The organism is Pseudomonas sp. A125, assembly GCF_055409485.1.
Window position 1 is genome coordinate 1 of the sequence record NZ_JBUZVP010000005.1, and the last position, 55,759, is coordinate 55,759.

Annotated in this window: 54 protein-coding genes and 2 pseudogenes (1 of these 56 cut by a window edge); 29 read left to right on the top strand and 27 right to left on the bottom strand. The window is 60.0% G+C overall.

Annotated features, from left to right (window positions below; genetic code table 11):
• The 8 genes from ACZRN6_RS08300 to tssB form a co-directional block, all read right to left on the bottom strand.
• On the bottom strand, positions 1-438 hold a 438-nt coding region (locus ACZRN6_RS08300; protein ID WP_464007679.1), incomplete at its 3' end, for a contractile injection system protein, VgrG/Pvc8 family.
• On the bottom strand, positions 432-3,089 hold the full coding sequence (gene tssH / locus ACZRN6_RS08305; RefSeq protein ID WP_464007680.1) for a type VI secretion system ATPase TssH: 2,658 nt from the start codon (positions 3,087-3,089) through the stop codon (positions 432-434). The genes ACZRN6_RS08300 and tssH, both read right to left, overlap by 7 nt.
• Before the next feature lie 143 nt (positions 3,090-3,232).
• On the bottom strand, positions 3,233-3,724 hold the full coding sequence (locus ACZRN6_RS08310) for an Hcp family type VI secretion system effector (protein ID WP_177048981.1): 492 nt from the start codon (positions 3,722-3,724) through the stop codon (positions 3,233-3,235).
• Positions 3,725-3,737: 13 nt separating this feature from the next.
• Entirely contained in the window at positions 3,738-5,465 is a 1,728-nt protein-coding gene (locus tag ACZRN6_RS08315; protein WP_464007681.1) for an OmpA family protein, read from the bottom strand.
• A gap of 7 nt (positions 5,466-5,472) precedes the next feature.
• Positions 5,473-6,153: a type VI secretion system protein TssL, short form gene (gene tssL, locus ACZRN6_RS08320; RefSeq protein ID WP_464007682.1), complete on the bottom strand. Its 681-nt coding sequence runs from the start codon at positions 6,151-6,153 to the stop codon at positions 5,473-5,475.
• Positions 6,150-7,505, bottom strand: a complete 1,356-nt coding sequence (gene tssK / locus ACZRN6_RS08325; protein WP_464007683.1) for a type VI secretion system baseplate subunit TssK — start codon at positions 7,503-7,505, stop codon at positions 6,150-6,152. Before tssK ends, tssL begins: the two co-directional genes overlap by 4 nt.
• Before the next feature lie 24 nt (positions 7,506-7,529).
• Positions 7,530-9,071 (bottom strand): type VI secretion system contractile sheath large subunit, encoded by a 1,542-nt coding sequence (gene tssC / locus ACZRN6_RS08330; RefSeq protein WP_464007684.1) that lies wholly within the window; start codon positions 9,069-9,071, stop codon positions 7,530-7,532.
• 35 nt (positions 9,072-9,106) lie between these two features.
• The gene (gene tssB, locus ACZRN6_RS08335; protein ID WP_464007685.1) at positions 9,107-9,610 is read right to left on the bottom strand and encodes a type VI secretion system contractile sheath small subunit; all 504 of its coding nucleotides are present in this window, start codon (positions 9,608-9,610) and stop codon (positions 9,107-9,109) included.
• Between the two features lie 463 nt (positions 9,611-10,073).
• On the opposite strand from tssB, the gene ACZRN6_RS08340 reads away from it, so the two are divergent.
• The 3 genes from ACZRN6_RS08340 (at position 10,074) to ACZRN6_RS08350 (ending at position 13,668) form a co-directional block, all read left to right on the top strand.
• Complete coding sequence (locus ACZRN6_RS08340) at positions 10,074-11,102, top strand: DNA topoisomerase IB (RefSeq protein ID WP_322145346.1); 1,029 nt, start codon at positions 10,074-10,076, stop codon at positions 11,100-11,102.
• A gap of 144 nt (positions 11,103-11,246) precedes the next feature.
• Positions 11,247-12,881 carry an ABC-F family ATP-binding cassette domain-containing protein gene (locus ACZRN6_RS08345; RefSeq protein WP_464007686.1) on the top strand — a complete coding sequence of 545 codons (1,635 nt, stop codon included), beginning with the start codon at positions 11,247-11,249 and terminating at the stop codon, positions 12,879-12,881.
• A gap of 82 nt (positions 12,882-12,963) precedes the next feature.
• Positions 12,964-13,668, top strand: coding sequence for a YoaK family protein (locus tag ACZRN6_RS08350; RefSeq protein ID WP_322145348.1), 705 nt, complete (start codon positions 12,964-12,966; stop codon positions 13,666-13,668).
• Positions 13,669-13,806: 138 nt separating this feature from the next.
• Here ACZRN6_RS08350 and ACZRN6_RS08355 read toward each other — a convergent pair whose 3' ends face one another.
• A complete protein-coding gene (locus ACZRN6_RS08355) occupies positions 13,807-14,160 on the bottom strand; it encodes a hypothetical protein (RefSeq protein WP_464007687.1) in 354 nt (117 codons plus the stop codon).
• A gap of 108 nt (positions 14,161-14,268) precedes the next feature.
• Between ACZRN6_RS08355 and ACZRN6_RS08360 the strand changes: the two genes are divergently transcribed.
• Positions 14,269-14,529: a hypothetical protein gene (locus tag ACZRN6_RS08360; RefSeq protein WP_088426677.1), complete on the top strand. Its 261-nt coding sequence runs from the start codon at positions 14,269-14,271 to the stop codon at positions 14,527-14,529.
• A gap of 123 nt (positions 14,530-14,652) precedes the next feature.
• Here ACZRN6_RS08360 and ACZRN6_RS08365 read toward each other — a convergent pair whose 3' ends face one another.
• From ACZRN6_RS08365 to ACZRN6_RS08380, 4 genes are all read right to left on the bottom strand, one after another.
• Positions 14,653-14,964: an AzlD domain-containing protein gene (locus ACZRN6_RS08365; protein WP_010171433.1), complete on the bottom strand. Its 312-nt coding sequence runs from the start codon at positions 14,962-14,964 to the stop codon at positions 14,653-14,655.
• Entirely contained in the window at positions 14,964-15,656 is a 693-nt protein-coding gene (locus ACZRN6_RS08370; RefSeq protein WP_464007688.1) for an AzlC family ABC transporter permease, read from the bottom strand. Before ACZRN6_RS08370 ends, ACZRN6_RS08365 begins: the two co-directional genes overlap by 1 nt.
• Before the next feature lie 105 nt (positions 15,657-15,761).
• A complete protein-coding gene (locus ACZRN6_RS08375) occupies positions 15,762-18,176 on the bottom strand; it encodes a dermonecrotic toxin domain-containing protein (protein ID WP_464007689.1) in 2,415 nt (804 codons plus the stop codon).
• Positions 18,177-18,284: 108 nt separating this feature from the next.
• Positions 18,285-18,500 (bottom strand): hypothetical protein, encoded by a 216-nt coding sequence (locus tag ACZRN6_RS08380; protein WP_322145353.1) that lies wholly within the window; start codon positions 18,498-18,500, stop codon positions 18,285-18,287.
• 177 nt (positions 18,501-18,677) lie between these two features.
• Here ACZRN6_RS08380 and ACZRN6_RS08385 point away from each other — a divergent pair, with 177 nt between their 5' ends.
• From ACZRN6_RS08385 to ACZRN6_RS08410, 6 genes are all read left to right on the top strand, one after another.
• Positions 18,678-19,034 carry a metalloregulator ArsR/SmtB family transcription factor gene (locus ACZRN6_RS08385; RefSeq protein WP_322145354.1) on the top strand — a complete coding sequence of 119 codons (357 nt, stop codon included), beginning with the start codon at positions 18,678-18,680 and terminating at the stop codon, positions 19,032-19,034.
• Between the two features lie 18 nt (positions 19,035-19,052).
• Positions 19,053-20,336, top strand: coding sequence for an arsenic transporter (locus ACZRN6_RS08390; protein WP_464007690.1), 1,284 nt, complete (start codon positions 19,053-19,055; stop codon positions 20,334-20,336).
• A gap of 13 nt (positions 20,337-20,349) precedes the next feature.
• Positions 20,350-20,820, top strand: a complete 471-nt coding sequence (locus ACZRN6_RS08395; protein ID WP_464007691.1) for an arsenate reductase ArsC — start codon at positions 20,350-20,352, stop codon at positions 20,818-20,820.
• A gap of 9 nt (positions 20,821-20,829) precedes the next feature.
• Entirely contained in the window at positions 20,830-21,513 is a 684-nt protein-coding gene (arsH, locus tag ACZRN6_RS08400) for an arsenical resistance protein ArsH (RefSeq protein WP_416152129.1), read from the top strand.
• Positions 21,514-21,563: 50 nt separating this feature from the next.
• Positions 21,564-22,355 carry a helix-turn-helix domain-containing protein gene (locus ACZRN6_RS08405; protein ID WP_464007692.1) on the top strand — a complete coding sequence of 264 codons (792 nt, stop codon included), beginning with the start codon at positions 21,564-21,566 and terminating at the stop codon, positions 22,353-22,355.
• A gap of 160 nt (positions 22,356-22,515) precedes the next feature.
• Positions 22,516-23,127 carry a LysE family transporter gene (locus ACZRN6_RS08410; protein ID WP_322145359.1) on the top strand — a complete coding sequence of 204 codons (612 nt, stop codon included), beginning with the start codon at positions 22,516-22,518 and terminating at the stop codon, positions 23,125-23,127.
• A gap of 154 nt (positions 23,128-23,281) precedes the next feature.
• Here ACZRN6_RS08410 and ACZRN6_RS08415 read toward each other — a convergent pair whose 3' ends face one another.
• The 3 genes from ACZRN6_RS08415 to ACZRN6_RS08425 all read right to left on the bottom strand — a co-directional run bounded on the left by ACZRN6_RS08415 (position 23,282) and on the right by ACZRN6_RS08425 (position 27,693).
• Positions 23,282-24,982: an aspartate:alanine exchanger family transporter gene (locus tag ACZRN6_RS08415; RefSeq protein ID WP_322145360.1), complete on the bottom strand. Its 1,701-nt coding sequence runs from the start codon at positions 24,980-24,982 to the stop codon at positions 23,282-23,284.
• Between the two features lie 69 nt (positions 24,983-25,051).
• Entirely contained in the window at positions 25,052-26,482 is a 1,431-nt protein-coding gene (locus ACZRN6_RS08420; protein WP_322145361.1) for a glutamate decarboxylase, read from the bottom strand.
• A 188-nt stretch (positions 26,483-26,670) separates the two neighbouring features.
• Positions 26,671-27,693 (bottom strand): AraC family transcriptional regulator, encoded by a 1,023-nt coding sequence (locus tag ACZRN6_RS08425; protein ID WP_322145362.1) that lies wholly within the window; start codon positions 27,691-27,693, stop codon positions 26,671-26,673.
• 168 nt (positions 27,694-27,861) lie between these two features.
• On the opposite strand from ACZRN6_RS08425, the gene efeU reads away from it, so the two are divergent.
• The 5 genes from efeU to ACZRN6_RS08450 all read left to right on the top strand — a co-directional run bounded on the left by efeU (position 27,862) and on the right by ACZRN6_RS08450 (position 32,657).
• Positions 27,862-28,710 carry an iron uptake transporter permease EfeU gene (gene efeU, locus ACZRN6_RS08430; protein WP_322145363.1) on the top strand — a complete coding sequence of 283 codons (849 nt, stop codon included), beginning with the start codon at positions 27,862-27,864 and terminating at the stop codon, positions 28,708-28,710.
• 10 nt (positions 28,711-28,720) lie between these two features.
• A complete protein-coding gene (gene efeO, locus ACZRN6_RS08435) occupies positions 28,721-29,923 on the top strand; it encodes an iron uptake system protein EfeO (protein ID WP_464007693.1) in 1,203 nt (400 codons plus the stop codon).
• A 14-nt stretch (positions 29,924-29,937) separates the two neighbouring features.
• Positions 29,938-31,245: an iron uptake transporter deferrochelatase/peroxidase subunit gene (gene efeB, locus ACZRN6_RS08440; RefSeq protein WP_464007694.1), complete on the top strand. Its 1,308-nt coding sequence runs from the start codon at positions 29,938-29,940 to the stop codon at positions 31,243-31,245.
• 27 nt (positions 31,246-31,272) lie between these two features.
• Positions 31,273-32,091, top strand: a complete 819-nt coding sequence (gene efeO / locus ACZRN6_RS08445; RefSeq protein WP_177044104.1) for an iron uptake system protein EfeO — start codon at positions 31,273-31,275, stop codon at positions 32,089-32,091.
• 137 nt (positions 32,092-32,228) lie between these two features.
• Positions 32,229-32,657, top strand: coding sequence for a hypothetical protein (locus ACZRN6_RS08450; protein ID WP_464007695.1), 429 nt, complete (start codon positions 32,229-32,231; stop codon positions 32,655-32,657).
• 30 nt (positions 32,658-32,687) lie between these two features.
• Here the strand turns inward: ACZRN6_RS08450 and pssA are convergent, their stop codons facing one another.
• Positions 32,688-34,031: a CDP-diacylglycerol--serine O-phosphatidyltransferase gene (gene pssA / locus ACZRN6_RS08455; RefSeq protein WP_464007696.1), complete on the bottom strand. Its 1,344-nt coding sequence runs from the start codon at positions 34,029-34,031 to the stop codon at positions 32,688-32,690.
• Between the two features lie 126 nt (positions 34,032-34,157).
• Here pssA and ACZRN6_RS08460 point away from each other — a divergent pair, with 126 nt between their 5' ends.
• Positions 34,158-34,709: a TetR/AcrR family transcriptional regulator gene (locus ACZRN6_RS08460; RefSeq protein ID WP_322145367.1), complete on the top strand. Its 552-nt coding sequence runs from the start codon at positions 34,158-34,160 to the stop codon at positions 34,707-34,709.
• A 33-nt stretch (positions 34,710-34,742) separates the two neighbouring features.
• The gene (locus tag ACZRN6_RS08465) at positions 34,743-35,222 is read left to right on the top strand and encodes a nuclear transport factor 2 family protein (protein WP_322145368.1); all 480 of its coding nucleotides are present in this window, start codon (positions 34,743-34,745) and stop codon (positions 35,220-35,222) included.
• Positions 35,223-35,380: 158 nt separating this feature from the next.
• On the opposite strand, the gene ACZRN6_RS08470 is transcribed toward ACZRN6_RS08465, so the two are convergent.
• Positions 35,381-36,541, bottom strand: a complete 1,161-nt coding sequence (locus ACZRN6_RS08470) for a PQQ-dependent sugar dehydrogenase (RefSeq protein WP_322145369.1) — start codon at positions 36,539-36,541, stop codon at positions 35,381-35,383.
• Between the two features lie 30 nt (positions 36,542-36,571).
• Positions 36,572-36,889 carry a hypothetical protein gene (locus ACZRN6_RS08475; protein ID WP_322145370.1) on the bottom strand — a complete coding sequence of 106 codons (318 nt, stop codon included), beginning with the start codon at positions 36,887-36,889 and terminating at the stop codon, positions 36,572-36,574.
• 197 nt (positions 36,890-37,086) lie between these two features.
• Between ACZRN6_RS08475 and ku the strand changes: the two genes are divergently transcribed.
• Both ku and ligD read left to right on the top strand, forming a co-directional pair.
• Positions 37,087-37,935 carry a non-homologous end joining protein Ku gene (gene ku / locus ACZRN6_RS08480; protein WP_323571021.1) on the top strand — a complete coding sequence of 283 codons (849 nt, stop codon included), beginning with the start codon at positions 37,087-37,089 and terminating at the stop codon, positions 37,933-37,935.
• A gap of 11 nt (positions 37,936-37,946) precedes the next feature.
• On the top strand, positions 37,947-40,445 hold the full coding sequence (gene ligD, locus ACZRN6_RS08485; protein ID WP_464007697.1) for a DNA ligase D: 2,499 nt from the start codon (positions 37,947-37,949) through the stop codon (positions 40,443-40,445).
• 18 nt (positions 40,446-40,463) lie between these two features.
• Here the strand turns inward: ligD and lpxO are convergent, their stop codons facing one another.
• Positions 40,464-41,363: a lipid A hydroxylase LpxO gene (lpxO, locus tag ACZRN6_RS08490; RefSeq protein WP_322145373.1), complete on the bottom strand. Its 900-nt coding sequence runs from the start codon at positions 41,361-41,363 to the stop codon at positions 40,464-40,466.
• 261 nt (positions 41,364-41,624) lie between these two features.
• Positions 41,625-42,968, bottom strand: a complete 1,344-nt coding sequence (locus tag ACZRN6_RS08495) for a Wzz/FepE/Etk N-terminal domain-containing protein (protein ID WP_464007698.1) — start codon at positions 42,966-42,968, stop codon at positions 41,625-41,627.
• Positions 42,969-43,365: 397 nt separating this feature from the next.
• Here ACZRN6_RS08495 and ACZRN6_RS08500 point away from each other — a divergent pair, with 397 nt between their 5' ends.
• Positions 43,366-43,752 (top strand): TIGR03067 domain-containing protein, encoded by a 387-nt coding sequence (locus ACZRN6_RS08500; RefSeq protein ID WP_322145375.1) that lies wholly within the window; start codon positions 43,366-43,368, stop codon positions 43,750-43,752.
• A 138-nt stretch (positions 43,753-43,890) separates the two neighbouring features.
• Here ACZRN6_RS08500 and ACZRN6_RS08505 read toward each other — a convergent pair.
• Positions 43,891-44,168, bottom strand: a pseudogene (locus ACZRN6_RS08505) (SAM-dependent methyltransferase); the annotation flags it as partial.
• A 508-nt stretch (positions 44,169-44,676) separates the two neighbouring features.
• Between ACZRN6_RS08505 and ACZRN6_RS08510 the strand changes: the two are divergent.
• Both ACZRN6_RS08510 and ACZRN6_RS08515 read left to right on the top strand, forming a co-directional pair.
• Entirely contained in the window at positions 44,677-46,266 is a 1,590-nt protein-coding gene (locus tag ACZRN6_RS08510; RefSeq protein ID WP_322145376.1) for an ABC-F family ATPase, read from the top strand.
• Positions 46,267-46,612: 346 nt separating this feature from the next.
• A complete protein-coding gene (locus ACZRN6_RS08515; protein ID WP_464007699.1) occupies positions 46,613-47,797 on the top strand; it encodes an MFS transporter in 1,185 nt (394 codons plus the stop codon).
• On the opposite strand, the gene ACZRN6_RS08520 is transcribed toward ACZRN6_RS08515, so the two are convergent.
• From ACZRN6_RS08520 to ACZRN6_RS08530, 3 genes are all read right to left on the bottom strand, one after another.
• Positions 47,791-48,828 carry an alpha/beta hydrolase family protein gene (locus ACZRN6_RS08520; protein ID WP_322145378.1) on the bottom strand — a complete coding sequence of 346 codons (1,038 nt, stop codon included), beginning with the start codon at positions 48,826-48,828 and terminating at the stop codon, positions 47,791-47,793. The genes ACZRN6_RS08515 and ACZRN6_RS08520 overlap by 7 nt on opposite strands.
• A 227-nt stretch (positions 48,829-49,055) precedes the next feature.
• A complete protein-coding gene (locus tag ACZRN6_RS08525; protein WP_322145379.1) occupies positions 49,056-49,667 on the bottom strand; it encodes an FMN-dependent NADH-azoreductase in 612 nt (203 codons plus the stop codon).
• 120 nt (positions 49,668-49,787) lie between these two features.
• The gene (locus tag ACZRN6_RS08530) at positions 49,788-50,726 is read right to left on the bottom strand and encodes an AraC family transcriptional regulator (protein ID WP_464007700.1); all 939 of its coding nucleotides are present in this window, start codon (positions 50,724-50,726) and stop codon (positions 49,788-49,790) included.
• 157 nt (positions 50,727-50,883) lie between these two features.
• Between ACZRN6_RS08530 and ACZRN6_RS08535 the strand changes: the two genes are divergently transcribed.
• Together ACZRN6_RS08535 and ACZRN6_RS08540 are read left to right on the top strand one after the other, a co-directional pair.
• The gene (locus tag ACZRN6_RS08535; RefSeq protein ID WP_322145381.1) at positions 50,884-51,792 is read left to right on the top strand and encodes a LysR substrate-binding domain-containing protein; all 909 of its coding nucleotides are present in this window, start codon (positions 50,884-50,886) and stop codon (positions 51,790-51,792) included.
• Positions 51,789-52,151 (top strand): MmcQ/YjbR family DNA-binding protein, encoded by a 363-nt coding sequence (locus tag ACZRN6_RS08540; RefSeq protein WP_322145382.1) that lies wholly within the window; start codon positions 51,789-51,791, stop codon positions 52,149-52,151. Before ACZRN6_RS08535 ends, ACZRN6_RS08540 begins: the two co-directional genes overlap by 4 nt.
• On the opposite strand, the gene ACZRN6_RS08545 is transcribed toward ACZRN6_RS08540, so the two are convergent.
• Both ACZRN6_RS08545 and ACZRN6_RS08550 read right to left on the bottom strand, forming a co-directional pair.
• On the bottom strand, positions 52,134-52,517 hold the full coding sequence (locus tag ACZRN6_RS08545) for a DUF1294 domain-containing protein (RefSeq protein WP_322145383.1): 384 nt from the start codon (positions 52,515-52,517) through the stop codon (positions 52,134-52,136). The two genes, ACZRN6_RS08540 and ACZRN6_RS08545, sit on opposite strands and share 18 nt — an antisense overlap.
• A complete protein-coding gene (locus ACZRN6_RS08550; protein ID WP_322145384.1) occupies positions 52,514-53,344 on the bottom strand; it encodes an undecaprenyl-diphosphate phosphatase in 831 nt (276 codons plus the stop codon). The genes ACZRN6_RS08545 and ACZRN6_RS08550 overlap by 4 nt, the downstream gene beginning before the upstream one ends.
• Positions 53,345-53,572: 228 nt before the next feature.
• Here ACZRN6_RS08550 and ACZRN6_RS08555 point away from each other — a divergent pair.
• From ACZRN6_RS08555 to ACZRN6_RS08575, 5 genes and pseudogenes are all read left to right on the top strand, one after another.
• Positions 53,573-53,809, top strand: a pseudogene (locus tag ACZRN6_RS08555) (methyl-accepting chemotaxis protein); the annotation flags it as partial.
• A 39-nt stretch (positions 53,810-53,848) separates the two neighbouring features.
• Positions 53,849-54,019 carry a hypothetical protein gene (locus tag ACZRN6_RS08560; RefSeq protein WP_464007701.1) on the top strand — a complete coding sequence of 57 codons (171 nt, stop codon included), beginning with the start codon at positions 53,849-53,851 and terminating at the stop codon, positions 54,017-54,019.
• A 125-nt stretch (positions 54,020-54,144) separates the two neighbouring features.
• On the top strand, positions 54,145-54,708 hold the full coding sequence (pnuC, locus tag ACZRN6_RS08565; RefSeq protein ID WP_464007702.1) for a nicotinamide riboside transporter PnuC: 564 nt from the start codon (positions 54,145-54,147) through the stop codon (positions 54,706-54,708).
• Positions 54,705-55,226, top strand: a complete 522-nt coding sequence (locus ACZRN6_RS08570) for an AAA family ATPase (protein WP_464007839.1) — start codon at positions 54,705-54,707, stop codon at positions 55,224-55,226. Before pnuC ends, ACZRN6_RS08570 begins: the two co-directional genes overlap by 4 nt.
• Before the next feature lie 224 nt (positions 55,227-55,450).
• On the top strand, positions 55,451-55,759 hold the start of the coding sequence (locus ACZRN6_RS08575) for an FAD-dependent oxidoreductase (RefSeq protein ID WP_464007703.1). 1,209 nt of this gene lie beyond the right edge of the window; the window shows 309 of its 1,518 coding nt (coding positions 1-309); it begins with the start codon at positions 55,451-55,453; its stop codon lies off the right edge, out of view.

Sequence of the window (55,759 nt, forward strand, 5' to 3'; positions counted from 1 at the left end):
GTGGCGGCTGCGCAGGATGCTTTCGACAATTTGCGGGACTGTCTGGTGTTGGTAGATGCGAAACTGTCGGCCGTGACGCAGCAGGGCAAAGTGCGGTTCCAGGGTGATTTCGTAGCGGGCTTCATCAGCAGAACCCGACAGGCGTTTGAAGCCGGTGACCACGCCATGCAGCGTGCGCAATGGGCCGGTAACCGGCGGGATGTAGCGGCGCATCGGCGGTTTGTGCGGTGCGCCGTACAAGCTGAACGTGGCGTTTTGACCGAGCATTGTTTCAGCGGCGATGTCACCGTCGAGGCAGGTGAACTCCACGCGGTAGCTGAACAGTTCGCTCAGGCCTTCGGTGCCCTCGAAGGCAAGAACGTCGAGCACAGCATCCACATCGCGAACGGTGAGTTTGTGGCGGCTGTGGTCGAAGAAAGTTCGCAGTTCATTCAGCATGTTTGAGCCTCCATCGCAACGGCGGAGGCCGAGCCTTGGGCATCGATAAACTGCAGGACAACGCCCTCCTCATCGCTATAGCCGAGCGTCACGCTGCGAGTTTTTTGCCGGGCGGCCTGACGTTGCAGCAGCTGTTGGCTGAGTACCGGCAGGACCTGCTGGTTGAGCAGGCTGTCGATGTTGCGCGCGCCGGTGTCGGGCAGCAGACACGCCGCAACCAGTGCCTCGCTGAGGGCGGCGTCGATCTCGCAATCCAGCCCGTAGTGGCGCTTTAAGCGCATGGCCACTTGGGCAAGCTTGATCGTGACAATGCGCTGCAGCGCATCGGCTTGCAGCGGGCGATAGATCAACGTCTGGAAACGGGCCAGCAGGGCCGGCTGAAAGTGTTCCCGCAGGATCGGGCGCAGCAACTCGTGCAAGTTGCTGTCCGGCGCACCGGGGAACTCTTGCAGGCACGCTTGCAGTTCATCGCTGCCAAGGTTGGAGGTCATGAGAATCACGGTGTTGCGAAAGTCGATCTCTCGCCCTTCGCCGTCGCGCATGCAGCCTCGGTCGAATACTTGGTAAAACAGGTTGAGCACGTCGCGGTGCGCCTTCTCCACTTCGTCAAGCAACACCACACTGTAGGGGCGCTGGCGCACCGCTTCGGTGAGCACGCCGCCCTGACCGTACCCGACATAGCCGGGAGGCGAGCCTTTAAGCTGGCTGACGGTGTGGGCTTCCTGGTACTCCGAAAGGTTGATGGTGATCAGCGATTTTTCACCACCAAACAGCTTATCGGCCAGGGCCAGGGCGGTTTCGGTTTTACCGACGCCGCTGCTACCCACCAGCAGGAACACGCCGAGCGGCGCTTTTTCATCCGTAAGGCCGGTCTTGGCGGCGCGCAGGCGTTGGGCCAAGGCACCGAGCGCAGGGTCTTGGCCGATCACTTGCGCACCCAGTTGGTATTCCAGCTCCAACAGGTTGGCTTGCTCGTCCTTGAGCAGACTGCCCAAGGGCACACCCGTCCAGTCAGCGATGACTTCGGCTACGCTGCGGGCGTCGACGTCAAGGGACAGCAAGGGCTGGTTGCCCTGGGCAGTGCTCAGTTGCTGCTGCAGTTGCAGGCAAATGGATGCTTGCGCAGGTTGGGCCTGGCGGGCATCGCGCAACTTTTGGGTGAGGTCGAGTTCGTGGCGGTATTGCGCCTCAAGCTCGACTTGCTGGCGGTTCAGGTCGGCGCGTTGCGTCGCGATGATCGCCAGGCGCTCGTTTGCCGGGCCGCCGCTCAGTTGCTGGTCTTCTTCCAGAGCCTGGCGCTCCAGCTCCATGGCGGTTTTGCGCGCCTTGAGACGCACCAACGCCTGCGGCTCGCAGTCGAGGCTCATGCGGACCCGGGCACTGGCGGTGTCGAGCAGGTCGATGGCTTTGTCCGGCAGTTGTCGCCCGGTAAGATAGCGCCGCGAGAGCGTGACCGCTGCCAGTACCGCCGCGTCCTGAATGTGCACGCCGTGGTGGCTGGCGTAGCGGCCTTTGAGGCCGCGCAGCATCAGGCTGGCGTTGGCGTCGTCGGGCTCGTCGACCTTGACCATCTGGAAGCGTCGTTCCAAAGCGGCATCGCGCTCGAAGTACTGTTTGTATTCGCTCCACGTGGTGGCGGCAATCGTGCGTAGTTCGCCACGCGCCAAGGCCGGTTTGAGTAGATTGGCGGCGTCTGCGCCACCGGCCTGGTTACCGGCGCCAATCAGGGTATGTGCTTCATCGATAAACAGCAGCACCGGGTCGGGTGATTGCTGCACGGCATTGATGACGTTTTTAAGGCGTTGCTCAAATTCGCCTTTTACCCCTGCACCCGCTTGCAACAAGCCCAGGTCCAGAATGCGCACACTGACGCGCTTGAGGCTGTCGGGGACGTTGCCCTCGACGATACGCAAAGCGAGACCTTCAACCAGAGCAGTTTTACCTACTCCGGGTTCACCCACCAGAATCGGGTTGTTCTTGCGTCGTCGACTGAGAATGTCGATGACTTGGCGAATCTCATCGTCACGGCCAAACACCGGGTCGATCTGGCCTGCCCGGGCCTTGGCGGTAACGTCGTGAGTAAATTTATCCAGGATGAGTTTCAAGACGTCCGACGTGTCGGGGCCGGATACGACGGGTACTTCGATACCGCCTCGCTCGGCTACGCGCTGCACTTGCGGGCGCTCTTCCGAGTGCTGGTCAAGCAGCACAAACAACTGCTGTAACTGGGTATCGCTGATGCTGATCAGCGGCCATGCGGCGTCACAGGCGAGCAGGCTGGGCGTCTCCAGTAACGCGCCGAGCAGGTGGGCCGAACGCAGGGTTTCGTTGTTGCCATCCAGGGAGGCTTGCAACCAGGCATTCTTGATCAGTTGCTGCAGCTTGCCGCACAGCTGGGGCTTGCCTTGCACGCTGCGCGCCAGCGTGTCGAGGTGGTCGAGCAAGCCGCGCCAGAGTGCGTCCATGTCCCAGTCGTAGCGACGAGCAATAAGGGTAAGGTCGCCCTCGCCCTGCTCCAGCAACTTGAGCAGCCAATGCTCGATGCTGACCAGCCCATGGGCGCGGCTCTGGCACAAGGTTGCCGCTGCGCTCAGTGCCTGGGCGCAATAGGGGTTGAGGCGGCGAAGCAAACGAGTAGAGTTCTGGGCCATCGGGTACATCCCTGTTCTGGGTTATCGGCGTGCTGTCAAAGGAACTTGCGGCGCGATGTATTTGGCTGAGCGCCCGCGAACGGACGCTCAACCCTGCACACCGCCAACCGGCAGGCACACAGGTGCCTGCCGGTGCTTTTGCATCAGGCGCTTTGGCGTTCGTTCCAGGAATCGGAGTGGATGATGTTGCCGTCTTTGTAGGTCCAGGTGACCTTCTCGTAGCGCAGCTCGATCTGTTCTAGGTGGTTGTGCTTTTCCTTGCTCGGGTCTTTGACGTCGTGCATTTTCGGCGCGACTTTCACGACCTTGACGTTCTCCAGTTTGGTGATGAAGTACTCGACTTCCTGGCCCGCATCATCGATGCGAAACCATTTGAACTCGGCACTCTTGAGCGTTTGCCCGGTGGTCACCGCCTTGTACAGGTAAGGGCTGGAGGCATCGATTTCCTTGGAAAACAGGAATGGGGTGTGAACCCGGGTACCCGTCAGCTTGCCGGTGTTGTTGTCGGTTGGGATGTACAGGCTGTGGTCCTGCGCAATCACCTCGATGCTGCCTTCACGCTTTTGTACGTCCACAGACCCTTTGATTTCTGCACCGCCGTCATCTTGCAGCCAGAGGTAAACGGGAATTGCCATGTGAAGCTCCTTTTCAGGGTTGTATGTCGCTGGATGCGACAGAGGGTGTCCTGCCTGGCCCCGCAGCGGGCGCCTCACAGGCCCCCACTTGAGGCACCAGGCGGATATCGACGCGACGATTGGCAGTACGCCCATCTTCGGAGTCATTGCTGGCTATTGGCTGGTTGGCGCCAAAGCCTTGAACGGCGAAGCAGCTGTGCGGGATGTCGCCCATGCGTTGCATCCAGTCTCGTACCGAAGCCGCACGAGCGCGGGACAGCTCGAGGTTCTGCACAGGGCTGCCCGTAACGTCGGTGTGCCCGGCGATGACGATCAGCCAGCCCGGCTGGGCCTTGATGGTGACGAGCGCGTTGATCAGTACCTTGGTCGAGCCCGGTTTGAGTTCGGCACTCCCGGTGCCGAAAAGCGACAGGCTGTTCAGCCGCACTTGAGTGGCAAGGCCGGTGGGCATTGCGGCGTCAGGCAGTTGCCGGTGATCTGCGATGGTCGCCAGCAACGGCAGGCGTAGCCGCTCGCCGCGATACAAACCCAAGCCCAACGCCAGCGGTGCGCCCTCCCGGTAGTAGCTGTCGAGGCGCATGCCAACCTGGCGCAGCACTGCCACCGCGTCCTCTCGCAGCACGTATTGAGGTTGGTCGCGACGTTCGGCCAAAGGAACAGAGGTGTAACGCCGCAGGTCATCACTGACTTGACGCAGCAGCAGGTTGTTCTGCCAAGCCGAACTGGCCAATGCCACGACGCCGGTTATCGCGAACATCCACACCGCCGCTACGCTGGCCCAAAGGCGCGGGGAGCGGCGGCTTTGCAGCGGCAGCACATCCAGCAACGGGTCAGGAAACGGCAAGGATGGACTGGAACCCACCTGCGGTTGGCCGGCATCACTCAACCCGGTCCTGGCATGCAACCGTTGTTGCCACAGGTTGCCCACCACGGCTTGGGGCAATGCCGGTACCAGGGTGATTGCGCAAGCCACTGGATGCCGGGTGTTACGGGTCTCCAGGTGCGGTAGCAGTGTTTCTTCAAGCCACGCCGCCGCGCTGCTTATCTGTACGCCGCTGCACAGGCGCAGGGCGCAGGTTGCGTTGTCGCGGGCGTTTCGCTGCCAGTCGGACAGGCTGATGCAAGCGCCGTCCTCACGTACGCAAGGGCTAGCTTGAGCCGACTCCCAACTGAACCAGGCACCCTCGCCTGCGGCGGCTTGCACATAGCTCACCAGCATCAGCGGCAGCGCCACACCGCGCTTGCGCACCAGTGCGATTTGATGACGCAAAGCACGCACCCGCCCGGCCAACGCTGCCGGGTCTGTGTGCTCCGAGGGGTTAGCGACGAACATTACGCTCAGTTGCCCGGCCAAGTCCGGGCGCCGGGCCTGGATGCTGGTGGCCACCGCCTCGAGTTGATCAAGGGCTGGCACACATACATAACAGCCCTGTGGGGCGGTGCGCAGGGTCAATTGCTGCGAAGGCACTACGCCAAACAGCCCTGCCAACCCATCGCCGCAAACCAACACCACAGGCTTGCGGTAGCCCGCAGGTGGCAAGGCCGCATCGCCAGCCAACGTCCGTTGCCGACCGTGCTGTGCGAAATGTTTCCCCGTACGGACCCAAGCCCAGATGACCAGCGCCACAACGGCAAAAACGCCCACCGCACATACCCAGCCAGCCAACGGTATGACCAGCAACAGGGCCAGGGCCAGCGCTCCGGCCCATAACAACAGGCCGTGTGTTTGCTTGAGTGTCATCACGCCCTCACACCTGCACGGGTACAAGCATGGCGACCAAACCGCCCAGCCAATAGTCCAGCCCCCACCAGGCACCAGCCAGCAACGAGCTGGCCGCCATCACGTGGACCAGCGCCGAACGCACCCAACACAATTGATGTGCGCGGTGTGCGACGCCGTGCGAGGTCAATGCATGATCAAGTTGCATAGGGCTGGCCTGTGCATTCAGGGCAGCGAGCAGTCGTTGGCGCTCAGGATCATTTACCTCGCGGTACCGTCCCTGAAAGCCGAGCATCAGTACCCGCTGGAAGGCCGTCAGCACCAGCACATCAGGCGCAGGCTGACGAAGGGCTTCGCCTATGTCTTCATATAGAAACTCGCCCGCCTGGTGACGATTGAAGAACTTTGCCTGCAAGGGTTCACTGGCCCATTTGTCATGGGCCTGGTCCTTGGCATAGCCAAGAGCGGTCTCATCCAGCAAGGCACACTGGGCGTAGCTAATCAGCTCGATGCTGCGCGCACCAACACCGGCGTCCTTGAGGCGCTGTCGAAGCTGCTCGACCTGCTTTGCGCTACGTTCAGGCAAGTTGGGGCTGTGTTGCAGCGAAGCACCTTGGCGCAACGCTACGACCAACAGGTAAGTGTCTTGCAACAGCGCGTCGAGGTCATGCGCAGTGCAGGTGGGTTTTTTCAAGACGTTCAGGTTCATGCGCGCAGTACCGCAAACAGTTCAAGGTGGATGTCCAGGAAGGTGCTGGGTACGTACAAGGCACACGTCCCACCAGCCAGCATCGATTGGCCCTCGGCGCTGCCAAGATCGAGGGCGAAGTACTGGTTTTCCAGGCGTAGGGGAATGGCTGCCGGTACGTGACTCAGGGGCTGCAACGGAACACCGTCAAGAGCGGCATTGACCAGGCGATCAACCTCGTCTGGCGTCCCCACTTTGCACAGCCGTGGGAACTGGCTTTGCAGTTGTGCCGCGGGCATACGGCAACGCACCGAGAGGTAAAAGTCTGCACCGCCGGGCTCACGCAGGCGCGCATCGTTGAGCGTGACTTGCCAGCGGTTCGCGCCGCCCCCCTCCAGTACGAGGGTAATGACTCGTGAGGGTAGGCTGGCTTCGAGCAAGGTGGAGATGGTGCGCATCAACGGAGGAAATATGCTTTCCAGTGCTTCATGCCGGTAGGCGGGGATCTTGTCGATATCGTGTTCAAGGGAGAACGTCAGCAGACTGCCGGCCAACTTGACCAGCTCCAGGTACACCTGCTCAGGGTGCCTTGCAGGGTTTGCCTTGAGGTCGGCCAGTACCGGCTGATAGGTATTCAAAGCATTGAGCAACCAAAACAGCGACACATCGGCCACGGCAAAATCTGCCATACGCTGGTTGCTCTCGCGTCGCATGCCCATCAGCCGCTGGCGTTTGGCTGCCAACTGGGTCAACAGGTTATCCAGTTGGTTCAGCAGCCCTGGGTGGGCGGCGAAACTCAGCAGTGGAGGTACGTAATCGGGATCGATATTCCAGGCGCCCCGCCCGTCACGCACCAGGCGTGCGACCGGACACGTCAGGTAATCGGCATTTACATCGTCAGCCAGGCGCAGGGTCAGCACGTTCTCCAGCACACCGATGGATTGAACCTCGTCTGCGTAGACGTCCTGCACTTGTCGCCAATCCTGGCGATAACGAGTCGGTCGATCAGCTTTGCTGCCTTCGAACAAACAGTTGTTGCCATTCCCTTGCTCCAACGGCAAAGCCAACAACAGCGTAGCGCTGCGAGCATCGTCGGAAAGTAGCTGGGTTAACTCCAGGGCCGGAGGCAGCCGATCCACCTGGCTGCTGTCTATCAACGTGCCATCCGGCATACGCACAGGCAGCAGGGTTGCCTTCAGCTTACCCAGGCGCAACGCTTCCACGTCGAACGCAACCCCCAGGACGCCCCAGGGGTTCACCAGCGACAGATGGGCCAATTGCTCATTGGTCCACGCTTCCCAGCGTGCTTGCTGCTGGAATTGTTGCGGAGACAGCAACGCCCCCGCAGCCCACAGGGGGCGGTCGATCTTCATCACATCATTTCCCTGTGAGGTGGCTCAGGCTTTTGCCTTGGGCATCTGCGAAACCAGCGACAAATTGACGTCCATGCCTTCAACCTGGAAGTGCGGTATCGCGTACAGCTTGACGCGGAAGAAGCCGGGGTTATCGTCGATGTCTTCTACCGTCACCTTGGCGTCGCGCAGCGGGTGGGAGGCTTGCAGGTCATCACCCGGATCGGTCATTTCGGTGACGAGCCCGCCCACCCACTTGTTCAGCTCCAGCTCCAGTAAACGCCGGTCCTTGGTCGTCCCGATGTTTTCGCGCTGGATCAGCTTCAGGTAGTGGGCGATACGCGACAGCAGGAAGATGTAAGGCAGGCGCGCATTGATTCGGCTGTTGGCGGTTGCATCAGCGGTGTCATACAACGCCGGTTTTTGCGCCGAGTTCGCCGAGAAGAAACACGCGTAGTCGCGATTTTTGTAGTACGACAGCGGGATGAAACCGAGATTGGCGAATTCGAACTCGCGGGTTTCCGGGATCATCACTTCAGAAGGGATTTTTACCTGATTACCAGTGCCCAGGTCGTACAGGTGAATCGGCAGTTCAGTCACCGCGCCACCCGATTGCGGGCCGCGGATCTGCACGCACCAACCATTGGTGATAAAACTTTTCACCATGTTTGCGGCGAAGGCGAACGAAGCGTTGGTCCACAGGTATTTTTCGTGGTCGGGGCCCTTCACGCTTTCAATGTAATTGAAGCTGCGGACCGGCACGGTATCCGGACCATAAGGCAGGCGCCCCAATACCCGGGGCATCAGCAAGCCGATATAACGGGAGTCGTCGCTCTCGCGGAACGCCTTCCACTTAATGTACTCGGCACGATCAAAGTAATTGCCGATATCCATGATGGCGGCGACCTCTTCCATCGAACTCTTGCCAAAAAAAGCCGGCCCAACCGAGCCAATAAACGGCATGTGGGCTGCTGCGGCCACTTTGGAAATATTGCGTAAAAGGGCAATATCCTGTGGGCTGCGGCTGAATTCATAGTTCGAAATGGCTGCCGCAATCGGCTCCCCACCAGGGGTGTCGTACTCCTGGGTGTAGGTGTGCAAATACAGGCCGCTTTGAGCGATTTCGGGCGAATCCTCGAAGTCTTGTACCAGGTGATCCTTGCTGATATCCAGCAATTCGATGCGCACATTCTGGCGAAAATCGGTCTGATCTATCAGCGACTTCACGCCACGCCAAGTTGACTCTACGCGTTGAAAATCAGGGTGGTGCATCACCGCGTCCAGTTGGCGGCTGATTTGAGCATCCAGGGAGGCAATGTGTTCGTCCAGCAGCACTTTATCCAGGCGCTCCACTTTATGCGAAGACTGCTTGAGCAAACCAAGGAACACACTAACGGCCGCCGTGACCCGCTCATCTGTAGAGGCTTCGGACAAAGCTTCCGGATTTTGAAAGGCCTCAATTCCACCCAACTCCGTCACCGGGTTAAGGTTGATTTTCGCGAACAAGTTTCCATAAACGCTTTGATTGCTGCCCGCATGATAGGTATTAGCCAGCAACGGATCTTGGGATGATTGCTCTAGAGACATGATGTGTAACTTCCTTATTTAAGAGACGAGGACAATTAACGATCTTCTTGGGGGGCCAGGGCAGCCAATTCAGCTCGCAGCTCGTCGCTCAGTGCGTCATCCTTTAAAATGCGTTCCAGCTCATGACGAAAGGTGGCGTTATCCAGGAGATTGGACTTGAGGTCGCGCAGCAGATTGCGCATCGCTAGCAGGGCTCGCAGCTGCGGGATCTGGCGGGCAACCTGCTCAGGTTCAAAATCTTTGATGCTCTGGAAGTTCAGCTCGACGTACGTGTCGGACGCATCGTCGGACAAGGTGTCATCGACTGCGAACTTCAGACTAGGCGAGAACTCACCCAATACGCTGTCAAAGTTGTTTTTATTAATGTCGACCTTGCCGCGCTCAGAAAGCGAGCGTTGCTCTTTGCAATTGCTATAGTCACCCATCACCATGAGTTTCAGCGGTAACTCGACCTTCTTTTGAGCGCCGCCAGTATGCAGGTCAAGCTTGATATTGACGCGGGCCTTGGGCACCTCGTTCTGAAAACTATTTGTAGCCATAACCTCTCCCTTCCAGACAACTTAGCGACAGTCAGTGCTGGCGCAAAATCAAGACTGGAATTTACACATCCTGTTGATTCGATAAACGGCCGACCAACGGAGTACATAAATTCCTTTTTAGAAATCATGAAGCGTTTTCATGAATCGCATTCAGTTCCATCACTACTAGAATGAATTATTTCAAATGTTGTTTACCAGCCCCAACATGACGTCAGGGAACTTTCACCGATGTACTTGGGAACTTTCCTACATTCAACTTTTATGCAAATAGATAAGGCGTCCTGCTGATCAGCGAGGTGGTTTCCGGCGAGGCCCGAGGTCAGCTGTGATGTTCAGCACCCTGATCGAGGCCAATCGCAGGCTTTGTGCGTCGAACCATCGATTGAAATATTGACGCTAAATCCATTGGCACGACCGCCCCCCCCTGCGGTCAATCACAAATACCTGCCAAGGAATTTTTGCCATGCCCGATCCTGCGTTGCTTGCCGACCTGCCCCGCGACCTGCATTACGTCGACGACACCCAGCCTGGCCTCTCGCGAAAAAAGTTGCGGGGTAAATTCCAGTACTTCAAGGCCGATGGCACGCGCATCACTGATGCCGACGAAATCAAACGCATCAACGCCCTTGCGGTGCCGCCCGCCTACACCGATGTGTGGATCTGCGCCGACCCGCGCGGCCATCTGCAGGCCACCGGGCGCGATGCTCGAGGGCGCAAGCAGTACCGCTACCACCCACGCTGGCGCGAGGTGCGTGACACCGACAAATACTCCCGGTTGCAACAGTTCGGCAGCGCGTTGCCCAAGTTACGCAAGCAACTGGAAGCGCAGCTCGCCGCACCAGGGTTCAATCGGGAAAAGGTCCTGGCCACCGTGGTGCTGCTGCTCGATGCCACGCTGATCCGCGTCGGCAACACTCAATACGCGCGGGACAATCGGTCCTACGGCCTGACGACCCTGCGTACTCGCCATGTGGACATCAAGGGCAGCGAGATCCTGTTCCAGTTTCGCGGCAAGAGTGGCATCGAACATCAGATCACCGTCAAGGACCGCCGCCTGGCCTCGGTGATCAAGCGCTGCCTGGAGCTGCCGGGGCAGAACCTGTTCCAGTACCTGGACGAGAATGGCGAGCGGCATACGGTCAGCTCGACCGATGTGAATGCCTACCTGCATACCCTGACCGGCGCGGATTTTACCGCCAAGGATTACCGCACCTGGGCCGGCAGTGCCTTGGCGCTGGCGGTATTGCGCGAGCTTGAGTGGCAGCCGGAGTCCGACGCCAAGAAGCATGTGGTGGAGATGGTCAAGAACGTCGCCAAGCAGTTGGGCAACACCCCGGCGGTATGCCGCAAGTGCTATATCCACCCGGCGGTGCTGGAGCATTTCAGCCTGGGCGAGCTGGCGAAACTGCCCAAGCCACGGGTGCGCAAGGGCTTGAAAACCGAGGAAGTCGGCCTGGCGATGTTTCTGGAGCAACTGGCCGAGCGCTTGTAGGAAAAATTCAAAATGCGTTACCCTGCCCGTCCTTTCTGATCCCGGGATGACCGCTGACGTGAACCACTAAGCCTTCCAACATGTAAACGCAACGAGCCGCCTGGCGCGCTTGTTGGCTTGTGCCACATTGTTTTGGAGGTGCTGATGACTGACGTCAAACGGCTGCCCGTATTCGCTTCCCTGCAACATGTATGTTTCCAGTTCGCCAATGGCGAAACCTTGCTGGACGACCTGAACCTGTCTTTCGACCGCACGCCCACCGGGATTGTGGGGCGTAATGGCGCGGGCAAAAGCGTGCTCGCGCAATTGATCGCCGGCAGGCAAGTGCCGTCTTCCGGCACGCTTGAGACCTGCGCCAGATTGGCGTACGTCCCGCAGGCCTTGAGCCTTTTTCCCGGCCAAACGGTCGCGCAAACCACTGGGGCCGCTGAGGTACTGGCCGCCCTGGAACGCCTGTCCCGTGGTGACGCCCACGCCGCCGACCTGGAATTGATAGATGACCGCTGGGATCTGGCCGGGCGCCTGCGCAAGGCATTGGACGCGGCTGGCTTGCCTGAGGTCGGCTTCGACGACCACGCGGATCAGTTGAGTGGCGGCCAATTGGCGCGCCTGGCGGTGATCGGTGCGCTGCTGGCCAACCCACATTTGCTGATTCTCGATGAGCCCACCAATCACCTCGACCACCAAGGCCGCGCCTGGCTGCTGGGTATCCTGGGTGATTGGCGCGGCGGGTTGATAGTGGTCAGCCATGACCGCCAGCTACTCAACCGCATGCAGCGGATCATCGAGTTGTCGCCCTTGGGCGCCAAGGTCTACGGCGGTAACTATGAAGCGTTCAAAGCCCAGCGTGAAACCGAACAACACGCCGCCCAGGCCACCCTCGAATACGCACGCCTGGAGCGCAGCCGTGAACGCAAGCGCCTGAAACACAGCAATGATGACACTCAGCGCCATGCCGCCCGTTCGCGCAAACATGCCGAAACAGCGAATGTCGACCGCTTCACCAAGGCACGCTGGAAAGGCGCCGCCACCGAAATCACCGGCACCGTGCACGGCACGCACCAGCACTATAAGGCCGAGCTGGATGAGCGCGTGCGCAATGCCTACGCGCAGGTGGTGGATGAAACCCCGACGTTGCTGGCATTACCCGGCACTGCGCTGCCCTGCGGTCGACAGGTATTGACCCTGGCGCATGCACAATTGCCCTGGTTGGATCCGCACCTGCCCAGCACCTTCTTAAGTGCCACGCTTGTGGGCCCGATGCGGGTGGCGGTGCAAGGGCCGAACGGTTGCGGCAAATCCACCTTGCTCAAGCTGCTGGCAGGTCAGTTGCAGCCAGTCAGCGGCGACTGCACCGTGCATGTGACAACGGCCTATATCGACCAGCACCTGGCGCTGATGAACGACCAGCACTCGATTTTTGACCAGCTCAACCTGCTCGATACCCCACTGGCCGAGGGTGAGCTGCGTATGCGCCTGGCCTTGTTGCAACTGGACGCCTGGCGAGTCACACAACCCGTGGCGCGGTTAAGCGGCGGCGAACGCCTGAAGGCCGCCATGGCGATTGCCCTGTGGCGCAAAACGCCGGCGCAGTTGTTGCTGTTGGACGAACCGACCAATCATCTAGACATGCAATCGGTGATCGCCTTTGAGCAAGCATTGCAGGGATTTACTGGGGCGATGATCGCGGTGTCCCACGATGCGGCGTCTCTCGCCGCACTCAGGCCCACCCACACCCTCACATGGCATACAGAGGGCTGGCGTCTGGAGCCTGAGTGATCGGCATGCGCCAGGTCATTGCAGCCGGATGCAAAGCGCCCTACGGTAGTGGCCGGACAATCTCACCGAGGAACCCGGCCCCATGCTGCCATCATCCTTGAAGCCCTACACCAACGCCGCCTTGCTACATCGCCACAAATGGCGCGGGCGTGTCGGGTTGATGCTGGTGGCCAGCCTTTCGGTGCTGGCGGGAATGACCGATGCTATCGGCTTCATGGCCAGCGGGGATTTTGTCTCGTTCATGAGCGGCAACACGACGCGCCTCGCCGTGGCGATCAGCGAAGGCGACCTGGGCCTGACCGGTCGATTAACCCTGTTGGTGGCCACGTTTGTCGCCGGTAACGCGTTGGGGGTGATGGTCAGCCGCATCAGCCGGCGCCACGCCTTGCCGTTGTTGCTGTGCATCGCCACCCTGCTGTGCGGGGCAGCCGCCTGGCCGTTTGCCGACCAGTTGCCCGCGCTGCTGGCAGCGATCATTGCCATGGGCATGCTCAATGCCGCCGTCGAAGAGGTGAACGGATTACCGGTGGGGCTGACCTACGTCACCGGGGCGTTGTCACGTTTTGGTCGCGGGCTGGGCCGCTGGATGCTGGGCGAACAGCGCAATGGCTGGCGCGTGCAACTGATCCCCTGGGGCGGGATGTTTGCCGGGGCAGTGATCGGTGCCCTGCTGGAACATCATATGGGGATTCGTGCGCTGCTGGTCAGCGGTGTGCTGTCGGCACTGTTGGGGCTGGTATCGCTGAAAATTCCGCGGCGCTGGCACCTGGGGTACATGCCACGCTGAAAAAGCTGCCCGCCCGACGTTCTGGCCTCGACGTCCGTGTACTGGTAAAGAGCCATCACGCCGGGCGAGCGGGTGCATGATAAAACAATGCTCCCGGGCTGTCCGCAGGGCATTTCTGAAAAAAACTAACGTATTGCCTTACAAGCAGGTAGCCAGCACGGCGAGACGGCGCTTGGCCGGGTAGTCATCCTGGGCGGCGTAATAGTTGGCGGTGGCGCCGGCGCCCGCACTGCGCACATCGACAAAGTAATCGCCGGCCGTGGTGTAGATGGTAAAACCACCGGCCTGTGCAGGCTCGATGAAGCCACCGGCATCCACGCCAAACACCGCTTCGTCCTGCCAGCCGAACTGCACGCATTGGGCAACGACCAGCGGAGCCTTGTCCGAGGCCAGGGTTTTGTAGGGCGTACCGGTACGCGCCTCTTTCATCTTCGAACCCGCGCAACCGGCCAGCGATGCCAGTACCAGAGCGCCAATTACCACCATCCGCATACCGTAGCTTCCTTGGAAAAAACGCGACTGTACCATTAGCAGGCGACACCGAATGATTATTGCGTCACCCTGCGCCTACTTACAAACCCGCTTTTAACCGGAAACCCCATGACACCCAACGCCGAGCGCTACAACCCCTCCACCGACTACGCCGACAAGCTGATCAGCCGCATCGGCCAGACGCCTTCGTGGATCGCCAAACGCATCGGCGTGACCGACAAGCGCATCCGCTACATCCTCGATGGCGAGCGCACCGTCAAGGGCGAAAGCACCCCCATCCAGATGACCTACACCGAGCAGTTTGCCCTGGAATGCCTGGCAGCCGAGGCGAAGGCCAACAAGAAACCTGCCGCTCCAGTTGCCGAATAGCTGACAAATTCATGAACTTTGTTTCACTGTGAAGGGAAACCCCACCGCCTATAGTCGCCAGGCTCATTTTTAAGAAGTCTCCCTTCTAGCCCGCCCTCCCGCGGGCTTTTTTTTGTCGGCTTTTCAGAGCAGCCAGCGAAACAAATAGAACAGCGCCATGCTCAACAGCACGGTGATCAGCACGCTGCGGGTCCAGAACATCAGCGCCACCGCGCTTATCCCGGCCAGCAGGTAGGGGTTGCTCACGCTCAGGTTGAGTGTGTGGTCGGCGAGGAAAATGATCGGGCCGCAGATAGCGGTGAGCATTCCCGGCACGGCAAACCCCAGGAACTCCCGCGCCCCGCGATTGAGGCGTACCGGCAAGCGTGGCTCGATAAACAGGTAGCGGTTGAGAAACACGATAAGGCCCATGCCAAAAATCATCACGAAGATCATCACTGCCCTACTCCCAGACGCTTGCAGGCAAACCCGGCGCTCATCCCCAGTACCCCGGACACCACCACCGCCGACTCCCAGTGCAGGTAGCTCAGGCACACCGAGCACAGCAACGACACGGCAACACAAACGATGGTGGGCACGTCGCGTACCACGGGGGTGATCAGGGCGATGAAGGTCGCGGCAATCGAGAACTCCAGGCCCAACTGGTCCAGCCCGGGAATGCTTTTACCGAGCACGATGCCCGCGAAGGTGAACACGTTCCAGATGATATAGAAGGTCAGGCCGACGCCCAGGGCGTACCAGCGGTTGAAGGTCTGGCGGTCATACTGGCTGACCAGGGCAAAGAACTCGTCGGTCAACAGGAAGCCCAGGCTCATGCGCCAGCGGGCCTTGAGCGGCGACAGCGTGGGGCGCATGTGCATCCCATAGAGCAAATGCTGGGAGGTCAGCAGCAAGGTGGTCAGCAAGATGGAGATCAGGCTCGCGCCGCTCTTGACCATGCCGATGGCCACCAGTTGCGCAGCACCGGCAAACACGATGGTCGACAACCCCTGGGCTTGCAGCGGGCTCAATTGTGCATCGATTGCAGTGGAACCGGCCAGCAGCCCCCAGGGCGCACAGGCCAGGGACAACGGAATGATGGCAATCGCGCCACGGGAAAAGGCGTTCAGGGGCAGAGCGTTAGGCATACATAACAGGCTCATCGACGGTCAGTCGACAAGCATGCCAGCGCGTTCAGGCGTTGTCTTGAATGATCGTGCTGGCATGGCCTTCACCGCAGAATAAGCGGGTGCCTAAAGTGCAGGCATCGAGGGCATTACCGAACGGAGCTTGGGGTTTTCCGACCGAGGAGGAAAGTGGACGGGTTGGTAGTTGTACGCCAAGTAGTGCTTATAGTCCTCGCCGGCGGGGTCCGCCGAGTAAGGGTTTTGTTTAGCTACGCGGTGCCGCCGTGCGTGTGGAAGCACCCCTTCAAGCTGTACAACACCGAGCTTGCGAACTTCGGGATCAAAAAGCGATACCAGCTCATTGATATTGAGGTCTACATTAACTTTGCCTACATACGCTTTAACCGGAACATTCACTTCTTTCTGGAACTGCGCCGCAAATGACGCTTCACCGCCCGTCCCCGAATTACACATCAATAACCGTATATTGGCGTACTGATCTGTCTGGACGTTGTTATCCCAGAGCATGTCCAGCAACTCATCGGAGTTATACCGCATGTTGTTATAAGACATGTCGGCCACGGCCTCGCCTGCCCCGGTCTCCTGCAATTGGCCATGGGCAACAATATTGAGCCGTTCCTGGCCGTTATACGTGTCGACAAAGGTGAACAACAGATCATTGATTTTTGTCAGGTCCCTGGCATCTGTATCCAGCCTGGGAACCTTGGACGTGGCGCCGCTTTCTGCGCCCTCCATTGTGCTGCGTTTGGTACCGCTGCGCGCCTGGTGGTTCGGCCCCAGCTCAATCACCTGCGCTTCGCGAACGCCTTCCTCGCTGTCGAGGACTTTGTAAAACTCAATCGAAGCAGGCGCTGAAGAAAGGCCAGGCTTTGTCGCTTGCGACTTGGCGGCCTCAAGTGCTGTGGGGCTTTTTCCCAACCCTGGCACGCCGTGCACCAGCACCGGCGCAGCATTCAGCAGGCCAAATACGATCCGGTCAGATGCCGCCGATTTTCCGTGTATTGCATCGTCAACACCTACGGCTGTTTCCGCGACACCCGCCGCCAGATAGACCGCGTCCACCCCGAGCGCCACCTCCGGGATGACCATCGCCAACGGCGTCAGCATCAGGGCTGCCGTCGCAGCTGCCTCCGCCACATTGATCACCCGGGACTTGGTCACATCACCGTCAGTGACGATTTCATGATTGGCATCCGCATAAGAGCGCGTTTTTTGCCGCTGGGTCATGGTGTGAAAGGGGTCACCCGTTACAGCTTCGGTGGTGATGTAGCGTTGCGGGTCCCAGGCATTCGGCGAGGTAAATCCCCATGAGTTGGGCCTTCGCGACTCCGTCCAACCACCCAGCCCCGTGAGCGCCTGGTTCACGCCATCGGAAAAGACCCTGTTGTCTTGGTCATTTTTGGAAAAATGGGTGGCAAGCACCGCACGTTTATTCGCATCCGCCGCTTGGTCGGCCAACCAGGTCTTCATCTGGCCGACACTATCAAAGCGATGGATGGGCGAAGCGTTACCCGGGATGTACAGCAGTGTGTGATGAATTTTCTTGCCCCTGGCGTTCAACCGGGGGCTTTTTTCAGTCACATAAATCAAGTCAGTGGAGGGTGCGCCGTCGATAGACAGCAAGCCCGTCTCAAGATTGGGATCCTTGGAATAAGGTGCCTTGAGATCCTCGAGGGTAACGTCCTCCAGGCGCTTTTCATTGCCCAGGCCAGCGGCTTGCAGGGCCATGGTCAGTTCATGGTTGCTCAAGCTGCCCTCTTTGAACTGGTTCTGTGCAGCCACCGAAAAACCCAGTTTACTCAGCTGGGTGTAGCTCTCCTCGTGGGCTGGCCAGAATTTGTCCAGGTAGCTTTTGTAAGGCGCGCTCAACGCCGTTTCCCATACCAGGCTCCGGAAATCGGCAGGCTTGAGCGCGAGTCTGTTTGAAGGTTCATAAGCGCCCGGGGCATCGGGGTCAGGCACGTTAAATATGTACTCGTGGGCGTCTCTCAAACGATAGTCTGCATCAATGTGATGAAGCGTCCAGGCCAGCGGCGAAACCTTATCCAGCACGGCAAGAAGCGTCGTAGCGACGGTTGGCTTGGCGGCTGAAAGTTTATCTTCAGTATTCATACTGCGCACATTCTGCAGCGCCGCATTGGTTAATGACTGGTTATTAAGCATCCGGCCACCGGGCGGTTTGGCGTGGTCAATGTCGTAGGTAAACGTCGCAAGGCGCGCTGTGTCCGGATTTATACTCAGCCCAAACTTATTCTTGATCGCCGCTGCAATGATGGTTGCGGAGTTTCGCCCCGGGGTCAAAAACTTATCCGTCATGCTCTCTATATAGGCCTTGACGGCGGGCTTGACCTGGATCGGACGTGAAACCAGGGCGCCTGGAATGCTTGCTGTGGCTGTTTGCGCGCCATTGGCTGGCACCCCAGCAGAAACAGGCGGGGACATGGTGCGCGAAGCATCTATTTTCGAGCTCATATCAAGCGTTACGTAACGCAGTTCAGGGATAGGACCTGTTAGCGGCATACAAAATCCTCTCTAACGTATGGATATAAACCACACGTCAGTTGGTATTTTGTGCTGCTTCAGTTCCTGTAGCCCCGTATCTGGATGTTTTCGCAAACGCGCCCTTATTCAGGCCAGTTTCACCGACACCCGCTCCACCGCCTCCCGGGCTTCGCGCAGTTCGTGGGCGTCCTGGTTGAGCCGGTGGATGGTATTGAGCAGACGCTGGCGCAGCACTTCGTCGCTGAGTTTTTCGACGGCGCGCATCAGGTCAAAGGCCGCGGTTTCGTTATTGTCCGCGACGGAATCAAGGGTCTTGCGCAGGTTGCGAGTGGCACGGGTCACACGTTTTCTTCCTTCATCACCAATGGGCGGGCACTTTAGGACATTTGTGTTTCAGTTTAATTTCAACCACTTGTCGTCGATTGTTGGGCCGTTGACGCAGATCAATCGAAACAGGATTTGACCAATACATATGGTTATCCGTATATTCGGATTTCCGCATATTCAGAGGCGCTGACCATGTCAGATCTTTTTTCCCCGCCCAATGTTTTCAAATGCCTGGCCGATGCCACCCGCGCGCGCCTCGCGCTGTTGATCCTGCGCGAAGGCGAACTTTGCGTGTGTGAGCTGATCCATGCTCTGGACGACAGCCAACCGAAAATCTCCCGCCACCTGGCGCAACTGCGCAGTTGCGGGTTGCTGCTGGACCGTCGCCAGGGCCAGTGGATTTACTACCGCCTCAACCCGGCCTTGCCCGAATGGGTGACGGCGGTGCTCGACACCACGCTGCAAGCCAACCAGGCCTGGTTGAAAACCGACGCCCAGCGCCTGGACACCATGGGCGACCGCCCACAACGGGCCAGCGCCTGCTGCTGACCCTGCGGAGAGCTTCTTATGCTTGTTGCCGTTGCTATTTTTTTGTTCACCATCATCCTGGTCATCTGGCAGCCCAAGGGCCTGGGCGTCGGCTGGAGCGCCACGCTGGGCGCGATCCTGGCGTTGGCCCTTGGGGTTATCAGCCTGGCCGACATTCCGGTGGTGTGGCACATCATCTGGAACGCCACCTTGACGTTCGTCGCGCTGATCATCATTAGCCTACTGCTGGATGAGGCGGGCTTTTTTGCCTGGGCCGCGTTGCATGTGGCGCGCTGGGGCCATGGGCGCGGCCGGCGATTGTTCGCGTATATGGTGCTGCTGGGTGCGCTGGTGTCGGCGCTGTTCGCCAACGATGGCGCAGCGTTGATTCTCACACCCATCGTGATGTCGATGCTGTTGGCGTTGCGTTTTTCACCGGCCGCGACCCTGGCGTTCGTCATGGGCGCCGGGTTTATCGCCGACACCGCGAGCCTGCCGCTGGTGGTCTCCAACCTGGTCAACATCGTGTCTGCCGACTACTTCAAGATCGGCTTCAACGAATACGCCGCCGTGATGGTGCCGGTGAACCTGGTAAGCGTAGCCGCCACACTTGCGGTATTGCTGTGGTTTTTCCGTCGCGACATCCCCCAAACCTATGACCCGGCAGACCTCGACGACCCTGCCAGTGCGATCCATGACCGGGCGACGTTCCGCGCCGGATGGTGGGTGCTGGGCATCCTGCTGGTGGGTTGCTTTGCCCTGGAACCGCTGGGCATTCCCATCAGTGCGATTTCCGCTGCCTGCGCCACCTTGCTGCTGGTGATCGCCGCCAAGGGCCACAGGATTTCCACGCGCAAGGTGCTGAAGGAAGCACCGTGGCAAATCGTAATCTTCTCCCTGGGCATGTATCTGGTGGTCTACGGCCTGCGTAACGCCGGGCTGACCAACTACCTCGCGACCTGGCTCGATACCTTCGCCAGCTATGGCGTGTGGGGCGCGGCGCTGGGCACCGGTGTACTCACCGCGCTGCTGTCTTCGGCGATGAACAACCTGCCAACCGTGCTGATCGGTGCGCTCTCCATCGAGGCCAGCCACGCGGTGGGCCTGGTCAAGGACGCGATGATCTACGCCAACGTGATCGGCAGCGACCTCGGCCCAAAAATCACTCCTATCGGCAGCCTGGCTACCTTGCTCTGGCTGCACATCCTGGCGCGCAAAGGCATCACCATCACTTGGGGTTACTACTTCAAGGTGGGCATTGTGCTGACCTTGCCGGTGCTGCTGATCACCCTCGCCGCCCTCGCCCTGCGCCTGAGTTTCTGATGGAGTCCAATCAATGAAAGTCCTGTTCATGTGCACCGCCAACAGCTGCCGAAGCATTCTCTCGCAAGCGGTGTTCAATCACTTGGCACCGCAGGGTTTCCAGGCTATCAGCTCCGGCAGTTTCCCCAAGGGCCAGGTGCTGCCCCGCAGCCTCACCACGTTGAAAGCCGCGGGCATCAGCACCGAAGGGTTGTACAGCAAGGGTAATGACGCTTTTGAAGGCAGCCCGCCGGACGTCGTTATCACTGTGTGCGACAAGGCTGCCGGCGAAGCCTGCCCGGTGTATTTCGGCCCGGCGCTCAATGCGCATTGGGGGCTTGAAGATCCGTCCGATGTGCAAGGTGATGAGGCTCAGGTCGACGCCGCGTTTCACGCCACCCTGGAGATCATCGAACGCCGCTGCCGGGCTTTTTTCGAGCTCCCGTTCGCCAGCCTGAACCCCATCGAACTCAAGGCCGAGCTTGATCGCATTGCCACGTTATAACCGGAGAACCTGATGAGCACCCTGCCCAACCTGAACCACACCCTGTCCCCGCCCCAGCAACTTGAACAACCGCCACGCATCCTGCTGCTCTACGGGTCCACCCGCCCGCGCTCCTTCAGCCGCTTGCTGGTGGAAGAAGCCGCGCGGCTGTTGCAGCATTTTGGCGCCCAGACGCGCATCTTCAACCCGTCGGGTTTGCCGCTGCCGGATGATGCCCCGGGCGATCATCCCAAGGTCCAGGAACTGCTGGAGCTGATGCAGTGGTCCGAAGGCCAGGTCTGGTGTTCACCGGAGCGCCACGGCTCGATGTCGGCGGTGTTTAAGGCGCAACTCGACTGGGTGCCACTGGCCCTCGGCGCAGTACGTCCAACCCAGGGCAAAACCCTGGCGGTAATGCAGGTGTCCGGCGGCTCGCAGTCGTTCAATACCGTCAACCAGTTGCGGGTGCTGGGACGCTGGATGCGCATGTTCACCATCCCCAATCAATCGTCGGTGCCCAAGGCCTTTATGGAGTTCGATGATCAGGACCGCATGAAGCCGTCCGCACTCTATGACCGCGTGGTGGATGTGATGGAAGAGCTGGTGAAGTTCACTCTGCTGCTGCGTGATCGCCCAGACCTGGTGGACCGTTATTCGGAGCGCAAAGAGAGTAGCGAGGCGCTGTCGAAACGAGTCAATCAACGGTCGATCTAAAGGCCTTTTGCGGCGTATGCTCGCGTGCACCGTCACTGCGAGCCATTTCAATGAGTTCCATGCTGCATGCCTGGCTGGGCAACTACGAAGTCAGCAGTACCGCCTGCACCGGCCTGACGTTTGCCCGCCACAGCCATGATGAATGCGTGATCGGTGTCAACCTGCTCGGTGAGGAACAGGTGTGGCTCGACCGCCGTACATTCGTGGCCGGGCCCGGCAGCATTACCTTGTACAACCCCGGGCAGATTCAGGGCGGCGGCGCGGCCGAGGGTCAGCCGTGGCGGTTTGTCAGCCTGTATGCGGGGGCTGATCAGTTGGCAACTGACCTGGGGCTGGCGCACCTGGAATTCGACCGCTCGCTGTGCTTCCAGCCGGAACTGGCGATGAAACTTGCCGGCGCGATTGAAGGTTCGTTAAGTGCCGATCCGCTGGCCCGGGCGCTGAGTGAAGACGCCTTGGTTGTACTGCTTGGCGACGTGGTCAGTTGCAGCGGCGTGCGCTTGCCCGGTAGCACTGCGGTCGGGCGTGGGCTGGTGATCAAGGCCCAGGAGTGGCTGGCTGAAAACCTGCATCAGGCCGTGGCACTCGACACCCTGGGTGAAGAGTTGGGCCTGTCGAAATTCCATCTGCTGCGGGCTTTTCAGAAAGACACCAGGCTCAGTCCGCGCCAGTGGGCGATGCAATTGCGTACCCGGCGCGCCAAGGGTCTGCTGCGCTCAGGCGTTGCGGCGGCGCAGGTTGCCCACACCTTGGGGTTTGCTGACCAGAGCCATCTGAACCGGCATTTTCGTGCGGCCTACGGCATTACGCCGGGTCGCTATCAAAGCGTGCTCAAAGGCTGAAAAGCGCAATCTGGTTCAAGACGCGTTACGGCCACTTGCCCAAACTATCGGCGTTCACTGTAGCAGCCAGCTTGCTTGCGAAGATGATGCGAGGAACCTGGCGCGCTGCGGTGTCTGTGAGTTTTTCGCGAGCAAGCTCGCTCCTACAGTGGTATTGCGCATGTTGACGATCTTTTTTTCGGCGCTGGTGTTTGGTTTTGTGTTTTGCCTGTCACCGGGGGCGGTGCTGGCGGAGACCCTGCGGCGTGGGCTGCTGCACGGGTTTACACCGGCGTTGTTGGTGCAGATTGGCTCACTGGTGGGGGATGCTGTGTGGGCGGTGATTGGCCTTACGGGCATGGCGTTGTTGATTCAGCATGAGTCGGTGCGGGTGCCGCTGACGGCGGTGTGCGGGTTGTATCTGGCCTGGCTTGGGGGGCGCAGTTTGGTGGATGCCTGGCGCTTGCCGGAAGCCGACGGTGCGCCGGCCAGGTCCGGGCGGAATGCGCTGGCGGTAGGGGCGGCCATTTCCCTGGCTAACCCGAAGAACATTGTTTATTGGGGCGCGCTGGGTAGTGCGCTGTCGGGGATAGTCGGGGCCACGCCGAGCCATGGGCAGACGTTGATGTTTTTTGCGGGGTTTATGTTGGCGTCGGTGATGTCGTGTTTTCTGATTGCGGCGTTGGTCAATTTGTTGCGCCGCAATGCGTCGCCGATGTGGCAGAGGGTCAGCTATGGTGCTTGTGGTGTGGTGCTGTTGTATCTGGCGATTCTGGCGTTGCGTGCGATTTGAGTATGGCTAGCACGGCGGCCTGAGTGTTAAAAGCACGGGCAAAAGCTGTAGGAGCCGGCTTGCCGGCGATGCAGGCACCTCGGTGTATCAGGTACACCCGGTTGACGCCATCGCCGGCAAGCCAGCTCCTACCGTGGGCCGTGGTCGGCAGCCATTACCGCGCAAGCACCATGGCAAAATACCCAAACACTGTGAGCAAAATCCCCGACACCGCATACGCCACCGGAAACCCGATCCACGGCACCGTACTGTCAATTTCCTTGGCCGCCTCCCGCGCCGGCCCCGAATGACTGCGCGCCCCGGCCACCCCGCCCATGAGAATCGCCGGGTTGATCTTGAACACATGAAACCCCACCGCCCAAACAATAAACGGCGGGATCGTGCACGCCACAAACCCCAACAAAAAGATCTTCAACGCAATGATCGCACTGATCTGCGAAACCAGGTTCGCCCCCGCATTCACGCCCACAATCGCGACAAAGAAGATCAACCCCATGTCCTCGAGAATGTTACGCGCCGCATTCGGCGTATTGCCGAAAAACCGCACCCGCGACACCAGCGACGAGACGATAATCCCCGACACCAGCAACCCGCCCGCATTCCCCAGGCCCACCGCCGCACCGAACGCCGGCACCTGAATCAGGCCAATCAACAACCCCAGCACCATGCCCAACGACAGTGTGAGCAAGTCGGTGGCCGTACTCGCCCGCCCCGCCTTGCCCAACAACGCCGTAGCCTTGTCGATGGCACTGCGCAACCCGATCAGGTGCAGCACATCCAGGCGTTGCAGACGGGTTTCCAGCCCCACCGGAATCGGCGCACCGCCCCGCTCAATGCCCACCAACTGCACCTGCCCGGCAATCGATGACTGGCTGAATTCCTTCAGTGCCTTGCCCACTGCGTCCTTGTGCGTGACCAGGATCACCGCTTCGTCCAGCGGTATATTCAGCGCCCGTGCATCCGGCACCTCCGGCCCGATAAGCCCCATGTGGTCGGTCAGCGCATCCAGGCTGCCGCCTAGGGCAATCACGTCGCCCAACTGCAACACCAACGCAGGGTCGGCCCCCAGCAATTGGTCACCCCGTTCGACATTCTCGATCTGGTACAGCGCAAAGCGCTCGCGAAACTGCGCGATGCTCTGCCCCACGAGTTCCGCGTTCACCAACCGATAAGCCCGTAGGTCAAACGGGCGGTAACCGCTCAGTCCGGCATCGTCGACATTCGGTACGCCGTGCTCCACCTCAAACGCTTTGGCCGCCTTGCGCGCATCTACGCCCCACCAGCGCGGCAGGTATTTGCAGATCAAAATGATGCCGACCGTGCCCCAGATATAGGTGATGCCGTAAGACAGCGCGATCATCGCGGTGGCCGCCGCCGCAGTGGTGCCCGGCGGCAGCGGCACCACGCCCGAGGTAATCGCCTGTTCGGCAGAACCAATGGCTGCCGACATGGTTTGCGAGCCGGCGAGAATCCCGCCCGCGGCGCCCACCGGCAGCGCTAGCAAGCGCACCCCCAGCACCACGATGCCCAACCCCAGGAACGAAGACAGAATCGCCAGGAAGGTGAACTTCAGGCCGTCGCCCTTGAGGCTGTTGATGAACGAAGGCCCCACGCGCAGCCCCACGCCGTACATGAACAGGTAATAAAACAAGCTCTTGGTGAAGTTATCGAGTTCGAAATGCACGCCGTAGTAAGACGCCCACGTCGCAATCGCACAGCCAATAACGATGGCCCCGGCCACCGCGCCCAGGCCGTAGCCCTTGATGGTGCCGCGCCCGACCCAGACGGACAGGCCAACCACCAGGAACAGCAGGATGTAGGGGTTGTCGTGCAGGAAAGTAAAGAAAGCAGTCACGATGATTCGTACCTGGCGATGCAACGCTAAAGGCACCGGGCCTCAAGGCCCGGTGGGTGTTCAGTGCGTTCAGTCGAGGTTCGGGGTGTCGGCCGGGATCACGGGGTCGGCGATGGCGCCATGGCTGAAGCTTGGGCCTGCATCGGAATGCTCCACCGGGTTTTTCTGCAAATAGGTGACGGCCTTGTGCAGATCATCGAGCAGCAGCGCCACCAGATCACGGCTCACACCGTGGCGCACCAGGATGCGCTGCACCACGATGTTCTGGCGGTCGGAAGGCAGTGGGTAGGACGCAATCTGCCAACCGCGCATACGCACGCGCTCCGACAGGTCGTAGAGGCTAAAACCGTGGTCGATGCCGTCCTTGAGTTTGTAACAGACCGCCGGCAGCCCGTCCTTGCCGTCGTACACCAGTTCCAGCGGGGCAAACTTGGTGATTTCCGAGGCCAGCCACTGCGCCGTATCCGAGCACGCTTGTTGAATCCTTGTGTAGCCGTCGCGGCCCAGCCGCAGGAAGTTGTAGTACTGGGCGATGATTTCACCACCGGGGCGGCTGAAGTTGAGCGCAAAGGTGGCCATATTGCCGCCCAGGTAGTCGACGTAAAAAATCAGCTCTTCGGGCAGGTCTTCAGTGGAGCGCCAGATCACCCAGCCTACGCCCAGCGGCGCCAGGCCATACTTGTGACCGGACGCATTGATCGATTTGACGCGCTCGATCACAAAATCCCATTGCAGTTCCTGCTGGATGAACGGGGCGATAAACCCACCGCTGGCCGCGTCGACATGAATCGGGATGTCCAGGCCGAGGTCACGTTGCATCGAGTCCAACTCGGCTGCCAGGGCCGCGACCGGTTCGTAGATCCCAGTGAAGGTCACGCCAAGGGTCGCGACCACGCCGATGGTGTTTTCGTCGCAATACTCACGCAAATCAGCAGGGCGCAGGCCCAGGGCATCGCCGCGCAACGGCACTTCGCGGATTTCCACATCGAAATAGCGGGCGAATTTTTTCCAGCAAATTTGCACCGGGCCGCACACGAAGTTCGGTTTGTCCGTGGGCAACCCCGCCGCTTCCCGACGCTTTTTCCAGCTCCACTTGAGGGCCAGGCCGCCGAGCATTGCGGCCTCGCTGGAGCCGGTGGTGGAACAGCCAACGGTTTGCCAGGACTTCGGCGCGTGCCACAGGTCGGCAATAATGTGCACACAGCGGTTTTCAATCTCGGCGGTCTGCGGGTACTCGTCCTTGTCGATCATGTTTTTGTCGAGGGCATCAGCCATCAACTGCTGCACTTCGGGCTCGACCCAGGTGGTGCAGAACGTCGCCAGGTTTTGCCGGGAGTTGCCGTCCAGCAGCAACTCGTCGCGCACCAGGTTGTAGGCGGCAGACGGTGTAGTCGAATGGTCCGGAAGGCGATATTTAGGGAGTTTGTGCTGGGCAGAGCCACTCGAATACACGTCTTCGATGGCTTGGTCTTGAGTCTCAACGGTTCTGTGAAGTGCCATGAAATCCTGCTCTTGAATGAGGGAAATGGCGTAGACGATGATCGCGACAAGTGCCGATCAGGCTGCGTCAGGAAACGAGCGATGTAGCGGTGGCGCCGAATATCACACGCACTGCGGCGCAGCAAAGTGACCCAGATCATTAAAACCATGGATAAGCCGTCAAACGGTGCGAATCGCTTGGCAGTGACCTATTGGCTCAACGCTTCGTTCAATATCAGGCTGCGATAGTGGCCGGGGTTGGAGCCCGACCACTTGCGAAACGCCTTGTGGAACGAGCTGGCATCGGCAAACCCCAGGCGGGTGGCGATCTCGGCAAAGCTGATGTCGGAGTCGGCCAGCCACACGATCGCCAGCTCTTTGCGCACGCTGTCCTTGAGCCCTTGGTAGGTCTGGCCTTCTTCCGCCAGGCGCCGGCGCAGGGTCGAGGCCGAAATGCACAGGGACGTGGCCAGGCCTTCGGTTTCCGGCCAGGTGTCGGCCGGCATGTGCCGCAGGTCGGCCTTGATGCGGGTGGCGAGGCTGTCGGGGTCGCGGTATTTGACCAGAATGTTCGCTGGCGCCTGGGCCAGGAAGCGCTTGAGTTCTTCGGGGCTGCGCTTGACCGGCAAGTCGAGGCAGTCGGCCGAGAAAATCATCCGGGTGCGCGGTCGGTCAAAGCGCAGGTTATCGGAGAACATCACTTGATAGTCGTCGCAGAAGGCCGGCTGCGGGCAGCGCAATTCGATTGCCAGGATCGGGATGCGCCGGCCCGCCAGCCAGCAGGCGACGCCATGGACGATCATCCAGTAGGCAAAATAGGTGAAGGCTCGCTTGGGCTCGGGCTCGGGCTCCCACAGCACAATTTCCGCCAGGCTCTGCTGGTGCACCAACTGCGCAGGCAGTCGTTCGAGCATCAGCGACAGAAAACCCAGGCCGGTTTCCAACGCGGCGGCCAGGGTTGGTTGTGCCATGGAGGCGCGGCAAAGGAACTCCAGGCTGCCGGACTTGAGCTTGCGCGGGTCCATGCCAAAAAATTCATCGTCCATGCGCCGTGCCAGCAAGCGCCACAAACGCGCATAAGCCGCGGCCGGAACGCGTGCGGCGGGCTGTTCGAGCAGCGCCGGATCAATCCCGACCTTGGTCAATACTTCGTCGGTCGCCGCACCCGGCGCGCAGCTCTGCAACAGGGCTTCGCGCACTAGATGGATGGAAATGGTGTCTTTTTCCGACATGGGAAATGGCGCAATCCGGTTGCTGGAACGATGCCGCGCATTCTAGTGGGGGTTGCGGTTTGCCACCACCGTTCAGTCAAGGTTCAGTAAAGGTCAATATTTGCTGTTTAGTAATGAGTATCATTATGTTACAACTTAGCATCCTATCTAGTAGTGATTCGGTGCCGAATGCTTGTTCCCTTTTTGATCATGCTGCGCGAAGGCATAGAAGCCGCCTTGATCGTTGGCATTATTGCCAGCTACCTCAAGCAAACCGGCCGTGGCCAGTACATGCCTGCAGTGTGGATAGGCGTCTTTCTGGCAGCCGCCCTGGCGCTGTTGGTAGGCGGTGGCCTGGAACTGGTCAGTGCCGAATTCCCGCAAAAGCAACAGGAACTGTTCGAAGGCATCGTCGGCCTGGTGGCCGTGGGCATTCTCAGTTCCATGGTGTTCTGGATGCGCAAGGTGGCGCGCTCCATCAAGCATTCGCTGCATGAATCCCTTGATCACGCCCTGGCCGGGTCCAAGCACCAGGTCACGGCGCTGATCGCCATGGTGTTCTTCGCCGTGGCCCGTGAAGGCCTCGAAACGGTGTTCTTCCTGCTGGCCGTGTTCCAGCAAAGCGAAGGCCCGGGCGCGCCGATTGGCGCCCTGCTCGGCCTGATCCTGGCGATCATCGTCGGCTTTTTGATCTACAGCGGCAGCATGCGCCTGAACCTCGGTGCGTTTTTCCGCTGGACCGGTTTGTTCATCCTGGTGGTCGCCGCCGGCATCCTCGCCAACTCGGTACAAGCCCTGCACGAAGCCGGGGTGTGGAACCACCTGCAAACCGTATTGTTCGATTTCAGCGCAACGCTACCGATGGATGGCCCGCTGGGCTCGGTGCTGGCCGGGATGTTCGGCTATCAGGACGCACCGACCGTCAGCACCCTCGGGGCCTACCTGATTTACCTGGTGGTGGCCCTGGTGATGTTCTTCCTGCCGGCACCGCCAAACAAACCGGCACCCCGCACAACATCCTCCGTTTCCAGCCAGTAAGGACCGCCTCTTGTCCAACCAAACCCCTCAACCGGCTCCGCCTTCCCGCGCCTTGCGCTGGGCGGTGGGCGGCTCGGTGGTCGTGATGATCGCCGCCGGTGGCCTGTTCTACTACGCCTCGCAACTGGCCGCCTCAAAGCGCCAGGCCAACCACAATGAAATCGCAGTGACCATCCACGCCCACAGCTGCGAGCCGAATGCGCTGACGGTCCCGGCAGGACATGCCAGTTTCCGCATCATCAACCGCTCGGACCGGGCCGTGGAGTGGGAAATTCTCGACGGCGTGCTGGTGGTCGAAGAGCGAGAAAACATCGCCCCGGGCCTGAGCCAGGTGATCAACGCCAACTTACTGCCCGGCGACTACCAGATCACCTGCGGCCTGTTGAGCAACCCGCGCGGCACCTTGACCGTGACGCCAACGGCCGAGTCGGACGCGCAAGCCAAGGCCAAACCGTCGATGGTGGCGTTTATCGGCCCGCTGTCGGAGTTTCGTGTGTACCTGAGCAGCCAGGGCAGCGCTCTGGTCAAGGCCGTTACGGCGCTAGACCAGGCCATCGAAGCCGGCGACCTTGCCCAGGCCCAGGCGCTTTACGTGCCGGCCCGCGAGGCATACCAGCGCCTGGCCCCGGCCTCGCAGCGCCTGGCGGAACTGGACAACGCGATCAACGCTCGCGCCGACTACTTTGAAAAACGCGAGCAAGACCCGGACTTCAGCGGCTTCCACCGTCTTGAGTACGGCCTGTTCCAGCAACGCAACCTCGACGGCCTGGCGCCGATTGCCCAGCGCCTGGTCACCGATGTCACCAGCCTCAAGCAACAGCTGCTGGCCCAGTCGCTGCCACCGGAGCAACTGGTGAGCATTGTGGTGCGCAACCTCAACAGTCTGGCCGACGTGCGCGCCGCCAGCGGCGAGGAAGAGCGCTACAGCCATACCGACCTCAACGGTTTTGCCGCCAACCTGGACGCCGCCCGCAAGGTGGTCGACCTGATGCGCCCACTGCTGACCAAATCCGCCGCGCAATTGCTGCCAGGCATCGACAGTGCAATCACCGCCTTCGACGCCGAACTCAACGGTTTGAAAGTCGATGGCCGCTACGCCTCGTATGACAGCGTCACGGCCGATCAGCGCAAGCAGATCGCCGACAAGGCCAAGGCTCTGGCCGTTGCACTCGATGGAATCGACCCAGCCCTTGGCCTTTCCGGCCTGAAGTGAAGACGACCGTAGACATGAGTGATTCAGAACAATTTTCCTCCCAGCGTCGTCGTGTATTGCTGGGCATGGCCGCCACCGGCGCCGCGATTGCAGGTGCAAGCCTGAGCTGCCCGGCGATGGCTGCCAACGCTGCCGCGCAAGTCACCACCGCACCGAGCAGTGAAAAAACCCAGGACCACCACGATTACCATGGCAAGCACCAGACCGGCATCGTCACCCCACGCCCGGCTTGCGGCATGCTGGTGTCGTTCGACGTATTGGCCAGCGACCGCGAAGACCTGGAACGGCTGTTGCGCACCTTGAACGAGCGCATCGCGTTCCTGATGACCGGCGGCACCGTGGTGCAAGTCGACCCGAAACTGCCACCCACCGACTCCGGCATCCTCGGTCCGGTGGTCACGCCGGATAACCTGACCATCACCGTATCGGTCGGCGAATCGTTGTTCGACGAGCGCTTCGGCCTGGCCGCGGCCAAGCCCAAGCGCCTGATCCGCATGGTCGGTTTCCCCAACGATGCGCTGGAACCGGCGCAGTGCCACGGCGACCTGAGCCTGCAGTTCAGCTCCAACACTCCAGACACCAATATCCACGCGCTGCGCGACATCGTGAAGAACCTGCCGGACCTGCTGCTGGTGCGCTGGAAACAGGAAGGCAGCGTGCCGCCCCAGGCCCCTGCCCGCCCAGGCGAGCCTGCCCAGAGCGCACGCAACTTCCTCGGGTTTCGCGACGGTTCGGCCAACCCGAACTCCAACGACAACAAGGCGATGGACCAGATTGTGTGGGTTCAACCCGGCAGCGACGAACCGGCCTGGGCCGCCAACGGCAGCTACCAGGCGGTGCGGATCATCCGCAACTTCGTCGAACGCTGGGACCGCACGCCCCTGCAAGAGCAAGAAAGCATCATTGGCCGGGTCAAGACCAGTGGCGCGCCCATGGACGGCCAGAAAGAAACCCAGGTCCCGGACTATGCCAAGGACCCGGAAGGCAAGTTGACCAAGCTCGATGCCCACATCCGCCTGGCCAACCCGCGCACCGCACAGACTCAGGCCAACCTGATTTTGCGCCGGCCGTTCAACTACTCCAACGGCGTCAATAAAAACGGTCAGTTGGACATGGGGCTGTTGTTCATCTGCTACCAGGCTGACCTGGAGAAAGGCTTTATCAGCGTACAAACCCGGCTCAACGGCGAGCCCCTGGAGGAATACCTGAAGCCGGTTGGCGGCGGTTATTTCTTCACCTTGCCAGGCGTCACCGGGGCCCAGGATTTCATCGGGCGCACGCTGCTTGATGCGACACATCCACAAACCACTGCCAATACCTAAAACAAACCCCAGAGCGGAAATCGTCCCATGAAGAAGTCGTCTCTCGCATTGTCGTTGTTAATGAGCCTTTCGCCGCTGGCAGCCTTCGCCGCCACCGCGCCGCTGGACCTGGTAGGGCCGGTGTCGGACTACAAGATCTACGTCACCGAAGAAATCGGTGAGCTGGTCACCCAGACCCAGGCGTTCACCGACGCCGTGAAAAAAGGCGACCTGGCGACGGCCAAGAAGCTGTACGCACCCACCCGCGTTCACTATGAGTCCATCGAGCCGATCGCCGAGCTGTTCAGCGACCTCGACGCATCCATCGACTCCCGCGTTGACGACCACGAAAAAGGCGTGAAAGCCGAAGACTTCACCGGCTTCCACCGCATCGAGTACACCTTGTTCTCCGAGAACACCACCAAAGGCCTGGACGCGCTGGCTGACAAGCTCAACAGCGACGTGCTCGACCTGAAAACCCGGGTTGACGGCCTGACCTTCCCGCCAGAAAAAGTGGTTGGCGGTGCTGCTGCCCTGCTGGAAGAAGTCGCGGCGACCAAGATCTCCGGCGAAGAAGACCGTTACAGCCACACTGACCTGTATGACTTCCAGGGCAACATCGACGGCGCGAAGAAAATCGTCGATCTGTTCCGTCCCCAGATCGAGAAGCAAGACAAGGCGTTCGTCGCCAAAGTCGACAAGAACTTCGCGGCCGTGGACAAGATCCTCGCCAAATACAAAACCAAGGATGGCGGCTTTGAGACCTACGACAAGGTCAAGGAAGCTGACCGTAAAGCCCTGGTTGGCCCGGTCAACACCCTGGCCGAAGACCTGTCCACCTTGCGTGGCAAGCTTGGCTTGAACTGATTGGCATGCTGCCTGCTTCTCCCGCGCCCTGACGCAGGGGAAGCAGGTCGGTACCTGTTAACTTTGACAGTAGACAGCCCACACAAAATCAACCTTCATGACAGGGGACGCTTCCGTCTAACGCAAGGGAGTTCGTGATGAACACTAAACTGATTGATGAGACAACATTTGATGAAGATGAATGGAATGGCTGGTACGCCGACTCGGCCTACCCAATGGAAATCGTGAAGCAGGGGTCGCGTTATTACGCACAGCCGGGACCAACGTCACCATCAGCGATTGCCGTCCTGACCAAACATTTTTCACTGAAGCATGGCGAAGAACACGTATTCCAACTGACATACAAAGCCACAGTCGATGCCTGGTATACGCTTTATTTTGATCAGCGAACGCTGGCGTCTGTAGAGTTGAAAAAAGCATCTGAGGCAACAATCAGCGTCCCCTTCACACTCGCTGAATCAGAAGGCGGCCCTGGCTCTCTCAGGATCCAGATTGAACCGCCGCCTGGCAGCAGAAATGACGCCGTAGCAATTGACACGTTGTACATTGCGGCTGTTTCTCGCTGAAGTGGAAAACGCCGGATAAGAGGCCTTCCTCTACAAAATCCGATACAACAACCGCTCGATCCTCACCCGGCTGACCCGACGCAAGAACTTGCCGACGGCCGCCGGGTACTCCATCAGGGTTTCCAACTGCTGGTAACGTTCGATACGCGAGGTGTGCTGGAAAATCTCCGCAAGCTCGGTACGCCGAGGCCCTACCCATTCACCCTTCGGATCATCGATCAGCAAGGCGTTTTCCAGGTCGAGGCGAAACGCTCGCGGGTTGATGTTGTTGCCGGTCAGCAAGGTGTAGCGCTGGTCGACCCACATGCCCTTGAGATGGTAGGTGTTATCGCCGTCGCGCCACAGGTGCAGGTTCAACTGGCCGCTGTCGATCATGCGCTGGTGGCGCTTGGCGAAGCGTCGCAGGCTGATTTCGTAGAGATACGGCAGTGCAGCAATGACCTTGAACGGCTCGCTCGGCGGGATGTAGAAGTCGTTGGCAGTCTTGTCGCCGACAATGATGTCGATCTTCACCCCGCGCGCCAGGGCGCGGTTGACTTCCCGCGTGACCGGCAGCGGCAGGTTGAAGTACGGGGTGCAGATAGTCAGTTGGTGTTGGGCGCTGGCGATCAGCTCACAGATCACCCGGCTCAACGGGTTGTTCTTGCACACGCCCAACAAAGGGCTGACCGACAGGTTGCCGTTTGGCAACTGCCCGGCTGTGGTGTCATACACCGCGTGTTTCAGGCGGCTGCGCAGGTCGCCGATGTCGTTGCGCAGGCTGCGGGTGGTCGGCGGGTTGGGCAGGTCGAGGCGATGCACCGCCTTGGCGGCCACCAGGCCGTGCTCCACCAGGTGCTGCATCGAGTCGGCCAGCGCCTTGTTGTGGATCAGGTGGTAACGGTCATAACGGTACTTGTCGAACTTGTGCAGGTACACGTTATTCAGGCTGGCGCCGCTGTACAGCACGCTGTCATCGATCACAAAGCCCTTGAGGTGCAGCACACCGAACAACTCGCGGGTTTGCACCGGCACGCCGTACACCGGCACTTCGGTGCTGTGGGACTCGGTCATGGCCTGGTACCAGGCGCTGTTACCCGGTTGCTTGCCCGCGCCGATCAGGCCGCGCTGGGCGCGCAGCGAGTCAACCACTACCACGATATCCAGCCCGGGCCGTGCGGCTTTGGCAGCGTGCAACGCGTCGTAGATCTCTTGCCCGGCCTCATCCTGCTGCAGGTACAGCGCCACGATGTAGATGCGCTGGGTGGCCTGGGAGATTTTCTGCAACAGGCAGCGGCGGTACTCGGCCGCACCGGACAGCACGTCGATGGCATCGGGCGTGAGGGGAAAACCGCGCAGCTTGGGCAACAGGGAGCGTTTGAATAACGACGGCATAAGGCTCGCAATGGGTCGAATCCGAAGGACTCAAGAGCTTACACCATGGGGTGGCTCAGGTCTTCCCGCCTGGGGGTAAAAAATAATTAATTGCCAAAGGAGAACGATCGTTCTACTGTTGTTTGCATGAACGATATCACTCGCGACATTATCCTCGACGTTGCCGAAAAGCTGATCTACCGAAACGGCATTGCTGCCACCGGCATGGAGCTTCTGGTGAAGACCGCCGGCGTCTCCAGAAAGAGCGTCTACCGCTACTTCGCCAACAAAGACGAACTGGTGATCGCCGCCTTGCAACGCCGCGACGAGCGCTGGATGCACTGGCTGCGTACCGAAGTTGAGCGCTACACCACCAGCGGCGAGCGTCTGCTGGCCGTGTTCAGCGCTTTGAAGGCCTGGTTCGGCTCCGACGACTTTCGCGGCTGCGCGTTCATCAACACCAGCGGCGAGACCGGCGACCCGCAAAACCCGGTGCGTCAACTGGCCAAGGCCCACAAACAGAAACTGTTCGAGTACGCCCTCGAACTGTGTCAAGCACAGGGCACCCCCGACCCGGAACGCCAGGCCGCGCACCTGCTGATCCTGATTGATGGCGCCATTACCGTTGCCCTGGTCATGGGTGATTCAACCGCTGCCGATAACGCGCAAGCCATGGCGCGAACCTTATTGCAACTTTGAACCGACTTTTAAACCAGTCCAGGAGCCGTTTCCATGTCATCCAATAGCGAAATCCGCCCGCCATTGCCGCCATTCACCCGAGAATCGGCGATTGAAAAAGTTCGCCTGGCCGAAGACGGATGGAACTCCCGGGACCCGCAACGGGTGTCCCTGGCCTATACCCAGGACACTCAGTGGCGTAACCGCGCCGAGTTCGCTCACAACCGCGAAGAAGCCAAAGCCTTCCTGACCCGTAAATGGGCCAAGGAGCTGGATTATCGGCTGATCAAGGAGTTGTGGGCGTTTACCGGCAACCGCATCGCGGTGCGTTATGCCTATGAATGGCATGACGACTCGGGCAACTGGTTTCGCTCCTACGGCAACGAGAACTGGGAGTTTGACGAGAACGGCTTGATGGCGAACCGGTTTGCCTGCATCAACGACATGCCGATCAAGGCAAGCGAGCGCAAGTTCCACTGGCCGCTGGGCCGGCGCCCGGATGAGCATCCGGGGTTGTCGGAGCTTGGGTTGTAGGCTCCACGCTACCCACCTGTGGGAGCGGGCTTTTCTGTGAGAGCTGGCTTTTCTGTGGGAGCTGGCTTGCCTGCGATGCAGACACCTCGGTGTATCAGGCACACCCAGTTGATGCCATCGCAGGCAAGCCAGCTCCTACATAACCCCGGTGGCCGACGTCAGTCCTGGTTCAGGCCTACCCGATACAACACACCCTTATCCTCATCCGTCAGCACATACAGGTAACCATCCGGTCCCTGGCGTACATCGCGGATCCGCGCTTTAAGGCCGCCCAGCAGCCGCTCTTCGTGGATGACCTTGTCACCGTCGAACTGCAAGCGAATCAACTCCTGGCTGACCAGTGCCCCGATAAACACGTTGTGCTGCCAAGCCTTGAAACGATCGGCGTCGTAGAACGCCATGCCGCTCACCCCCGGGGATTTCTCCCACACATGGTGCGGCGGCACAGTGCCCTCGGCGGTCTTGCCCTTGGCTTCGGGTATCGGCGTCAGGGAATAGTTGATGCCATGGGTTGCCAGTGGCCAGCCGTAGTTTTTCCCACGCTCAATGATGTTGATTTCATCCCCGCCACGCGGGCCGTGTTCGTTTTCCCACAGTGTGCCGCTCCACGGGTTCAGCGCAGCGCCTTGAGGATTACGCTGGCCGTAGGACCAGATTTCCGGCCGCACGCCTTCCTGGCCAACGAAGGGGTTGTCTTCGGGTATACGGCCGTCAGGAAAGATCCGAACCACCTTGCCTTGCAGCTTGTCCAGGTCCTGGGCGGTGGGGCGATCATTGTTTTCCCCCAGGGTCACGAACAGGTAGCCATCGCGGTCAAACACCAACCGCGAGCCGAAGTGATTACCCGTGGACAGCTTGGGCTCCTGGCGCAGGATCACCTTGAAGTCTTGCAGGCTGCTCAAGTCGTCGCTCAAGCGCCCACGCCCGACTGCGGTGCCGGCGGTGCCGTTCTTGCCGCCGCCTTCGGCGTAAGACAGGTACACCAGTCGGTCCTGCTTGAAGTCCGGCGACAGCACCACGTCGAGCAAACCGCCCTGCCCTTTGGCAAATACTTTCGGCACGCCGCTCAAGGGCGCAGACAGCTTGCCGTCCGGGCTGACAAAGCGCAGGTTGCCGGGCCGCTCGGTGACCAGGAACCCTTGCTTGTCCGGCAGGAACGCCACTGCCCACGGGTGATCCAGGCCCTTGGCAATCGGGGTGACTGTGATGCTCCCCTGTTCGCTGGGGAACTGCTGGGTGTCGGCAGCCGCAACGGGCAGCGCCAAGGGCAGCAAGGCCGCCGCGCAGAAGGTCGCTAGAAGGGTTTTGCGTAGAAGCATACGGTGGGATTCCTTATCGTCTTTACACACTCAATCGCCGCGATTGCCATTGGCGTCGCGAGTCGGAGCTTTGGGCTGAATGGCCGGCGGGGTCTGCGCGCTGCTACCGCGCTGGGTGCTATTGCCGATGCCGCGGTTTTGCAGGGTAGGCGGCCGCTGCGCCGGGGGAATAAAGGTGCCCCGTGCAGCGGGCGCATTGGGCTGCGTACCCTGCATGCTATTGGGGTTGGCCTGGTGGATGGGGCCGTTGTAAGGATTGTTGCTGCCGGGCAGGTTTTGCGCCTGTGCCAATGAACTCAAGGCCAGGCCCAGCGCCAATACGGCAAGGTTACGCAAACGGGTGTTCATGACAAAGCCTCTCTGGGCGCGAGTAATACGTGCTTTCGATAACACGCTACGCCTAGGGTTCGGCTTTGGTAACTAAATAGTTTCTCATCAGGTGTAACACGATCTGTCTAAAACCCCGCTGCCAGCCGGCCGGCCAGGGAAACTTTTGGCGAATCCGCCGTGTCACCTGAAGACCCTCATCGATCAGGAGAACCGACATGCCACGGGCTATCTGGAAAGGCGCAATCAGTTTCGGCTTGGTGCACATCCCGGTGTCGCTGGTTTCGGCGACGTCCTCCCAAGGCGTCGACTTCGACTGGCTGGACAAGCGCAGCATGGACCCGGTGGGTTACAAGCGCATCAACAAGACCACCGGCAAGGAAGTCACCAAGGACAATATCGTCAAGGGCGTGGCCTACGAGAAAGGCCGCTATGTGATCCTCAGCGAAGACGAAATCCGCTCGGCCCACCCCAAGTCGACCCAGACCATCGAAATCATCGCGTTTGTGGCCAGCGACCAGATCCCGTTGCAGAACATCGACACGCCCTACTTCCTGGCGCCCGACAAGCGCGGCGGCAAGGTCTATGCGCTGCTGCGCGAAACCCTGAAGAAAACCCGCAAAGTCGCGCTGGCCAACGTGGTGTTGCACACCAAGCAGCACCTGGCGGCGCTGATGCCGCTGGAGTCGGCGCTGGTATTGGTAATGCTGCGCTGGCCTGCCGAAGTGCGCGGCCTGGATGAGTTGGAGCTGGGCAGCGACGTGACCAAGCCGACCCTGGCCAAGGGCGAACTGGACATGGCCAAGCGGCTGGTGGAAGACATGAGCGCCGATTGGCAGCCTGAAGAATACCGCGACAGCTTCCAGGACAAGATCATGGCGCTGGTGGCGAAGAAGGCCAAGGCTGGCAAGCTCGAAGACGTAGAGCCCAGCGAGGGCGTGGATGAGCGTAAATCGGCCGATGTGATCGACCTTACGGAGTTGCTCAAACGCAGCCTGGCCGGCAAGCCCGCGGGCAAAACCCCGGCAAAGAAACCTGCCGCGAAAAAAACCAGCAAGGCTTCATGAGGTAGACCGCCATGGCCAAGCCCCTGAGTGATTACAACGCCAAGCGCGACTTCGATGTAACGGCCGAACCCGCAGGCACTGCGCCTCGCGGCCGGAACCGGGCGCAGGCGCTGTCATTTGTGATTCAAAAGCACGATGCACGCAACCTGCATTATGACTTTCGCCTGGAACTCGACGGCGTGCTCAAAAGCTGGGCGGTGCCCAAGGGCCCCAGCCTCGACCCAAGCCAGAAGCGCCTGGCGGTGCATGTGGAAGACCACCCGCTGGGCTACGGCAGCTTCGAGGGCAGCATACCCGCCGGTCAATACGGCGCCGGTGACGTCATCGTCTGGGATCGCGGCGTGTGGCAACCCCACGACGACCCGCGCAAAGCCTACGCAGCCGGCAAGCTGAAATTCACCCTGGTCGGCGAAAAGCTCGCTGGCGACTGGACGCTGGTACGCACGCGGCTCAAGGGCAGCGGGGACAAGGAGCAATGGCTGCTGATCAAGGAGAAGGACCCACAGGCCCGCCCGGCAGCTGATTACGATGTGGTCCAGGCCGAGCCGAAAAGCGTGCTGAGTGATGCCACGGTAGGCCGTGCGAAAAAGCCCGTCGCCGCGAAGAAAACCACCCGCAAACCCACAACCGCCCTGCCCGACCAGTTCACGCCACAGTTGGCGACCCTGGTAGACCGTGCGCCGGAGGGCGACTGGGTGTACGAGATCAAGTTCGACGGTTACCGGATCCTGGCGCGTATCCGTGACGGCGAGGTCCGGCTGTTCACTCGCAACGGCCATGACTGGACCGACCGCCTGCCGCGCCAGGCCAAGGCGCTGGAGGCATTGAAGCTCAAGGACAGTTGGCTCGACGGCGAGGTTGTGAGCCTGAATGCTGAAGGCTTGCCGGATTTCCAGGCGTTGCAAAACGCCTTCGATATCGGTCGCAGCCTGGACATTGTCTATTACCTGTTTGACGCGCCGTTTCTTGACGGCCGCGACCAGCGAGAAGCAGGCGTCGAAGCACGCCGCGCCGCGCTGAAGGATGCGCTCGGCGGCAGCAAAAACAAGTTGCTGCGCTTCTCCGAGTCCTTTGCCGCCAGCCAGCGGGATATCTTCGAAAGCGCCTGTGACCTGGCTCTGGAGGGCGTAATCGGCAAGCGTGCCGGCAGCCCTTACAGATGCCGACGCAGCCCGGACTGGATCAAGCTCAAGTGCCGCCTGCGCCAGGAGTTCGTGATTGTCGGGTTCACCCGCCCGCAGGGTTCACGCAGCGGGTTTGGCGCGCTGTTGCTGGCAGTCAATCAAGAGGCCGGCCTGGTGTATGCCGGGCGCGTTGGAACAGGCTTTGACCAGGCAGCGCTGAAAAGCATCAGCGAACAACTGAAGGCGCTGCAACGCGAGGCTTCACCGCTGGCCAAACCGCTGGCCAGCGCACAGGCGCGTGGCGTGCATTGGGTTGAGCCACTCTTGGTGGGTGAAGTGCAATTTGCCGAGTGGACCCGCGAAGGCGTGGTGCGCCAGGCGGCGTTTGTCGGGTTGCGCACCGATAAACCGGCAGAGCAGATTGTTCATGAGCAGCCACGGGCCGCCAAGTCGCTGAAGGAAAAACCCCGCAAAAAAGCCGCAGATACCAGCGCCGTAGCCAAGGTAAAGATTACCCATCCCGAGCGGATCATCGACACGCAAAGCGGCACACAGAAACTGCAATTGGCGCAGTTCTATGAAGGCATCAGCGAATGGATCCTGCCCTTTCTGCGCAACCGCCCGGTGTCCGTGTTGCGGGCACCGGAAGGCATTGGCGGCGAACAGTTCTTCCAAAAACATTGCGAGCGCCTCGCCATCCCGAATATCAAGCAGTTGCCCCAGGCCCTGGACCCCGGCCATGCGCGACTGATGGAAATCGATAGCCCGGCCGCACTGATCGGTGCCGTACAAATGGGCACCGTCGAGTTACACACCTGGGGCGCCACCGCCGACAAGATAGAAACCCCCGACCTGTTTGTGCTGGACCTGGACCCGGACCCGGCACTGCCGTGGAAAAGCATGCTGGAAGCGGCGCAATTGACCCTGTCGGTGCTGGATGAATTGGGGCTCGAAGCGTTCGTCAAGACCAGCGGTGGTAAAGGCCTGCATCTTGTGGTGCCCCTGGCGCGCCGGGACAGCTGGGACACGGTGAAGGCCTTTGCCAAAGCGATCGCCCAGTTCATCACGCAACAGTTGCCAGAGCGTTTTACCGCGACCTCAGGCCCGAAAAACCGCGTGGGCAAGATCTTTATCGACTACCTGCGCAACGCCCGGGGCGCCAGTACGGTGGCGGCCTACTCGGTACGGGCCCGGCCTGGCCTGCCGGTGTCGGTGCCGGTAAGCCTTGATGAATTGAAGGGTTTGCACGGCGCCCAGCAATGGACAGTGGCCAACCTGCATGAGCGCTTGCAGGGGTTGAAGAAAGACCCGTGGGCGGGTTATGCCAATCGGCAGAAGATCAGCAAGAAGATGTGGGACAAGCTGGGAGCGCATCCGCCAGGCTGATGCGCTGCGCTGTAACGTTCAGATCAATATGAAGAGCAATGCCAGGCCGGCGAAGATCGCCCACTTTTCCAGGTAGTAGCGCGTACGGTTGCGTTTCTTCAACTCCTTGCCCCGCAGACGAATCTTGTACAGGCGGGTAAAGGCGCGGTTCAAGCCCCCGGTCTTGTCGCCGGCATCGTTGGGCGAGCCCGCCGCCGCCATCACGTTGCGACTGAACCAACGGTTGAACGCGGCCGCCCAGCGGTACTTCATCGGGCGCTCGATGTCGCAGAACAGGATGATGCGGTTTTGCTGCGTAGTGTTTTCAGCGTAGTGGATGAACGTCTCGTCAAACATCACCGGTTCGCCGTCGCGCCAATAGTAGCTTTCACCGTCCACGTTGATGTAGCAGCCAGGGTCATTCGGCGTATCGAGACCCAAGTGGTAACGGTACGAACCGGCATACGGGTCACGGTGGCGTACCAGCTTGGAGCCCGGGGGCAGCTCGGCGAACATCGCGGCCTTGATCGAACCGATGCCTTGCACCAGCTCGGTAGTACGCGGGCACAGCTTCATCGCGGAGGGATGACTGTCGCCGTACCACTTCAAATAGAAACGCTTCCAGCCCGACTTGAAGAACGAGTTGAAACCCACATCGTTGTATTGGTCGGAGCGCTTGATCTCGCCCGCGCGCAGCAGGTTCTGGCCTTCCTGGCGAATCTCTTCCCAATGTTCCTGCAACGGACTCAGGTCTGGAAAGTCACTGGCAGACAGGTACGGCCGGCTGGGCAGTTTGGAAAAAAGATAAAGAAAGCAGTTCACCGGAGCCAGGAAGGTCGAGTGATCGCTGAGCTGACGGCCCAGCTTGTGTCGCACCCGGCCACGCAGGTGAACATACGCAATGGAGGCAACGTAGAGAGCAACAATGATGAGTTTCAAGGTATTCGTCACAAGTCAGAAGAGAACAGGCTGCTCCCGCGTACCCACGACGGCCGAGGATTGAAGATGCAGCACCTGAAATCACAAATTACAAACAGACGGCACGACGGGCTGGGTGACAAACCGGTCAGGGCCATTGGCAGTTATTTTAGCCACACTTTGTAACCAAAGGTTAACTAAGAATTGTGAAAAGGTGTCCACTGAGTGTGCCGGGAAGGATGCCGGCAAGCTTGTCAGACACAAGCTTGCGCACCGGACGTCTCAAATCTGCGGCGTATCCTTACTGCGACTGCGAGGGAGGGTCGAATAGTCATCCGGCGGCGAATAACCGGCAAACGGACGCCGCGCGAGGATGAAATAACGGACCATCGCAATCAGTAAACCCAAGATAAGCCCCGCCGCCAGGCTCATGGCAATGACCATCGGTTTTTTTGGCTTGATCGGGGCCAGAGGCTCTTGGGCAAGGCGGTCAATGGTGACCAGTTTCAGGCCGCTCATGTCGATATTGAGGCTGCGCAGCCGCGCGACTTCTGCTCGTAGCGGTTCGACATCCTGCAAGAAAATGTCTTCATTCCCACGTTTTTTCAGCACTTCCACTTCACGGTTAACCTGCAACATCTGCAACTCTTTGCCAATCTGCGCAACGCGGCTATTGGTAAAGTCATCATTAGTGCGGGCCTGCAAGGCCGTGCGTTCCGCCTCAAGAACCTCCGTTCCCAGGAAGTACATCGGGATTTGCTGATTATTGACCTCGGTGCGCATGACTTGGTTCGAACCGCCACGCGAGGCATCCGCCATCGACGAGGGCGTGGTCGGTGTCCTGATATTCATAGACTTGGCGATGGAAATGGCCTCGGCGAGCTCTGCCAGCCGGTTGGTGCGCTCCATTTTCATCTGTAGGCGCAGAGCAACCAATTCATCCTCCAACTGGGCCCGCTTGAGCCTGTCGGCTTCAAGTAGTTTGGCGATCTTCGATTCCTTATCGGTTTCGTAGTTGGAGCGCGCCGCGTCAATCTTGCCCTTGAGTTCGTTCAGGCGGTTATTGACAATCACTTTCAGGTCGGCGCCGACCTGGGCACGTTCCGAATCAATCGCGTAGTCGACAAAACCGTTGAGAATAGCCACCCCATCAATGCCTGTTGGGTACTGCAGCTCGAGGCGGATATAACTACTCAGGGAATCGGCTTTTTTCGGGTCGGGCAGGCTCAGGCTGATGGAGTTCCGGTTGAACTCTTCGAAACTCTGCTCGAGGCTTTGCCCGGTTTTCTGGAACGCCTTGAACAAATCCTCATGCGACTTGAAGAACCCCAGACGCGCTTCGTAGGAGTCCAGCTGCGCCCCCACTTTGTTGAGGGCGTCGGTGGGGGGGAGCTTATAGACTTCAGATCGGTTAAGTGCATCAAGTTCGTTAATGGCGGCGGGACGTAGCACGCTACTGACCTGATACTCCCGCGGCGCAAGATAGGCGTAGCCTAACCCCAGAACTCCGGCCAGAAACGTGCATCCCAGCACCCACTTTTTTTGCTGCCAAATACCGTGGCAAAGCTCAAGCAGATCAATTTCGTCCGCTGCAGTGTCAGCCGGGAAGCGAGTAACTTTATTCAAAATTGAAGCACCTTAAAAAGTCGATAATCAACGGCCAAATCTATTCATGAAGGACTGAATAACCGCTTGAAAACCAGGGACAACGCCCTGCACACAAGACACAAGGTCTGCGGATAGTCCTCGGACCACCGCAAACTCGGAAAAGTCCCACGCAATTGAGGATTGTTTTCTTTCAGATACGTCAATGTCGTTGCCGAGGCGCTGCCCGCAAACGAATATGTAATAACCTGCGTACAAAACAGGGCACAAAATAGCGCTAGATAGAGGGGGGTATTATGAAATCTCCTACGAAATCTTGAAAATTAAGACAATTCTCAAAAAATGCTACTCAGTTGAGCCGCCAGGCATCGGCAATCCATGGGATTGACTGGTTGCGCCTGACTAAAAAGGAATTTGTATGACACCTGTTTCAAACTCGGATTTCGAGGCACTTCAAGGAGCCTGGGAACAAACCGCACTGGAAGACAGCGGCGTACTCAACCCGGCCGATGAGCACAGCGCGCCAGGCGCGATTACCAGCATCAGCGGCGACCAGTTCAAGGTCGTCACACCCAGCGGCGAGGTGTTGCTGGCGGGCAGCTTCACCCTCGACCCCACGGCCATGCCCAAGAGCATTACCTGGGTGGATTCAATGGGTGAGGATGCTGGCAAGCAGTTGCCGGCCAGCTATCGATTGGAAGGGGATCACTTCGTGTTTATTGCGGCAGATGAAGGCATGCCCCGGCCCACCCGTTTCAGCACAGGCCCGGGACAAACCATGCGCACTTTTGTGCGTAGAGGCTGACAACTGCCTGCATCCGTTCTTGCGACACGGTTTTCACATGGCCTTCACTTATTCACCTATAGGGTGAAGGCTACCTACTCCAGTGAACACCTTGGCCCGCCCTCCTCGCGGGCTTTTTTTTGCCTGCCCGGCAGCCCGTCAGGCCGGGCGCTTGATGGCGGTGAGGGCGTAGCACAGGGGCAATTGCGCGGTCTGGTTCTCATACTGGTCGTACAGTTCCTCGCGATTTGAATGCGCGAACTCCTGCAGATGGCTGATCTGCAGCCGGCGGCAATGGCTGCGCTGACGAAGAACACTTCCAGGAACGGGTGGGTTTCGTAGATCACCAGGCTGCCGCCGGGCCTCAGGGTACTGGCGACATGGGCCATGAACAGCCCGATGTCCGGCATCCAGTTCAGCACGCCGATGGGAAATAGCCTCTTGGGCCGATAGCACGTCCATTGCGTCCCCAATTATCTGATCATGGCGACAAAATAGAGGTTCGCCCTACAGCGAAAGCCTCGCCATCCTTGAACCGGTAAAGAGCCCTCACTGTAGGGCGAACCAACGGAAAATAAGCCAGGCTTAAAAGATGTTCAACTGTTAACAATAAGAACCTTGAAAAAAAGCCGCCTTGAGCGACTTTTTCGATGCAAATGCGCTCCTTCTGTAGCGGTTTTGCCGAAATCCTGGCCTGTAGCCCTCGCCTTATTGAATACCGGGCCCGCCACAAAGCCGTGGCACTCAACATCCATTAGCCCGCGCCATACAACTCGCGCCCTACATATGCGACAATGCGCGCCAAATTCCAACATGCACCCATTTTTCTGCTCAGCGACTGGGCCCAAAGCCTTGATGTCGCTGCCGACGTATGCCCGTTGGCCCGGGCCATAAAATGGGCCCGGCTCAAACTAGCGCACTCCAAGCTATTGATAGGTAAAGTAATTGATCTCCACAGCTAACATCACCATGCAGTTCGGCGCCAAGCCGCTATTTGAGAACGTTTCGGTCAAGTTCGGCGCTGGCAACCGTTATGGCCTGATCGGTGCCAACGGTTGCGGCAAGTCGACCTTCATGAAAATCCTCGGTGGTGACCTCGACCCATCGGGTGGCCAGGTCATGCTGGAGCCAAACGTGCGCCTGGGTAAACTGCGCCAGGACCAGTTCGCCTACGAAGAATTCAGCGTGCTCGACACCGTGATCATGGGTCACGAAGAGCTGTGGAAGGTCAAGGCCGAGCGCGATCGCATCTACTCGCTGCCAGAAATGACCGAAGACGACGGCATGGCCGTTGCCGAGCTGGAAACCGATTTCGCCGAGATGGACGGCTACACCGCTGAATCGCGCGCCGGTGAATTGCTGTTGGGCCTGGGTATCGGCATCGAGCAGCACAACGGCCCGATGAGCGAAGTGTCGCCAGGTTGGAAGCTGCGTGTATTGCTGGCCCAGGCGTTGTTTTCGGATCCGGAAGTGTTGCTGCTCGACGAGCCAACCAACCACCTGGACATCAACACCATCCGCTGGCTGGAAAACATCCTGACCCAACGTTCGAGCCTGATGATCATCATCTCTCACGACCGTCACTTCCTGAACAGCGTCTGCACCCACATGGCCGACCTGGACTACGGCGAGCTGCGCCTGTTCCCGGGCAACTACGACGAGTACATGACCGTGGCGACCCAGTCCCGCGAGCAGTTGCTGTCGGACAACGCCAAGAAGAAAGCGCAGATCTCCGAGCTGCAATCCTTCGTCAGTCGCTTCTCGGCCAACGCCTCCAAAGCCAAGCAGGCCACTTCCCGCGCCAAGGCGATCGACAAGATCCAACTGGCCGAAGTCAAGCCATCGAGCCGGGTCAGCCCGTTCATCCGCTTTGACCAGACCAAGAAGCTGCACCGCCAGGCGGTCATCGTTGATCGCATGGCCAAGGGCTTTGATGGCAAGACGCTGTTCAAGGACTTCAGCTTCCAGGTGGAAGCCGGCGAGCGCGTGGCGATCATTGGTCCGAACGGTATCGGCAAGACTACTTTGCTGCGCACCCTGGTCAACGAACTGTCCCCGGACGCCGGTACCGTCAAATGGACCGAAGCCGCCGAACTGGGCTACTACGCCCAGGACCATGCTTCGGACTTCGAAGACGAGTCCAACCTGTTCGACTGGATGGGCCGCTGGACCAAGGAAGGCGAGCAAGTGGTTCGCGGCACCCTGGGCCGCATGCTGTTCTCCAACGACGAGATCCTGAAGTCGGTAAAGGTGATTTCCGGTGGTGAGCAAGGCCGCATGTTGTTCGGCAAGCTGATCCTGCAAAAGCCGAACGTGTTGATCATGGACGAACCGACCAACCACTTGGATATGGAATCCATCGAGGCGCTGAACCTGGCGTTGGAGAACTATCCGGGCACGCTGATCTTCGTCAGCCATGACCGTGAGTTTGTATCGTCGCTGGCCACCCGCATTATCGAGTTGAGCCCAAGTGGCGTGATCGACTTCAGCGGTACTTATGATGATTACCTGCGTAGTCAGGGTGTGGTTTTCTAAGAACTGCTGGTTGTTTGAAATGCAAAAGCCCCGTCCAGTGTGATGGGGTTTTTTTTTGGGATATGGCTCTGCTTTTCTGTGGGAGCCGTCGAGCTTTAGCGAGGCCGCGATAGCGGTGTGCCAGGCAACATATTTATTGACCATGCCGCCACCTTCGCAGCCTCGCTAAAGCTCGACAGCTCCCACATTTACCATGCCTGCTTTAGCCGTCCTGGGCCAGGGAGGCCCCATGGATCCAAAGCCTGATAGGCACGACCCTCAAAATCAGCAAATATAGTTAGCCTGCTTTCTTTTACCCCACGCCCTTGCCATGATGCGCTCACCGCCCGCCCGCGAACGAGTCCTCATGCCTGCCCCCCAGCCCGCCGCCCCAAGCTCCCTGTCGATCACCCTGCAGATCGTCTCCATCGTCTTCTACACCTTCATCGCGTTCATCTGTATCGGCCTGCCGATTGCGGTGATCCCCGGCTACGTCCACGGTGAACTGGGCTTCAGCGCAGTGGTGGCAGGCATCACCATCGGCTCGCAATACCTGGCAACGCTACTCAGCCGCCCAATGGCCGGACGCATGTCGGACAACGTAGGCACCAAACGCGCCATCGTGCTGGGCTTGAGCGGGATCCTGTTCAGCGGCGTGCTGACGTTTATCGCCACGCTGGTGCAGAGCATGCCCCTTTTAAGCCTCGGCATATTGATTGTCGGGCGGCTGTTGCTGGGCGTGGCGCAGGGCCTGATCGGCGTCGGTACCATCAGTTGGTGCATGGGCGCAGTCGGTGCCGAACATACCGCACGATCAATCTCGTGGAACGGCATCGCCTCCTACGGCGCAATCGCGATTGGCGCGCCGCTGGGCGTCGTGATGGTTGCCGACTACGGCTACTCCAGCCTCGGCATCGCCCTTATGGTGCTTTCCGCGCTGGGCCTGCTGCTGATCCGCAACAAGCCTTCAGTGCCCGTGGTGCGCGGCGAGCGCCTGCCGTTCTGGGCGGTGTTTGGACGTATCGCGCCGTTTGGCGCCAGCCTGTGCCTCGCCTCGATTGGCTACGGCACCCTCACCACTTTTATCACCCTGTATTACCTGAGCCGGGGCTGGACCGGCGCCGCCTGGTGCCTGACGGTATTTGGCGTGTGTTTTATCCTGTCACGCCTGGTGTTTATCTCCGCCATCAACCGCTTCGGCGGCTTCACGGCGGCGATTGCCTGCATGGCCATCGAAACCCTGGGCCTCACGCTGCTGTGGCTGGCCCCGTCCACTGGCGTGGCATTGATCGGCGCCGGGCTGACTGGTTTTGGTTTGTCGCTGGTGTACCCGGCGCTGGGCGTGGAGGCGATCAAGCAGGTGCCCAACAGCAGCCGAGGCGCAGGGCTGAGTGCGTATGCGGTGTTTTTTGACCTGGCGCTGGCGATCGCCGGGCCGGTGATGGGTGCGGTGGCGTTGAACCTGGGCTACTCGTGGATCTTCTTCTGCGCGGCCCTGCTCTCGGTCTCTGGCCTGGGCCTGACACTCATGCTCAAACGCCGCGCTTACTGATCGGCTGTCTGCAAGCCCGCCCGGGTGGATTGCGCCAGGGTATGGTTGAAGAACCGCCCAGCCTCGGAAATAAGGTCGCGGTGGATGCTTTCGCGGTCGACCCCGTCCGCATCGGTGCACATGGCGGGCATCGCGGCCAACTGGCTCTCATCGCATGGCGCCATGAACACGAAGTGCCCTGCCCCGGCCAACAATTTGAAATTTGGCGGTTCCGGCAGTTTGCGCGCCAGGGCCTCGGCGTTTTTGTCCACGGCCACCAACTTGTCGCCGTCGCCGCTGTAGAGCAGCACCGGCACATGCACGTCTGCCAGGGTGTGGCGACCAAACATCAGGCTCAACGGTGCCATTAGCATCAAGGCATGAATACGCGGGTCGGCCTGGGGCTGCAAGTCGTCGCGGTCGACGATCAACTCGCCCTTGGTGGTGCAGGCGTCGCGATCTTCGGGGCGTTGCTGGCAATAGCGGCGCAGGCGGTCCAGGTCGGGCTTGGCACCAGCCAGGATCAGCGCGGTTTCACCACCAGCCGAATAACCGATGACGCCCACCTGATCGACGTTGACGAAAGGCGACAGCATCGGGTCGCCGAGGGTCGCAGTGATGGCTTCGGAAATCTGGATCGGGCGCCCATACAGGTTGCTTAAGGTGCCCAGGCGGCTATGGTCCTTGTAGTTGTCACCAGGGTGCAGCACCGCAACGACGACAAACCCCTTGCGCGCCAGTGAAGTGGCGAGGTCGTGCAGGGCCAGGGGGGTGCCGGTATTGCCATGGGACAGCATCAACATCGGAAAACGGCCAATGGCGATTTTCGAATCTTCAGTGGCGGCGATGTGATAAGCCCCAACCTGGGTGCTGTGTTCCAGCCCGGTGGAGGGGTAGAACGCGACGGCTTTCATCGGCTGCAAATCCAGCGGGTCGAGAAAAGTCATGCGATGAAAGCCGACACTCCAATGCGGGTGCGGCGCTGGCGCGGCTTGCACTGAAATCAGGCTGCCGAGCAGGGAAAGAACCAAGACTGCACAAAGACGCATCATGGGGATGTCCACCTTTGCTGCGTAAGCCCGCGTAGCTATTGAAATATCCATGGTTCAGGCGCTCGGACTGGCAGGGTTTACCCATGCGTGCATAACCTGGGCCAAAGTAGTGACAGCGGGTAAACGAAAAAACTCCGTACTCCGTTCGCTTTTCAGGCGAGCAGAATACAGAGTTTAGGCGCCTCGATTCAGATTGATATCGAGGAACAGCAAAATTTACACAAGTCTTACGCTGCGGCGAACAACTGATCGCTGATCAATACATGGGCGTCGCTCAACGCCTTGGTACGTGCTTCATCACCGTAAGCCAGGCCGTGGGCACGGACGAACTCGATGTCGGTGATTCCCAGGAAGCCCAACAACACGCTCAAGTAATCTTCGTGCGCGGCGCCCGTCGGCTGGCCGACGTGCAAGCCACCCGAGGTGGAAACAATGATGACTTTCTTGCCACCACACAGGCCTTCGGGGCCGGCTTCGGTGTAACGGAAGGTCTGGCCGGCGACGGCAATGCGGTCGATCCAGGCTTTCAGTTGAGTCGGGATGGTGAAGTTGTACATCGGCGCGGCCAGCACTACGGCATCTGCTGCGAGGAATTCGGCCAGGGTGGAGGCGCTCAGGTCGGCTTCATGTTTTTGCACGGCATCACGCAATTCGGCGGCGGTGCCCAAGGCGCCCAGGGTGACACCCGAGAAGTGACTGATGGCGTCGGCTGCCAAGTCACGATAAACCACTTCGACACCCGGCTCTGCTGCCTGCCAGGCCTTGACTACACCTGCGCTCAACTGACGGGAAACCGAGTTGTCGCCGAGGATGCTGGAATCGATATGCAACAGTTTCATGGACCATCTCCAAGTAAGTATCGCCAAGGGCGACTGAATGGAAATAAGCCTACAGATGAAACCAATCAGGGATTAGTCGGGCAAAATGCGATTGTTCGTCCCACTGGCGGGACAATTCTTTTAATGTGACGAAACGTAGATAGACGCAGTGGTGGGCGCGGGCAGCGCATACGTACGCTTCATCCAATCGATCTCCTCATGAGGCGTGCGCCCAAAAAACCGCTTGAACTCACGGCTGAACTGCGACGCGCTTTCGTAACCCACCCTGGCGCAAGCCGTAGCGGCGGTGATGTCATTCCTGAGCATCAGCAGTCGCGCCTGGTGCAAGCGCGTCGACTTCAGGTACTGCATGGGCGAGGTCTCGGTCACCGTCCGAAAGTGCGCGTGAAAACTGGGCACGCTCATCATCGCTTCCTTGGCCAGCTCTTCCACGTCCAGGCGCTGACCATAACAAGCATGAATCTTGCGAATCGCCCGGGCCACCTTGCCAAACTGGCCCTGGCGATTCAGCGCGGCGCGCATCGAGCCGCCCTGCTCCCCCGTGATGATGCGGTAGTAGATCTCGCGCATAAGGGTGGGCCCGAGCACCTGCGCTTCCACCGGCACGCTCATCACTTCCAGGAAACGCAACAGTGACTCACTGAGTTTGTCGTCCATCGGTGAGGCGTACATGCCCTTGGGGCAGGCTTCGGGCTGCGGGGCCAACTCGTCAAGCGCCAGCATCAGTTCGGCGGCCAGGTTGAAGTCCAGGCGCAAGTACACCGCGAGCATCGGTTCGGTTTCACTGGCCTCGGTCTCCATGGTGAACGGCACCGGCACCGATACCACCAGGTAGTGCTGGGCGTCGTAGACGTAGATGTCTTCCCCCAGGAAACCGCGCTTGCGGCCCTGGCACACAATCACGATGCCCGGGTCGTAAAGCACCGGGACCCGCGTCAGCGGCCGGTTGGAGCGCAGGAAACGCACGTCATCCAGTGGCGTCAGGTTGTAGCCCTCCACGGGCGCCAACTGCCCCATCAACTCGATGATTCGGTGGGTACGTGGATGTTCAAGGTTCATTGGAATGCGCTGGCCGGGGAAAGCCAAAAGGTAACCCGCCGGTGCCTCACTGGCCAGCCGACTCTGGCTGCGGGCTTGCGCGCGCCTGCAGTTGGGGGTGGATTTGCCGACGTCAGACGCGGATAGTTCGTCCCATTGACAGGACAATAGGCCGACCATGCAAGATCTGAATGACCTCTACTATTTCGCCAAGGTAGTGGAAGCCGGCGGTTTTGCCGCCGCCGGACGCCTGCTGGGGATTCCCAAGTCCCGGCTGTCGCGGCGTATTGCCGAGCTGGAAGAACGCCTCGGCGCTCGCCTGCTGCAACGCACCACCCGCCAACTGACCCTGACCGCCGTGGGTGAACGCTACCTGCGCCACTGCCAGGCGATGCTGCTGGAGGCGGAAATGGCCGATGAGGCGGTGGCCAGCATGTCCAGCGAGCCCCGTGGCCGGTTGCGGGTCAGCAGCCCGGTGGGCCTGGCACACCAATTCCTGCAAACCGTAGTGGCAGAGTTTCTCACCGCCAACCCGCTGGTGCAACTGGAGATGAGCCTGGTCAACCGGCGCGTCGACCTGGTGGCCGAAGGCATTGACGTAGCCTTGCGCGTGCGCGACCTGGGAGATGAGGACCCACTGCTGGTGACCAAGCGCCTGCGCCAGGCCCAGACCGCGATTGTTGCCAGCCCAGCCTTTGTGCGTGACCGGCAGATCAACACCCTGGAAGACCTCAAGCAATTGCCGGTGCTGGGCGCCCTGGAAGCAGACCGCATGGTGCACTTTCGGATGCTCGACCCTGCGGGCAACAGCCACGACCTGGTGATGGAAGCGCGCCTGGGCATCGACGATTTCCTCGTACGCAAGGCCTGCGCCCTCGCGAGCCTGGGGTTTACCGTGCTGCCGATGATGTATTGCGAGGAAGAGTTGGCCAGCGGCCAGTTGGTGCAACTGTTGCCGCAATGGTCATTGCCGGGCGGCTGGTTGCAGGCGGTATACCCTCACCGGCGCGGTGTGCTGCCGGCGGTGCGGGCCTGGATCGATCACCTGGATAACGCCTTCAAAGGGTGTGGAGACCGCTTGTTATGAGGATGACTGAGGAGCAGGTTGCCGAGTTTTGCCTGGGCTTGCCGGGCGCGCGCGAGGATTACAAATGGGGCGGCGTGCGGGTGTTCTCGATCGCCGGCAACAAGATGTTCGCCGTGCAGCACCTGCGGGGTGATTCGCTGGCCTTCAAGGTCGACAAGGAGCTGTTCCTGGGCCATGTGGACCGCCCGGGCATCCACCCGGCGCCGTACCTGGCACGGGCGCAGTGGGTCATCATGGAAACGCCCTACCCGCTGGGCGCTGAAGAACTGCGTGGCCTGTTACAGCGTTCCCACCAGTTAGTGGTGAGCAAGCTGCCCAAGCGCACGCAGGTCGGCTTGTTGCTAGAAGATCGACAGTAGCGTGCCGCCCAGGAACAACTGATCAATCCAGAACACCTGGTGCAGCAACACGATCAGCCAGAACACCACCTGATAAGACACCTTGCGCGTCTTGTGGCGAAACACCTGTTGGGCGAGCAACGCCCCCGGCCAGCCGCCTGCCAGCTCCACGGCGTGCAGAACGTTTTCCGGGGTGCGCCAGCTGTCTTCGCGGGCCTTGCGTTTGTCGCTCCAGTACAGCAGGAACGCCACCACGCTGACCCCGCCATAGGCCACCAGCGGGATCAACGAAACCCCGCGGTACCACAGCAGGCCTGCGCCAAACAGCGGCGCGGCGCACAACAGTGCAAACACCAGCGCCTTGAAGCGCGGATGCTGGATGTTCATGGCTTGACGGCCGACCAGTCGATCCAGCCGAACTGCCACGTCGCCAGGATCACCAGGCCGAAGGCGATCCGGTACCAGGCAAACGCCGCGTAGCTGTGGCTGGCGATGAACTTGAGCAGCGCCTTGACCGCGATCATCGCGAAGATGAACGAGGTGACGAACCCGAGGGCAAACACCGGCAGGTCATCGGGCTGGAACAGGTGGCGGTACTTGTAGCCCGAATACACCGCCGCGCCGACCATGGTTGGCATTGCGAGGAAGAACGAGAACTCGGTGGCGGTCTTGCGCGACAGGCCGAACAGCAGGCCGCCAATGATCGTGGCGCCGGAACGCGAGGTGCCTGGAATCATCGCCAGGCACTGGGCAAAGCCGACTTTCAGGGCGTCCTTCCAGGTGATCTGGTCGACGGTTTCGGCGTGCACTTCATGTTGGCGACGCTCGGCCCACAACATGATGACGCCGCCCACCACCAACGCCGCCGCCACAGTGACCGGGTTGAACAGGTAGTGCTTGATCAGGTCGGCAAAAATCACCCCCAACACCACCGCCGGCAACACGGCGATGATCAGGTTGACCGTAAAACGCTGGGCGTTGCGCTGGGTCGGCAAGCCGATCACCACGTCCAGGATCTTGCGTCGAAACTCCCACACCACCGCCAGGATCGCGCCCAACTGGATGATGATATTGAACGCTTCAAAGCGTTCGCCGCCGAAGTTGATCAAGTCGGCGACGATAATCTGGTGCCCGGTACTGGAGATCGGCAAAAACTCCGTCAACCCTTCTACAACCCCGAGTATCAGCGCCTGAACGGCGGTCCAAAGATCCATCGATTCCCCCAAAGGTCATGCACCCGGCACGCCTCGATAATAATTTTAAGTGTTCACTGACGATGAGTGCGCGGCGAAAGCCACGCCGCTAATCAAGACCGGGCCGCGAAAATTCCGTGAAAAATCAGGCAGGACTCAGGTTTTTTGATTCTGCGCCGAGAGCCTATCAGACAAGCCGGAAATGTCGATGCAGCACCCAAATTTATAAGAACACCGAGTAACAGGACCATGAACAGTTTGCGCAGTATGTCGATCAGCCGGCGCCTCTGGCTGATCCTGATCGTCGCCGTGCTGATGCTGCTAACCCTTGGCCTGCTTATGCTCAAGCAGATTCATGGCGACCTTTACCTGGCCAAGAGCGAGCAGACCCAGCGGGTGATCCAGGCCGCCAGCGGGATCCCGACGTATTATCACACCCTCGAAACCAGCGGCGTCCTGCCCCGTGCAGCGGCGCAAAAGCAAGCAGCGACCTGACCCGCACCCTCGACACCCAACGCCAGCGAAATGCGCAATGCACAGGTGCAGGCCAACCTGCTGGCCCTCAATGCCGCCATCGACGCGGCCGGGTTGTCCCACAGCACGGCGTTGGCGGCAGAGCAGTCGAGCGTGGCCAGTGCGCACATGAAAGGCTTGAGCAAACAACTCGACGGGCTGCTGCGCCAGTTCAAGGTCTGACTCGATCTCTGCCAAAAGGACTTTCTGTGGTGAGGGGGTTTGTCCCCTCACCACAGAGGAGCTCTACCCCGTGCCCACCACTCTGGTTACAATCACCGCCCTCTTCGACTCCCCAAGGAACCGCCATGTCCGGGCTTGAACTGTTTGCCGCCGCCCTGGGGGTGATCGCTGTCTGGTTGACGGTTAAACAGAACCCGTGGTGTTGGCCCATCGGCCTGGTGATGGTGCTGCTGTACACCTGGATCTTCTTCGATGTGAAGCTCTACTCCGACATGCTGCTGCAAGTGATCTACGCGGCCCTGCAACTTTACGGCTGGTGGCAGTGGACCCGCGCCGGCGAGGTCAGGCAAGGCCGGCAGGTCACCAGCCTGGGGCTGCTACCGATCCTGCAAGGCCTGGCCATTGGTGCGTTGGGCAGCCTGTTGCTGGGCGCCGCCATGGCCCACTGGACCGACGCCGCCCAACCCTGGCTGGACGCCGCCCTGACCGGCTTCAGCCTGGTGGCGCAGATGTGGATGGCGCAAAAACGCGTGCAATGCTGGCCGCTGTGGATTGCCGTGGATGTGATCTTCGTCGGGCTGTTCCTCTATAAAGGCCTGTACCTGACCGCCGCGCTCTATGCCTTGTTCACCGTTATCGCCGTGCAAGGCTGGCGCGAATGGCGCGCCGACCCGGCGTTGCACGCATGAAAGTGGTGGTGCTGGCCGGCCCCGAATCCAGCGGTAAAAGCTGGCTGGCGGCGCAGTTGCAGGCGCATTTCGGTGGGTTGATGGTGGGCGAATACGTGCGCCATTTCATCGATTACCACCAACGCGATACCACCCTGGCCGATATCCCGGCCATCGCCCGCGGCCAACTGGCCTGGGAAGATGCCGCCCGGGCCGCGCAGCCCGCATTGCTGATCCTGGACACCAACCTGCTGACCAATACGCTGTGGAGCCAGATCCTGTTTGACGACTGCCCGGCATGGCTCGACAGCGAACTGCTCGCCCGCCACTACGACCTGCACCTGCTGCTGTCGCCGGAAGACGTGGAATGGACAGCCGATGGCCAGCGCTGCCAGCCGGAATTTGCCGACCGCCTGGCATTCTTCCAGGCCAGCCGTGACTGGCTGGAGCAACATCATCAGCCATTACGGATAATCCGGGGGGATTGGCAAGCACGCCAAGACCAAGCGTTTTCAGCTGTGGAACAACTGCTGGATTAACCGGCGAGGACAACACCCATGAACCGCTCATTACGCATTGCCATTGTCGGTGGTGGCCCCGCGGGCTGACCCTGGCGCGGATTCTCCAGGTCAACGGCTTTACCGTCAGCGTATTCGAGCGTGAGCGCGGGCCGCACTGCAACGCGCAGGGCTGAAGGCCGATTATCGGGTCGACGCAGTCCTCGACGCAGGCCACGGGTCAATCCCTAAAAGGAGATTGGCCTATGAACATGCGCATTGTTGCCCGCTTGATCAATTTGCCCGAAGACCGCGGCGTTCGGGTTGAAACCGCCGCCCGCAAGATTCTGCTGGTGCGTTCGGGTGACAAGGTCCGTGCCTACCAGGCGGACTGCCCCCACGCCGGGGCCCCCTTGGAACAAGGCGTGATCTGCGACGGGAAGCTCATTTGCCCGTGGCACAAGGCCGCCTTCCGGGTGGATGACGGCCAGGTCTGCGAGCCGCCCGCCTTGGAACAACTCAAGCAGTATCCGGTTGAAATTCACCACGGTGTAGTCAGCGTGGGCGACGAGCCA

What these genes read in the sequence shown, in the direction of transcription:
- pssA (WP_464007696.1), bottom strand. Translation starts at nt 34,031, where the DNA reads ATGCCGTCGTTATTCAAACGCTCCCTGTTGCCCAAGCTGCGCGGTTTT.
- ACZRN6_RS08500 (WP_322145375.1), top strand. Translation starts at nt 43,366, where the DNA reads ATGACACCTGTTTCAAACTCGGATTTCGAGGCACTTCAAGGAGCCTGG.
- ACZRN6_RS08405 (WP_464007692.1), top strand. Translation starts at nt 21,564, where the DNA reads ATGAGTTCCATGCTGCATGCCTGGCTGGGCAACTACGAAGTCAGCAGT.
- ACZRN6_RS08370 (WP_464007688.1), bottom strand. Translation starts at nt 15,656, where the DNA reads ATGCCTAACGCTCTGCCCCTGAACGCCTTTTCCCGTGGCGCGATTGCC.
- ACZRN6_RS08385 (WP_322145354.1), top strand. Translation starts at nt 18,678, where the DNA reads ATGTCAGATCTTTTTTCCCCGCCCAATGTTTTCAAATGCCTGGCCGAT.
- tssB (WP_464007685.1), bottom strand. Translation starts at nt 9,610, where the DNA reads ATGGCTACAAATAGTTTTCAGAACGAGGTGCCCAAGGCCCGCGTCAAT.
- ACZRN6_RS08345 (WP_464007686.1), top strand. Translation starts at nt 11,247, where the DNA reads ATGACTGACGTCAAACGGCTGCCCGTATTCGCTTCCCTGCAACATGTA.
- ACZRN6_RS08395 (WP_464007691.1), top strand. Translation starts at nt 20,350, where the DNA reads ATGAAAGTCCTGTTCATGTGCACCGCCAACAGCTGCCGAAGCATTCTC.
- tssL (WP_464007682.1), bottom strand. Translation starts at nt 6,153, where the DNA reads ATGAACCTGAACGTCTTGAAAAAACCCACCTGCACTGCGCATGACCTC.
- ACZRN6_RS08310 (WP_177048981.1), bottom strand. Translation starts at nt 3,724, where the DNA reads ATGGCAATTCCCGTTTACCTCTGGCTGCAAGATGACGGCGGTGCAGAA.
- tssC (WP_464007684.1), bottom strand. Translation starts at nt 9,071, where the DNA reads ATGTCTCTAGAGCAATCATCCCAAGATCCGTTGCTGGCTAATACCTAT.
- tssK (WP_464007683.1), bottom strand. Translation starts at nt 7,505, where the DNA reads ATGAAGATCGACCGCCCCCTGTGGGCTGCGGGGGCGTTGCTGTCTCCG.
- ACZRN6_RS08355 (WP_464007687.1), bottom strand. Translation starts at nt 14,160, where the DNA reads ATGCGGATGGTGGTAATTGGCGCTCTGGTACTGGCATCGCTGGCCGGT.
- ACZRN6_RS08535 (WP_322145381.1), top strand. Translation starts at nt 50,884, where the DNA reads ATGCAAGATCTGAATGACCTCTACTATTTCGCCAAGGTAGTGGAAGCC.
- ACZRN6_RS08315 (WP_464007681.1), bottom strand. Translation starts at nt 5,465, where the DNA reads ATGACACTCAAGCAAACACACGGCCTGTTGTTATGGGCCGGAGCGCTG.
- ACZRN6_RS08390 (WP_464007690.1), top strand. Translation starts at nt 19,053, where the DNA reads ATGCTTGTTGCCGTTGCTATTTTTTTGTTCACCATCATCCTGGTCATC.
- ACZRN6_RS08520 (WP_322145378.1), bottom strand. Translation starts at nt 48,828, where the DNA reads ATGATGCGTCTTTGTGCAGTCTTGGTTCTTTCCCTGCTCGGCAGCCTG.
- ACZRN6_RS08515 (WP_464007699.1), top strand. Translation starts at nt 46,613, where the DNA reads ATGCCTGCCCCCCAGCCCGCCGCCCCAAGCTCCCTGTCGATCACCCTG.
- ACZRN6_RS08420 (WP_322145361.1), bottom strand. Translation starts at nt 26,482, where the DNA reads ATGGCACTTCACAGAACCGTTGAGACTCAAGACCAAGCCATCGAAGAC.
- ACZRN6_RS08365 (WP_010171433.1), bottom strand. Translation starts at nt 14,964, where the DNA reads ATGATCTTCGTGATGATTTTTGGCATGGGCCTTATCGTGTTTCTCAAC.
- ACZRN6_RS08470 (WP_322145369.1), bottom strand. Translation starts at nt 36,541, where the DNA reads ATGCTTCTACGCAAAACCCTTCTAGCGACCTTCTGCGCGGCGGCCTTG.
- ACZRN6_RS08530 (WP_464007700.1), bottom strand. Translation starts at nt 50,726, where the DNA reads ATGAACCTTGAACATCCACGTACCCACCGAATCATCGAGTTGATGGGG.
- efeU (WP_322145363.1), top strand. Translation starts at nt 27,862, where the DNA reads ATGCTTGTTCCCTTTTTGATCATGCTGCGCGAAGGCATAGAAGCCGCC.
- ligD (WP_464007697.1), top strand. Translation starts at nt 37,947, where the DNA reads ATGGCCAAGCCCCTGAGTGATTACAACGCCAAGCGCGACTTCGATGTA.
- ACZRN6_RS08410 (WP_322145359.1), top strand. Translation starts at nt 22,516, where the DNA reads ATGTTGACGATCTTTTTTTCGGCGCTGGTGTTTGGTTTTGTGTTTTGC.
- ACZRN6_RS08475 (WP_322145370.1), bottom strand. Translation starts at nt 36,889, where the DNA reads ATGAACACCCGTTTGCGTAACCTTGCCGTATTGGCGCTGGGCCTGGCC.
- ACZRN6_RS08360 (WP_088426677.1), top strand. Translation starts at nt 14,269, where the DNA reads ATGACACCCAACGCCGAGCGCTACAACCCCTCCACCGACTACGCCGAC.
- ACZRN6_RS08545 (WP_322145383.1), bottom strand. Translation starts at nt 52,517, where the DNA reads ATGAACATCCAGCATCCGCGCTTCAAGGCGCTGGTGTTTGCACTGTTG.
- ACZRN6_RS08540 (WP_322145382.1), top strand. Translation starts at nt 51,789, where the DNA reads ATGAGGATGACTGAGGAGCAGGTTGCCGAGTTTTGCCTGGGCTTGCCG.
- ACZRN6_RS08460 (WP_322145367.1), top strand. Translation starts at nt 34,158, where the DNA reads ATGAACGATATCACTCGCGACATTATCCTCGACGTTGCCGAAAAGCTG.
- ACZRN6_RS08465 (WP_322145368.1), top strand. Translation starts at nt 34,743, where the DNA reads ATGTCATCCAATAGCGAAATCCGCCCGCCATTGCCGCCATTCACCCGA.
- ACZRN6_RS08375 (WP_464007689.1), bottom strand. Translation starts at nt 18,176, where the DNA reads ATGCCGCTAACAGGTCCTATCCCTGAACTGCGTTACGTAACGCTTGAT.
- ACZRN6_RS08550 (WP_322145384.1), bottom strand. Translation starts at nt 53,344, where the DNA reads ATGGATCTTTGGACCGCCGTTCAGGCGCTGATACTCGGGGTTGTAGAA.
- ACZRN6_RS08340 (WP_322145346.1), top strand. Translation starts at nt 10,074, where the DNA reads ATGCCCGATCCTGCGTTGCTTGCCGACCTGCCCCGCGACCTGCATTAC.
- pnuC (WP_464007702.1), top strand. Translation starts at nt 54,145, where the DNA reads ATGTCCGGGCTTGAACTGTTTGCCGCCGCCCTGGGGGTGATCGCTGTC.
- ACZRN6_RS08560 (WP_464007701.1), top strand. Translation starts at nt 53,849, where the DNA reads ATGCGCAATGCACAGGTGCAGGCCAACCTGCTGGCCCTCAATGCCGCC.
- ACZRN6_RS08425 (WP_322145362.1), bottom strand. Translation starts at nt 27,693, where the DNA reads ATGTCGGAAAAAGACACCATTTCCATCCATCTAGTGCGCGAAGCCCTG.
- ACZRN6_RS08350 (WP_322145348.1), top strand. Translation starts at nt 12,964, where the DNA reads ATGCTGCCATCATCCTTGAAGCCCTACACCAACGCCGCCTTGCTACAT.
- ACZRN6_RS08570 (WP_464007839.1), top strand. Translation starts at nt 54,705, where the DNA reads ATGAAAGTGGTGGTGCTGGCCGGCCCCGAATCCAGCGGTAAAAGCTGG.
- efeO (WP_177044104.1), top strand. Translation starts at nt 31,273, where the DNA reads ATGAAGAAGTCGTCTCTCGCATTGTCGTTGTTAATGAGCCTTTCGCCG.
- ACZRN6_RS08450 (WP_464007695.1), top strand. Translation starts at nt 32,229, where the DNA reads ATGAACACTAAACTGATTGATGAGACAACATTTGATGAAGATGAATGG.
- ACZRN6_RS08525 (WP_322145379.1), bottom strand. Translation starts at nt 49,667, where the DNA reads ATGAAACTGTTGCATATCGATTCCAGCATCCTCGGCGACAACTCGGTT.
- ku (WP_323571021.1), top strand. Translation starts at nt 37,087, where the DNA reads ATGCCACGGGCTATCTGGAAAGGCGCAATCAGTTTCGGCTTGGTGCAC.
- tssH (WP_464007680.1), bottom strand. Translation starts at nt 3,089, where the DNA reads ATGGCCCAGAACTCTACTCGTTTGCTTCGCCGCCTCAACCCCTATTGC.
- efeB (WP_464007694.1), top strand. Translation starts at nt 29,938, where the DNA reads ATGAGTGATTCAGAACAATTTTCCTCCCAGCGTCGTCGTGTATTGCTG.